Here is a 56729-nt window from a genome sequence, read left to right on the forward strand (position 1 = left end):
CTCCTGCGCGCCCGCCGCGCCGCCGGCCGCCGCTTCGCCGCCGAACCCGCCGAGAATCACGTTGAAGAACGAGCGATTCATCGCGTGACACATGATGTACGACAGGATCGCGCCCGACGAGCCGACCAGCGAGCCGGCGATGATCAGCATCGCGTTGTTCAGCGAGAAGCCGATGCCGGCCGCCGCCCAGCCCGAGTACGAGTTCAGCATCGACACGACCACGGGCATGTCCGCGCCGCCGATCGGGATGATGATCAGCACGCCGAGCACGAACGCGATCGCCGTCATGATGATGAACGGCAGCCACGCCTGCGTGATGAAGAACAGGATGCCGAAGCCGAGCATCGCGATCGCGAGCATCAGGTTGATCAGGTGCTGGCCCGCGTACACGACCGGCGCGCCCTGGAACAGCCGGAACTTGTACTTGCCCGACAGCTTGCCGAACGCGATCACCGAACCGGAGAACGTGATCGCGCCGACGAACGTGCCGATGAACAGCTCGACGCGATTGCCGTACGGGATGAAGCTCGACGACACCGCGTCCTGCGGCACGAGCCCGAACGCCTCCGGCTCCGACACGACCGCATACGCGATGCACACGGCCGCGAGACCGATCAGCGAGTGCATCGCCGCGACGAGTTCCGGCATCTTCGTCATCTCGACGCGCGCGGCGACGAATGCCCCGACGCCCCCGCCGACGATCAACGCGCCGAGCACGAGCGCGAGGCCGAGCGGCAGGTTCGCGCCGAGCCATGCGGCCTGCTTGACGATCAGCGCGATCGTCGTGAGGATCGCGATGGCCATCCCGACCATCCCGAACAGGTTGCCGCGCCGCGCGCTCTTCGGATTCGACAGCCCCTTGAGCGCCTGGATGAAGCACACCGACGCGACGAGGTACAGCAGCGTAACGACGTTCATGCTCATCGCGCGCCCTCCTTGCCGCCCTCGATACGCTTGGGCTCCTTCTTGCGGAACATCTCGAGCATTCGCCTCGTCACGAGAAAGCCGCCGAACACGTTGACGGCCGCGAGCGCGACCGCGAGCGTGCCGAAGAACTTGCCGGTCGCGCCGACGGTGAGCGCCGCCGCGAGCATCGCGCCGACGATCACGATCGCCGAGATCGCGTTGGTCACGGCCATCAGCGGCGTATGCAGCGCCGGCGTGACGTTCCACACGACGTGGTAGCCGACGTACACCGCCAGCACGAAGATGATCACGTTGATCACCGTGTGATTGATGACTTCCATGGTCTCCTCCGTTATTTGCGCGTGACTTCACCGTCGCGGCACAGCAGCGTCGCGGCGACGATATCGTCGGTCAGGTCGATGTTCAGCGCGCCTTCCTTCGTGACGATCAGCTTCAGGAAGTCGAGCAGGTTGCGCGCATACAGCGCCGACGCGTCCGACGCGACCATCGAGGCCAGGTTCGTGTAGCCGGCGATCGTCACGCCGTTGTGCACGATCACCTGGTCGGCGACGGTCAGCGGGCAGTTGCCGCTCTTCCTGCCATCGAATTCCGGGCCGCGGCCGGCCGCGAGATCGACGAGCACCGAGCCCGGCTTCATCGATTGCGCCGTTTCGACCGAGATCAATGTCGGCGCCGGACGGCCCGGAATCAGCGCGGTGGTGATCACGATGTCGGCCTGCTTCGCACGCTCGTGCACGAGCGCGGCCTGGCGGCCGAGCCACGACGGCGGCATCGGGCGCGCATAGCCGCCGACACCCTGCGCAGCTTCGCGCTCTTCGTCGGTTTCGAACGGGACGTCGAGGAATTTCGCGCCGAGCGACTCGATCTGCTCCTTCACGGCCGGCCGCACGTCGGACGCCTCGATCACCGCGCCCAACCGCTTCGCGGTCGCGATCGCCTGCAGGCCAGCGACGCCCGCGCCGAGAATCAGCACGCGCGCCGCCTTCACGGTGCCCGCGGCCGTCATCAGCATCGGCATGAAGCGCGGATACAGCGACGCGGCCACCAGCACGGCCTTGTAGCCCGCGATGTTCGCCTGCGACGACAGCACGTCGAGACTCTGCGCGCGCGTCGTGCGCGGCGCGGCCTCGAGCGCGAAACCGGTCACGCCGGCCGCGGCGAGTTGCGCCGCCTGCTCGCCGTTGAACGGCTCGAGCATGCCGACCAGCACGGTGCCGCGCTTGAGCAACGGCAGTTCGGCGTCGGTGGGCGCCTGGACCTTCAGCACGAGCTCGGCAGCAAAAGCGGCCGACTGGTCGGTCAATTCGGCGCCGGCGGCCACATAGGCTTCGTCGGGATAGCTGGCGGCGCTGCCGGCCCCTTTCGCGATACTGACCCGATGGCCGGCCGCCGCGTATTTCTTCACGGTTTCCGGCGTCGCAGCCACACGCGCCTCGTTGGCCCGCGTTTCAGCAGGCACTCCAATATGCATCGTCAGTTCCTCCAGTCATTGTCAGTATTTCTTTTCTTGCGTTCTTTACTGCACAACGAGCCGGACAGGCTGACTTACCGGCTCACGAGCAACGGCTTTCACGCTGCACTTTAACCGAAAGCGATGGCCCCGCCAGCACTTTCCGCACGATCGTGCTCGAATGCGACATGCGCTTGGCCCATGCCGTCACGCATGCCGCGGCGGACGATGTGCGAGGGTCGGATCGTCTGACGGGCGGCCGGCGGCGAACGACCGGCAGCGTTCGGGCGCAACCGGTAAAATGCCGAACCATGAAACCCGAAATCTGGACCCCGCATGTAACGGTCGCCGCGCTCGTCGAGCGCGCCGGCCGCTTTCTCGTGATCGAGGAAGAAACCTCGACGGGCCTGCGCATCAATCAGCCCGCCGGTCATCTCGAAGCCGGCGAGACGCTCGCCGACGCCGTGATCCGCGAAACGCTCGAGGAAACCGCGCACCCGTTCACGCCCGACGCGCTCGTCGGCGTCTATCTCGCGCACTACGACCGCCCCGGCACCGCCGGCGCGACCTACCTGCGCTTCACGTTCTGCGGCACGGCCGGCGAACCGGTCGCGGGCCACGTGCTCGACGACGGCATCGTCCGCACGCTGTGGATGACGGCCGACGAGCTGCGCGCCTGCGGCGAGCGCCATCGTTCGCCCGCGGTGATGCGCTGCGTCGACGACTATCTCGCCGGGCGGCGCATTCCGCTCGATTTCGTGCATACGCATTCGGTCGCTCCGCGCCCCGAGGCATTCGAACGTCAGGCGGTCGGCAAATGAGCAAACGTCGCGTAGTGGTGGGCATGTCGGGCGGCGTCGATTCGTCGGTGACCGCGTGGCTGTTGAAGGAACAGGGCTACGACGTGGTCGGCCTGTTCATGAAGAACTGGGAAGACGACGACGACGGCGAGTACTGCTCGACGCGCCAGGACTGGATCGACGTCGTGTCGGTGGCCGACCTGATCGGCATCGACGTGGAAGCCGTCAACTTCGCCGCGGAATACAAGGACCGCGTGTTCGCCGAGTTCCTGCGCGAATACTCGGCCGGCCGCACGCCGAACCCGGACGTGCTGTGCAACGCCGAGATCAAGTTCAAGGCGTTCCTCGACCACGCGATGTCGCTCGACGCGGAAATGATCGCGACCGGCCACTATGCGCGCGTGCGCGAGCGCGACGGGCGTTTCGAACTGCTGAAGGCCTTCGATCATACGAAAGACCAGTCGTACTTCCTGCACCGGCTGAACCAGGCGCAACTGTCGAAGACGATGTTCCCGCTCGGCGAGATCCCGAAGACGAAGGTGCGCGAGATCGCCGCGCAGATCGGGCTGCCGAACGCGAAGAAGAAGGATTCGACCGGCATCTGCTTCATCGGCGAGCGGCCGTTCCGCGATTTCCTGAACCGCTATCTTCCGACCCAACCCGGCCCGATGAAGACGCCCGACGGCAAGGTGGTCGGCGAGCACATCGGCCTCGCGTTCTATACGTTCGGCCAGCGCAAGGGCATCGGCCTCGGCGGCAGCAAGAGCGGCAGCGGCGAACCGTGGTTCGTCGCCGCGAAGGACATCGCGTCGAACACGCTGTACGTCGTGCAGGGCCACGATCATCCGTGGCTGCTGTCGCGCGAGCTCGTCGCCGGCAACGTGAGCTGGGTCGCCGGCGAGCCGCCGGCGGACGGTTTCGCGTGCGGTGCGAAGACGCGCTATCGGCAAGCCGATGCGGCGTGCGCGTTCGGTCGGGCCGCGATAGGCGCCGCGGAAGCCGGCCCGGCGGGCGAAGCGCGCTTCTCGCTCGCGTTCGACGACGCGCAGTGGGCCGTCACGCCCGGCCAGTCGGCCGTGCTGTACGACGGCGAGATCTGCCTCGGCGGCGGCATCATCGAGTTCGCGGCCACCGGCCAGCTTGGTCGGGCTGCGGCGGCGGGCCACGCGCCGGCGCTCGCCGACGCACGCTGACATCCATTCGGTTTAGACTTGCGGCACGCCGCGCCCGGCGGAACACGATTCCGCCGCGGCCGGCGCGCCGCTTTCGCAGCGTACGCATGGCGGCATTTCAAGATTCTTACGGAGTCCCCCATGCTTTCAAGACGCTACCTCGCGATGTGGTGCGCTGTCCTCCTGCTCGTCGCGGCGGCTGCGCTCGCGTCGATCCACATCCTCTCCTGGCTCTGGCTCGCCATCCCCATCGCCCTCGTCGCGCTCGGCCTGTACGACCTGAACCAGGACCGCCACGCGATCCTGCGGAACTACCCGCTCTGGGGCCACTTCCGCTTCCTGTTCGAATTCATCCGACCTGAAATCCGCCAGTACTTCGTCGAGGACGACACCGACGAAAAACCGTTCTCGCGCGCACAGCGCAGCCTCGTCTACCAGCGCGCGAAGAACGTCGCCGACAACCGCCCGTACGGCACCGAGCTGAACGTGAAGGCCGTCGCGCACGAATGGATCAGCCATTCGCTCGCGCCGACGAAACTGCCGAACCACGATTTCCGCATCCGCGTCGGCGCGACGCGCGCGCAGCCGTACGACATTTCGATCTTCAACATCTCGGCGATGAGCTTCGGCTCGCTGTCCGCGAACGCGATCCGCTCGCTGAACCTCGGCGCGAAGAAAGGCGGGTTCGCGCACGACACCGGCGAAGGCTCGCTGTCGAAGTACCACCGCGAGAACGGCGGCGACATCATCTGGGAAATCGCGTCCGGCTACTTCGGCTGCCGCAACGACGACGGCACGTTCAACCCCGACAAGTTCGCGAAGCAGGCCGCCGATCCGCAGGTCAAGATGATCGAGGTGAAGCTGTCGCAGGGTGCGAAGCCCGGCCACGGCGGCGTGCTGCCGGCCGCGAAGATCACGCCGGAAATCGCCGAGACGCGCGGCGTGCCGATGGGCAAGGACTGCATCTCGCCCGCGACGCACTCGGAATTCTCGACGCCGCGCGGGCTGCTCGAATTCGTCGAGCGGCTGCGCACGCTGTCCGGCGGCAAGCCGACCGGCTTCAAGCTGTGCATCGGCCATCCTTGGGAATTCTTCGGGATCGCGAAAGCGATGCTCGAGACGGGCATCGTGCCCGACTTCATCGTCGTCGACGGCGCGGAAGGCGGCACGGGCGCGGCGCCGCTCGAATTCACCGATCACGTCGGCGTGCCGCTGCAGGAAGGGCTGCTGCTCGTGCACAACACGCTCGTCGGGATCGGCGTACGCGATCGCGTGAAGCTCGGCGCGAGCGGCAAGATCATCACCGCGTTCGACATCGCGCGTACGCTCGCGATCGGCGCGGACTGGGTCAACTCGGCGCGCGGCTTCATGTTCGCGGTGGGCTGCATCCAGGCGCAGCACTGCCACACCGACCGCTGCCCGACCGGCGTCGCGACGCAGGACCCGGTGCGCCAGCGCGCGCTCGTCGTGCCCGACAAGGCCGAGCGCGTATACAACTTCCACCGCAATACGCTGCATGCGCTGCAGGAACTCGTGCAGGCGGCCGGCCTCGCGCATCCGTCCGAGCTGCGCGCGCATCACATCGTGCAGCGGGTCGCGCCGCACGAGGTGCGGCTGATGTCGCAGTTGCTGAAATACCTGAAACCCGGTGCGCTGCTCGACGGCCAGACCTGCGGCTTCTCGCTGTACGACAAGTGGTGGCCGATCGCACGCAGCGATTCGTTCACGCTCGGCGAAGCCGTGTACGCGTCGATCGAATGACGCGCGCGTGCCGCGCCGCTGCGGCAGCGGCCCGCACCGCAAAAAGAAAAGCGCCCCGCGGGGCGCTTTTCTTTCGTCTGCCGCATGCGTGAAGACCGGGACGCGGCTCAGTTCTGCGGCAGCGTATCGGCGAACGACTGTCGCTGCAGCAGCTTCACGAAGTGCTTGTCGAGGTTCGGGTGGCGATCGCGCCAGTTGAGCTCGGGCATCCGGAAGTCGAGATAGCCGAGCGCGCAGCCGAGTGCGATGTCGGCGAGCGTGTAGTGATTGCCGACGCACCACGTCTTGCCGCCGAGACCCTGCGACATCGCGACGAGCGCGTCGTCGATCTTGCGTTGCTGGCGCGCGATCCAGCTCGCGCTGCGCTGCGCTTCGTCGCGCATCGTGTGTTCGAGACGGATCGCGACCGCTGCGTCGAGCACGCCGTCGCCCAGGGCCTCCCAGCAGCGCACTTCGACGCGCTCGCGGCCCGACGGCGGAATCAGCTTGCCGACCGGCGACAGCGTATCGACGTATTCGCAGATCACGCGGGAATCGAACACCGCGGCACCATCCTCCATCACGAGACACGGGACCTTGCCGAGCGGATTCGATGCATGAATGTTCGTCTCCGGCGCCCACACGTTCTCGAGCTCCAGCTTGTAGTCGATCTTCTTTTCAGCAAGCACGATCCGCGCCTTTCGGACGTACGGGCTGCTGAGCGAACCGATTAATTTCATCATCTGCCTTTTTAAGGGAACCGCCGAGAGTATACGTTGTCGCCGATCATAACCGGCCCGCGCGGCCGGGCAGAAAATCGCCGGTCCGGCCTGTGGATGGTTTGCAACAGCCGCCGCGCGGGCCTTGGCCGGCGCGGCTTCCGGGCCCACGCTCCCGCACCGCGTCGCGCGGCGCTACAATCGCACGATGAATGCGCCCCTCGATACCGCCATCGCCGTCGACGTCTACCGCCAGCGCCGTGAACGCGTGCTTGCCGCACTGCGTGCCGCGGGCGGCGGCGTCGCCATCGTCCCCACCGCGCCGGAAATGCTGCGCAACCGCGATACGGCCTACCCGTACCGGTTCGACAGCTACTTCCATTACCTGACGGGCTTCACCGAGCCGGATGCCGTGCTCGTGCTGAACGCGGCCGCGCCGCACGGCGCGCCGGAATCGATCCTGTTCTGCCGCGCCAAAAACGTCGACCGCGAGATCTGGGAAGGCTTTCACTACGGGCCCGACGCCGCGCGCGACGCGTTCGGCTTCGACGCGGCCTTCGCGGTCGACGTGATCGACACCGAACTGCCGCGCCTGCTCGCCGATGCGGGCACCGTGCACTACCGGTTCGGCGCATCGGCCGAGTTCGAGCGCCAGCTCGCCGGCTGGATCGACGCGGTGCGCGCGCAGGCACGCACCGGCGTCGCCGCGCCGGACGCGCTGCTCGACCTCACGCCGCTGCTCGACGACATGCGGCTCGTGAAGGACGAACACGAACTCGCGATCATGATGCGCGCCGCGCACATCTCCGCGCTCGCGCACCGCCGCGCGATGCAGGTGTGCCGCCCGGGCATCCACGAATACGAGCTCGAGGCCGAGCTGCTGTACCTGTTCCGCAAGCACGGCGCGCAGGCGCCCGCGTACGGTTCGATCGTCGCGGCCGGCGCGAATGCGTGCGTGCTGCACTACCCGGCCGGCAACGCGGCCGCGCAGGACGGCGACCTGATCCTGATCGATGCCGCGTGCGAACTCGACGGCTATGCGTCGGACATCACCCGCACGTTCCCGGCCAACGGCCGCTTCTCGCCCGCGCAGCGCACGCTGTACGACATCGTGCTCGCCGCGCAGCAGGCCGCGATCGACGCGACGCGCGCGGGCGTGCCGTTCGAGGCGCCGCACGACGCGGCCGTACGCGTGCTCGCGCAAGGGCTGCTCGACACCGGCATCATCCCGAAAACGCGCTTCTCGAGCGTCGACGACGTGATCGCCGAGCGCGCGTACACGCGCTTCTACATGCACCGCACGGGCCACTGGCTCGGGATGGACGTGCACGACTGCGGCGACTATCGCGAGCGGCTCGCCGAGCGCGACGCGAACGGCGCGCTGCCGTGGCGCACGCTGAAGCCCGGCATGACGCTGACCGTCGAGCCCGGCCTGTACGTGCGCGCGGCCGACGACGTGCCGTCCGAGTACTGGAACATCGGCATCCGCATCGAGGACGACGCGATCGTGCGCGAGCACGGCTGCGAGCTGATCACGCGCGGCGTGCCGGTCGCGGCCGACGAGATCGAGGCGCTGATGCGCGCGGACGCATGACCGGCCGCCGACCGTTCCCTCCGTTTCACGAATCAAGATGACGACCGCTTCCTCCCCGGCCACGCCGGATTACGACCTCGCCATCGTCGGCGCGGGCCCCGTCGGGCTCGCGCTCGCCGGCTGGCTCGCGCGCCGCAGCGCGACCCGGCATGCATCGATCGCGCTGATCGATGCGCGCGAACCGGCCGCGAGCGCGAACGACCCGCGCGCGATCGCCGTGTCGCACGGCAGCCGCGTGCTGCTCGACACGCTCGCGTGGCCCGCCGACGCCACGCCGATCGAACATATCCACGTGTCGCAGCGTGGCCATTTCGGCCGCACGCTGATCGAACGCGACGAACACGCGCTCGCCGCGCTCGGCTACGTCGTGCGCTACGGCTCGATCGTGCAGGCGCTCGCGGGCGCCGTGCGGGGCACGCGCGTCGACTGGCTCACGTCGACCACCGCGCGCGCACCGCAGCAGGACGCCGACGGCGTCACGCTGACGCTCGACGGCCCGCAGGGCGAGCGCACGCTGCGCGCGCGCATCGTCGTCAACGCCGAAGGCGGGTTGTTCCACGAACAGCAGGCCGACGTCGGCAAGCACCGGCGCGACTACGGACAGACCGCGCTCGTCGGCACGGTCACGGTCTCGGCGCCGCGCCCGCACGTCGCGTGGGAACGCTTCACGCACGAAGGCCCGCTCGCGCTGCTGCCGCTCGGCGGCCCGCGCCAGGCCGACTATTCGCTCGTGTGGTGCTGCACACCCGACGAGGCGGCGCGCCGCGCCGCGCTGCCCGACGATGCGTTCCTGCGCGAACTCGGCAACGCGTTCGGCGAACGCATGGGCGCGTTCGTCGCGATCGCCGGACGCGCATCGTTCCCGCTCGGCCTGAACGCCGCGCAGACGCTCGTCAGCGGCCGCGTCGCGATCGTCGGCAATGCCGCGCAGACGCTGCACCCGGTGGCGGGCCAGGGGCTCAACCTCGGGCTGCGCGATGCGCATACGCTCGTCGACACGCTGTCCACACAAGGCTTCGAAGCGACCGCGCTCGCGACCTTCAACGCGCGCCGCGCGCTCGACCGGCGCTTCACGATCGGCGCGACCGACACGCTCGCGCGGCTGTTTACGGTCGACTCGGGCCCGCTTCCGCTGCTGCGCGGCGCGGCGCTCACCGCGCTCGAATTCGTGCCGCCGCTCAAGAAGCTGATCGCGCGCCAGATGATGTTCGGCCAGCGCAACTGACGCGCGGCGCACCGCACAGCCTCTCCGGGCAAACCAGGCAAACCGGGTCAAATCGGCGGGGCATGGGAATACGGTAAAATGCCCGTTTTCCGTCTTCCCTTCCCCTGCCCGCCCGTGTCGCGGGCGGCGCCATTGCGATGCCCGTTATCGGCCCTCACGTATTGCGTAACAACCTGTTCGTCGCCCCGATGGCCGGGGTGACGGATCGTCCGTTCCGCCAGCTGTGCAAACGGCTGGGGGCCGGTTACGCCGTGTCCGAGATGGTCGCGTCCAACGCGCAGCTGTGGAAGAGCGCGAAGACGATGCGGCGCGCGAACCACGAAGGCGAAGTCGAGCCGATCGCGGTGCAGATCGCCGGCGCCGATCCGGCGATGATGGCCGAAGCGGCCCGCTACAACGTCGACAACGGCGCGCAGATCATCGACATCAACATGGGCTGCCCGGCGAAGAAGGTCTGCAACGTCGCGGCCGGCTCCGCGCTGCTGCAGAACGAGCCGCTCGTGCAGCGGATCGTCGAGGCCGTCGTCGCGGCCGTCGGCACGGGGCCCGACGCGGTGCCCGTCACGCTGAAGATCCGCACCGGCTGGGACCGCGAGCACAAGAACGCGATCACGGTCGCGCGCCTGGCCGAAGCGGCCGGCATCTCGATGCTCACCGTGCATGGCCGCACGCGCGCCGACCTGTACCGCGGCGACGCCGAGTACGACACCATCGCGGCCGTGAAGGCGGCCGTGCGGATTCCGGTCGTCGCGAACGGCGACATCACGTCGCCCGCCAAGGCGAAGGCCGTGCTCGACGCAACCGGCGCCGACGCGCTGATGATCGGTCGCGCCGCGCAAGGCCGGCCGTGGCTGTTCCGCGAAATCGATCATTTCCTGCAAACCGGCGAGCTGCTGCCCCCGCCGCGGATCGACGAGATCCAGCACGTGATGAACGAACACCTGGAAGACCACTACGCTTTCTATGGCGAATTCACCGGCGTCCGTACTGCGCGCAAGCACATCGGCTGGTACACTCGCGGCCTTTCCGGTGCCAACGGGTTCCGGCACCGAATGAACACGCTCGATTCCACCGCCGAGCAACTCGCCGCCGTCAATGCATTCTTCGACGCGCAAAAGGCGCTGTCGGACCACCTCGTCTACGTCGATGACGAAGAGGACAACGGCCAGGGCGAGTCGGACGACCATAACCAGTTAGCAGCATGAGCAAGCACAACATCGAACAATGTGTCCGCGAGAGCCTGGACGTGTATTTCCGGGATCTAGACGGCTCCAATCCGCACGACGTCTATGAAATGGTGATGTCCTGCGTCGAAAAGCCGATGCTCGAGGTCGTGCTCGTACAGGCCGGCGGCAACCAGTCGCTCGCCGCCGAGTACCTCGGCATCAATCGCAATACGCTGCGCAAGAAGCTGCAGCAGCACGGCCTGCTGTAGGCAGCCGTCCCGTCCCCGTTTCCCTGGCTATTGGTGGTTCCATCATGATCAAGCAAGCGCTCATTTCCGTTTCCGACAAGACCGGCATCGTCGACTTCGCGAAGTCGCTGTCCGACCTCGGCGTCAAGCTGCTGTCGACGGGCGGCACCGCGAAACTCCTCGCCGACGCCGGCCTGCCCGTGACCGAAGTGGCCGATTACACGGGCTTCCCGGAAATGCTCGATGGGCGCGTGAAGACGCTGCACCCGAAGGTGCACGGCGGCATCCTCGCCCGCCGCGACCTGCCCGAGCACATGCAGGCGCTGGAGCAGCACGGCATCCCGACGATCGACCTGCTGGTCGTGAACCTGTATCCGTTCGTCGCGACGATCGCGAAGGACGACTGCACGCTCGCCGACGCGATCGAGAACATCGACATCGGCGGCCCGACGATGCTGCGCTCGGCCGCGAAGAACCACCGCGACGTGACGGTCGTGGTCGACCCGGCCGACTATGCGGTCGTGCTCGACGAAATGAAGGCGAACGGCAACACGGTGGGCTACCCGACCAACTTCCGCCTCGCGACGAAGGTGTTCGCGCACACCGCGCAATACGACGGCGCGATCACGAACTACCTGACGAGCCTGACCGACGAACTGAAGCACGCATCGCGCAGCACGTACCCGGCCACGCTGAACCTGGCGTTCGACAAGGTGCAGGACCTGCGCTACGGCGAGAACCCGCACCAGAGCGCGGCGTTCTACCGCGACCTCGCGACGCCGGCCGGCGCGCTGGCGAACTACCGCCAGCTGCAGGGCAAGGAACTGTCGTACAACAACATCGCGGATTCGGACGCGGCGTGGGAATGCGTGAAGACGTTCGACGCGCCGGCCTGCGTGATCATCAAGCACGCGAACCCGTGCGGCGTCGCGGTCGGCAACGACTCGGCCGACGCGTATGCGAAGGCGTTCCAGACCGATCCGACCTCGGCATTCGGCGGCATCATCGCGTTCAACCGCGAAGTCGACGAAGCGGCCGCGCAGGCGGTGGCGAAGCAGTTCGTCGAAGTGCTGATCGCGCCGTCGTTCTCCGACGCCGCGAAGCAGGTGTTCGCCGCGAAGCAGAACGTGCGTCTGCTCGAGATCGCACTCGGCGACGGCCACAACGCATTCGACCTGAAGCGCGTGGGCGGCGGCCTGCTCGTGCAATCGCTCGATTCGAAGAACGTTCAGCCGAGCGAGCTGCGCGTCGTCACGAAGCGCCAGCCGACCGCGAAGGAAATGGACGACCTGCTGTTCGCCTGGCGCGTCGCGAAGTACGTGAAGTCGAACGCGATCGTGTTCTGCGGCAACGGCATGACGCTCGGCGTCGGCGCCGGCCAGATGAGCCGCGTCGATTCCGCACGCATCGCGAGCATCAAGGCGCAGAACGCGGGCCTCACGCTGGCGGGTTCGGCCGTCGCGTCGGATGCGTTCTTCCCGTTCCGCGACGGCCTCGACGTCGTCGTGGCGGCCGGCGCGACCTGCGTGATCCAGCCGGGCGGCTCGATGCGCGACGACGAAGTGATCGCGGCAGCCGACGAGCACGGCATCGCGATGATCCTGACGGGCGTGCGCCACTTCCGTCACTGATCGCGGCAGGCGGCCCGCGCGGCCGCTGCACGAGAACCCGGCGGCATCATCCCCGCCGGGTTTTTTATTGCGCGGCGCCTTTGTCGTGCACGGCCGTCCGGCCGGCACGGCGCGCCATTCGTTGTAGTATCGCTGCATCACGCCATTCTCCTCACTCATGCGAATTCTCGGCATCGACCCCGGCCTGCGCGTCACCGGCTTCGGCGTCATCGACGTCAGCGGCCACCGGCTCGCCTATGTCACGAGCGGCGTGATCCGCACGCCGACGGCCGACCTGGCCACCCGGCTCGGCACGATCTTCCAGGGCGTCTCGACGATCGTGCGCGAACACGCACCCGACCAGGCCGCGATCGAAAAGGTGTTCGTCAACGTGAACCCGCAGTCGACGCTGCTGCTCGGCCAGGCGCGCGGCGCCGCGATCTGCGGGCTCGTCGCAGGCGGGCTGCCGGTCGCCGAATACACTGCCCTGCAGCTCAAGCAGGCCGTGGTCGGCTACGGCCGCGCGACCAAGACGCAGATGCAGGACATGGTCACGCGGCTGCTCAACCTGTCCGGCCAGCCGGGCTCCGACGCCGCCGACGCGCTCGGCATGGCGATCTGCCACGCGCACGGCGGCAACACGCTCAGCACGCTGGGCGGCCTCGCGCCGGCGCTCGCGCAGAAAGGGCTGCGCGTGCGGCGCGGCCGGCTGGTCGGCTGACGCCGGCGCGCACCGCGGCCCGGCACGTCGGCTCGGCTGCGTGACCGCGTTGGCTGCTCGGCTGCGTTGACCACCTTCACCGTTTTCTCCACGCCCGACACACCCGCCACACGCGCCGCTTCGGCCTGACGGCCGCGCCCATCGGCATAGCGCCGCGCGTGCGCTACACTCGCGCTTTCTTCCTCGCATCCCGTCCTCCATGATCGGTCGCATCGCCGGCATCCTGCTCGAAAAGAATCCGCCTCATCTGCTCGTCGACTGCAACGGCGTCGGCTACGAAATCGACGTGCCGATGAGCACCTTCTACAACCTGCCGCAAACGGGCGAGCGCATCGTGCTGCTCACGCAGCAGATCGTCCGCGAGGACGCGCACCTGCTGTACGGCTTCCTGACGCCGCAGGAGCGCACGACCTTCCGCGAGCTGCTGAAGATCACCGGCATCGGCGCGCGCATGGCGCTCGCCGTGCTGTCCGGCATGAGCGTGCAGGAGCTCGCGCAGGCCGTGACGATGCAGGACGCCGCGCGCCTCACGCGCCTGCCCGGCATCGGCAAGAAGACGGCCGAGCGCCTGCTGCTCGAACTGAAGGGCAAGCTCGGCGCCGATCTCGGCGCGCTCGCTGGCGCCGCGTCGCCGTCCGACCACGCGACCGACATCCTCAACGCGCTGCTGGCGCTCGGCTACTCCGAGAAGGAAGGCCTTGCGGCGATCAAGAACGTGCCGGCCGGCACCGGCGTGTCCGAAGGCATCAAGCTCGCGCTGAAGGCGCTGTCGAAGGCGTAACGCGCGGTCGATCCGGCCGTCGAAGCCAGTGTCGCGCCGTCGCGCGGCCCTCGCCAGTCGGCCGTTCGGCCAGGTGGTCCGGGCTGCGTCGCGCGGTACAATGGCCGCATGATTGAAACCGACAAACTCGCCACCGAGCAGCGGATCATCGCCGCCACGCCCGCCTCGTCGCACGAGGAGGTGTTCGAACGTGCGCTGCGGCCGCGCCAGCTCGACGACTACGTCGGCCAGGAAAAGGTGCGCGGCCAGCTCGAGATCTTCATCGAAGCCGCGAAGCGCCGCTCCGAGCCGCTCGACCACGTGCTGCTGTTCGGGCCGCCGGGCCTCGGCAAGACGACGCTCGCCCACATCATCGCGCGCGAGATGGGCGTGAACCTGCGTCAGACGTCGGGCCCCGTGCTCGAACGCGCGGGCGATCTCGCGGCGCTGCTGACGAACCTCGAAGCGAACGACGTGCTGTTCATCGACGAGATCCACCGGCTGTCGCCGGTCGTCGAGGAAATCCTGTATCCGGCGCTCGAGGATTACCAGATCGACATCATGATCGGCGAAGGCCCGGCCGCGCGCAGCGTGAAGCTCGACCTGCAGCCGTTCACGCTGGTCGGCGCGACCACCCGCGCGGGGATGCTGACCAACCCGCTGCGCGATCGTTTCGGGATCGTCGCGCGCCTCGAGTTCTACGACGCCGAACAACTGTCGCGCATCGTGCGGCGCTCGGCGTCGCTGCTGAATGCGCACATCGATCCGAACGGCGCGCTGGAAATCGCGAAGCGCTCGCGCGGCACGCCGCGGATCGCGAACCGGCTGTTGCGCCGCGTGCGCGACTTCGCGGAAGTGAAGGCCGACGGCCAGATCACCGCGGCGGTCGCCGATGCCGCGCTCGCGATGCTCGACGTCGATCCGGTCGGCTTCGACCTGATGGACCGCAAGCTGCTCGAAGCGATCCTGTACAAGTTCGACGGCGGCCCGGTCGGCATCGACAACCTCGCGGCGGCGATCGGCGAGGAGCGCGACACGATCGAGGACGTGCTCGAACCGTACCTGATCCAGCAGGGCTTCCTGCAGCGCACGCCGCGCGGGCGCGTCGCGACGCTGCTCACGTATCGCCACTTCGGGCTGTCGGTGCCCGATGCCCGCCGCCCCGAACGCGACGAGTGGGATACTCCCGACGGGAAGTAATCCGTCGCCCGAGCCGCACCCGCCATGACAACGCCGCCCAGCCGCCACCCCACCGCACCCGCGCCGGGCCCGCGATGGGCCGAGCCGATCCGCAAGCGGCTCGTGGCCGGCATCACGCACCTGACGGCCGGCGGCGGCGGCCCGTCGATCGATCTCTCCTCGCCGCCTGGCGACCCGGGGCTGTTCGGCCCCGACGCCGTCTGCTGGCGCGTGCATGCCGATTTCACGTCGATGATGACGGGTGGCATCGCCGCGCTGCTGCTGCAGGCGCTCCACCCGCTCGCGCTCGCGGGCGTCTGGGATCATTCGTCGTTCCGCACCGACATCTTCGGCCGCTTGCGGCGCACCGCCACGTTCATCACGGGGACGACGTTCGGCAGCCGCGCGGACGCACTCGCGCTGATCGAGCGCGTGAAAGCGATCCATGCGCAAATCTCGGGCAGCGCGCCGGACGGCCGGCCGTACCGCGCCGACGATCCGGCGTTGCTGACCTGGGTGCATGTCGCGGAAGTGTCGAGCTTCCTCGCCGCGCATCTGCGTTACGTGAATCCGGCGCTGCCGGGCGAACTGCAGGACCGCTACTACGCGGAGACGGCGCTGATCGCCGAGCTGCTCGGCGCGCGCGAGGTGCCGCGTTCGCGCGCCGAGGTCGCGGCCTATCTCGCGCGCATGCTGCCCGAGCTCGAAGCCGGGCCACGTACGTTCGACGTGATGTCGATCCTGCTGAACGTGCCGGTCGCGAAGCCCGCGCTGCGGCCTGCCGCGTCGCTGGTGATGCATGCCGGCATCGACCTGCTGCCGCCATGGGCGCAGCGCATGCTCGGCGTGTCGGCGTTCGCTCCGTTGCGGCGTGCGCTGGTCCGGCCCGGCATACGCGCGGTCGCACCCGTGCTGCGCTGGGCGCTCGTGAACGGCGCGTCGAAGCGTGCGCGCCGCCGCGCGACGGCTACCCCGCCCGACGGCACCCCGCCCGCCTGACGATCCGCTTCCTCCGATCATTTCAATTTACTGTCAAAGACCTGTGACAAGCTGACGGGCTTGCACCCGCGCACGGTCGCACGTCCTGCTCGTCACCCATGCCCAGTGACCCGCGCGGTGTCCAGCCCATCCGACCGACGCCCGACACCCGATGCCCGCGATGCCACGCCTGCCGATCCGTTTCGCCCTTGCCGCCACCCTGTCCACCGTCCTGGCCCTCGCCGCGTGCGGAGGCGACGATATCGCCGCCGTCGCGCGCACGGACGCGCAACCGCCGTCCGGCGGCACGACGACGGCACCGGCTCCCACGCCGCCCGCGACCACCACGCCGCAACCGGGCAAGTGGAAAGCCGCCCGCGCCGGCGACCTGATCGACGTGACGCTCGGCGATCTCCATCCGACGCAGGGGGCGATCGGCTACGACCAGATCTACTACAAGCTCGGCCGCTACGAACTGCAGCCCGACAAGAAGTTCGACGACTTCTGCGCGGACGAAGGCCTCGGCGGCGTCGCATCGAGCGGCTACACGGCCCGATCGTCGCTGCGCGAACCGACCAGCTACACGTGCGCGACGACCGACGCGAACGCCCGCGACCGCTCGGTGCTGAACCCCGTCGTGATCGGCCCGAACGGCGATGCGCTGTACCTGACGGACGGCCACCACGGGCTGTCGACCTATTACGAGACGCCCGACGGCGGCCCGGCGCTGCATGTGCACGTCGTCGTCAAGGACAACCTCAGCGACTACTCGGGCGACGCGTTCTGGCAGCAGATGCAAAGCCGCGGCTACCTGCGCCTGAAGAACGGCGACGGCAAGCCGATCACGACCGCGCAGTTACCGACCAGCCTCGGCCTGAAACTCGGGATGACGAACGACCGCTACCGCTCGCTCGTCTATTTCACGCGCGACATCGGCTACAGCAAGCCCGCACAAGCGACCGACTACCTCGAGTTCTACTGGGCCGACTGGCTGCGCGCGCAGCCCGGCACGTTCGCGCTAGCAAACTACGACCTCACGCGCGGCGGCACGACCGATCCCGATCCGGCGAAGGCCGACACGGGCTACCTGAATGCGGTCTGGAATGCGTCGACGCGGATGGTCGCGGCCACGGACCCGGTGATCGACGGCAAGACGGGCGCCGACCTCGGACGCGCCGATGCGATCAACGGCGGGAAGAAATACAACAAGGGGGAATTCGACAAGCTGCGCCAGCCGATCACGGCCGACAAGCCCGGCAAGATCGCGTACGCGCTCGACTACAAGACGCGCCACGGGCTGCCGCAGTAAGCGTCACGCCAGAACGAAGGGAACCCCGGCCCGGCCATGCCATGCCGGACGGGCCCCGCGTGCTCAAAGCACCTTGCGGTACCCGTCGTCGTCGCTCGCGGCTTCGAGATGCGACACGTCGGCCCACTGCACGACCTGCGCGCGGCCATCGACGTAATCGACGACGTTGATGCTCGTGTTGAGCAGCTGATAGCTGCGCGGCGCCGACAGCTCGATCCCGTTCGCGAAGCGATACACGCAATCGAGCACACCGCCGTGCGCGACGCACGCGATCCGGCCGCCCGGATGCGCGGCGACGATCGGTTCGAGCGCATGCAGCACGCGGTGATAGAACTCGCGCTGCGACTCGCCGCCCTCCGGCGCGAAACCCGGATCGCGCGTCTGCCAGGCCGCATACGCGTCCGGAAACAGCGCCTCGATCTCCGTGCTGTCGTGCCCCTGGAATGCGCCGTACGAGCGTTCGCGCAACCCTTCGCGCAGCAGCAGCGGCAGCCCGAGCGCGTCGGCAAAGGGTTGGGCGGTCTGTTGCGCGCGCATCAGGTCGCTCGAATACACCGCGTCGAGCCGCGCGCCGTCTTGCGCGTCGCGCGCGAGCCGCGCCGCCAGCCGCTGCGCCTGTGCGAGCCCCGTGTCGGCCAGCGGGATGTCGATATGCCCCTGGATGCGCTTGATGCGGTTCCAGGCCGTCTCGCCATGGCGGATGAAAAGAATCTGCGTGGTGGCCATCGCGGCGCGTCTCCGGGGAAGAATCAGGGCCGCACTTGCAGCCAGAACGTCACGGGGCCGTCGTTGACGAGCGACACCTGCATGTCGGCGCCGAACTCGCCCGTCTCGACGATCGGGTGCCGCGCCCGCGCGGCCGCGACGAAATAGTCGAACAGCCGCGCGCCTTCGTCGGGCGGCGCGGCCGGCGTGAAGCTCGGACGCAGCCCGCTGTTGGTATCGGCCGCGAGCGTGAACTGCGACACGAGCAGCAGGCCGCCTGCGCGACCTTCGCCGTCGATGTTCGATACCGGCAGGTTCATCTTGCCGGCCGCGTCGCTGAACACGCGATAGCCGAGCAGCTTCGCGAGCAGTTTGTCGGCCGCGGCCTCGGTATCGCCGCGCTCCGCGCAGACCAGCGCGAGCAGGCCCGCGCCGATCTCGCCCGTCGTGCGGCCGCCGACGCGCACGTCGGCGCGTGTCACGCGCTGGATCAGCGCGATCATGCGGTCAGCGTGACGCGCGCGAAGCGGCGCTTGCCGACCTGCACGACGAATTCGCCAGCCTCGACCTTCAGGCCCTTGTCGGACACGGTCGCGCCGTCGATCTTCACGCCGCCCTGATCGATGTTGCGCAGCGCCTCGCTGGTCGACGGCACGAGGCCCGCCTGCTTCAGCAACTGACCGATCGCGAGCGGCGCGCCGGCCAGCGTGACCGACGGAATGTCTTCCGGCACGCCGCCCTTCGCGCGGTGGTTGAAGTCCTCGAGCGCGCGCTCGGCATCGGGCTGCGAGTGGAATCGCGCGACGATTTCCTGCGCGAGCAGCACCTTGAAGTCGCGCGGGTTGCGGCCGCCTTCGGCCTCGCGCTTGAAGCCGGCGATCTCGTCGAGGCTGCGGAACGACAGCAGCTCGAAGTAACGCCACATCAGCGTGTCCGAGATGCTCATCAGCTTGCCGAACATGTCGGTCGGCTTCTCGCTGATGCCGACGTAGTTGCCCTTCGACTTCGACATCTTCTCGACGCCGTCGAGGCCTTCGAGCAGCGGCATCGTGAGAATGCACTGCTGTTCCTGGCCGTACTGCTTCTGCAGTTCGCGGCCGACCAGCAGGTTGAACTTCTGGTCGGTGCCGCCGAGTTCGAGATCGGCGTTCAGCGCGACCGAATCGTAGCCCTGCATCAGCGGGTACAGGAATTCGTGGATCGAGATCGGCACGCCGCCCTGGAAGCGCTTCGTGAAATCCTCGCGCTCGAGGATCCGCGCGACCGTGTAGCGCGACGCGAGCTTGATCATCCCGTCCGCGCCGAGCGGCATCGACCATTCGCTGTTGTAGCGGATCTCGGTCTTGTCGCGATCGAGCACGAGCGCGGCCTGCTCGAAGTAGGTCTTCGCGTTCGATTCGATCTGCTCGCGCGTGAGCGGCGGACGCGTCGCATTGCGGCCCGACGGATCGCCGATCAGCGACGTGAAATCGCCGATCAGGAAGATCACCGTATGGCCGAGGTCCTGCAACTGGCGCATCTTGTTCAGCACGACCGTATGGCCGATGTGGATGTCCGGCGCGGTCGGATCGAGGCCGAGTTTGATACGCAACGGCGTGCCGGTGGCTGCGCTGCGCGCGAGCTTCTGCGCGAACTCTTCCTCGATCAGCAGCTCGTCGACGCCGCGCTTCGTGACGGCGAGCGCATGCCGGACTTCGTCGGTGATCGGGAAAACGGGCTTGGAACTGGGTTCGGTGCTCATCGGTGCCAGGAAGAATGTCGCAAAAACAGGGATTTTCCCATAACTTGCGCGCGCATCGCTTAACGACGCGTCACGTTGCGCGGATAATCGGGCGCAAGGCGCGCGGCACCGGCCCGCGCCGCACGATCCAGGAGAACCCAACGTGCCGCAACGACAGCCGCAGCATGCCCATCCGGCAGACGGCATCTACTTCGGGCTGATGTCGGGAACCAGCATGGACGGCGTCGACGGCGTCGCCGTGCGTTTCGAGGCCGGCCGTGCGCCGGTCGTGCTCGCGGAAGCGTTCGTCGGCTTCGCGCAATCGCTGCGCGACGCGCTGTTCGCGCTGCAGCAGCCCGGCGACAACGAGATCGACCGCGAATCGCTCGCGGCGAATGCGCTCGTCACGCGCTATGCGGTGTGCTGCCATGAATTGCAGCGCACGGCCGGGCTGTCGCGCGACGAGATCCGCGCGATCGGCGTGCACGGCCAGACGGTGCGCCATCGGCCCGAGCGCGGCTATACGCGCCAGCTCAACAATCCGGCGCTGCTCGCCGAGCTGACCCAGGTCGACGTGATCGCCGATTTCCGCAGCCGCGACGTGGCCGCCGGCGGCCACGGCGCGCCGCTCGCGCCGGGTTTCCATGCAACGGTGTTCGGCGCGCCGGGCGAAACGCGCGTCGTCTGCAATCTCGGCGGGATCAGCAACATCACGATCCTGCCCGGCGCGGGCGGCGACGTGCGCGGTTTCGACTGCGGCCCCGCGAATGCGCTGATCGATGCCTGGGCGACGCGCCATCTGGGCAAGCCGTACGACGACGGCGGGAAGTTCGCCGCCCGCGGCGCCGTCCGTGCGCCGCTGCTCGACGCGCTGCTCGACGAACCGTATTTCAGCGCGCCGCCGCCGAAAAGCACCGGACGCGACCTGTTCAATCCCGCGTGGCTCGATGCGAAGCTCGCCGCGTTCCCGCAGGTTGCGCCGGAGGACGTGCAAGCCACGCTCACCGCGCTCACCGCCGTGTCGGTGGCACGCGAAATCGCGCAGCACGCAGCGGGCTGCCAGGCCGTGTTCGTCTGCGGCGGCGGCGCACGCAATCCGGTGCTGCTCGATGCGCTCCGGCACGCGCTGCGCGACGCCGGCGTGCCGGCCACCGTCGATACGACAGCCGCGCTCGGCGTGCCGCCGCAGCAGGTCGAAGCGCTCGCGTTCGCGTGGCTCGCGTACCGCTTCACCGCGCGCGAGCCCGGCAATCTCGCGACGGTCACCGGCGCGGCCGGCAACCGTGTGCTCGGCGCGCTCTATCCGCGCTGACGCGAGACCCGCCGCGTGCGGCGAGCGTTGCATCGAAGACGCGCATAAAAAAACGGGGCACAAGCCCCGTTTTTCATTCCGGCGAACCGGTGCGGATCTGTCGTGCGCTCAGACCGAGAACGACGAACCGCACCCGCAGGTGGTGGTCGCGTTCGGGTTCTTGATCACGAACTGGGCGCCGTTGAGGTCGTCCTTGTAGTCGATCTCGGCGCCGACCAGGTACTGGTAGCTCATCGAGTCGATCAGGAGCTGGACGCCGTTCTTGTTCATCACGGTGTCGTCCTCGTTGACTTCCTCGTCGAACGTGAAGCCATACTGGAAGCCGGAGCAGCCGCCACCCTGCACGAACACGCGCAGCTTCAGGTCGGGATTGCCCTCTTCGTCGATCAATTGCTTGACCTTGTCGGCCGCGGCGTCGGTGAAGACGAACGGCAGCGGCATATCGGTCGTCGTTGCTGCGGATTCGGTAACAGCGTTCATTCGAACTCTCCAAAAAGCTTTAGCCGCTATTGTAGGGCCGATCAGAAGATCGTGCTGAAGTCCATGAAATCAATAGGTTCTTGTCGATTTCATCAAGCTCGCCCGCGCGGGGCGGCCACGGCGGCGGCCCGGAAGCGGGCATAAAAAAACCGCCAGCGTGAAAGCTGGCGGTTTTTCCGGCGGACGCCGCCCGAAAGCGGCGAGGCCATGAAGCGGAATTAACGCTTCGAGAACTGCTTTGCGCGGCGTGCCTTGCGCAGACCGACCTTTTTACGCTCGACTTCACGCGCATCGCGCGTGACGAAGCCTGCGCTCGACAGCGACGGCTTCAGCGTCGCATCGTAGTCGATCAGTGCACGGGTGATGCCGTGGCGCACTGCGCCTGCCTGACCCGTTTCGCCGCCGCCGTTGACGTTCACCTTGATGTCGAACGTCTGGCCGTGGTTCGTGAGTTCCAGCGGTTGACGCACGATCATCAGCGACGTTTCGCGCGAGAAGTAGTCAGCGATGGGCTTGCCGTTGACGATGATGTCGCCCTTGCCAGCCTTGATGAAGACACGTGCGACTGCGCTCTTGCGGCGGCCCGTACCGTAGTTCCAGTTACCGATCATGTGGGTCCCCTTAGATCTCGAGCGCCTTCGGCTGTTGAGCCGAGTGCGGATGCGTCGCTTCTGCGTAGACCTTCAGCTTCTTGATCATCGCGTAGCCGAGCGGGCCCTTCGGCAGCATGCCCTTGACCGCCTTCTCAAGCGCGCGGCCCGGGAAGCGCTCTTGCATCTTGCCGAACGTCGTTTCATAGATACCGCCCGGGTAGCCCGAGTGACGGTAGTACTTCTTGTCCAGCGTCTTGTTGCCCGTGACCTTCAACTTGCTCGCGTTGACGATGATGATGAAATCACCGGTGTCGACGTGCGGGGTGAACTCAGGCTTGTGCTTGCCGCGCAGACGGCGTGCCACTTCGCTGGCAACACGGCCGAGAACCTTATCCGTCGCGTCAATCACGTACCATTCGCGCGTCACCTCATGGGCTTTTGCGGAAAACGTCTTCATGATCGATCCAAAAAAAATGCTTTGCCCGATGTGTTCGTCCTGCTTGTCTGTGTGCGCTTCGAGGCGCGGTGCAGGCTCTCCCTGTTCTTTTTCCGTGGGCATGAATGCGGAAAAGCCCTGAATTATAAAGGAAATACGGTTGCGTGGTCAAAGAGAATCCACGCCCCGTGTTCGCGGCGGCCGAAATGGGCCAAAATCCGATCGTGCCCCGACAAGCCAGGCGAACCGAGCGCCTGGGGCGGCACCCATCGACGCGCGACACATGACCTTGCCGCGCCAGACCGGCCGAACCCGAAAAACAACAAACCAGCATGATGAAACAACGACTTACGCCCTTCGTCGCGGCCGCCCTGGTGGCCGCCGCGGCGCCCGCCGTCGCCGCCCGCTCCAGCTGCGAAGCCAAGCTCGACGCACTCGATGCGCGCATCGCCGAAGCCCGAACCGCTCATGCCGAAGACCGCATCGCACGCCTGCGCGCGGTGCGCGAACGCGTGCGCCACTTCTGCGCACGCGGCCACGGCCACGCGTCGGCCGCCCATGCACCGGCGCCCGATGCCGACCCGCGCGGCACGCCACCCGACCCGACCTCGCAGCCGGCTGCGCGCCAGCCCGCGTGACGGTGCCGGCGCACGCAAGCCGCATGGCGGTATTTGCATGGGACGAAAAAAAGCCCGAACGGCTGGTTCGGGCTTAATCCACCTTAGGAGGAGGGTGGAGGAGACATTCGGAGGTTGCCGCAGCGCGACAACCAATGGAACTCATTATACGAATGCCCCACCGACTTCACAAGAAAATTTGCATTACGAAATCAAATCCCACGATATGAGATTTCAACCGATGCGCTTACGAAAATGAATTTCCATTTGAAATCAATTACATAAACGTATCAGACACGACCTGAGACCGCACACATCTAGAGCGAAACCCCTAAATTCGACAGGGAAATCGCCGTTCGCCGCCCTGCTCGCGCGGCGCCGTCGTTGCTCGTCGTGCAGCGCATCAGCCGACCGTTGCGCCGCGGGCTACAATGCCGGATCGAATCCGAATCAGGCAACGCTGGAGTGCAAGCATGGAATGCAAAGTAAGCTGGATGGGCCAGGACGGCATGGCGTTTTCCGCCGAGACCGGCAGCGGCCATCTCGTCACGATGGACGGCGCCCCCGAAGGCGGCGGCCACAACCTCGCGCCGCGTCCGATGGAAATGGTGCTGCTCGGCACCGGCGGCTGCACGGCCTATGACGTCGTGCTGATCCTGAAGAAGAGCCGCCAGGAAGTGAGCGGCTGCTCGGTCACGCTGAAGGCCGAGCGCGCGAGCGAGGATCCGAAGGTGTTCACGAAGGTGCACTTCCACTTCACGGTCACCGGCCGCAATCTGAACCCGGCCACGGTCGAGCGCGCGATCAACCTGTCGCACGACAAGTACTGCTCCGCATCGATCATGATCGCGAAGACAGCCGAACTCACGCATTCGTTCGACATCGTCGCCGCCTGAACGCACGGCGCGCGCATGAAAAAAGGGCCGGCGCTCCGCAGGGAGCGCCGGCCCTTTCGCATTCGAACGGCAAAGCAGGCCGATAAGCCGGATTCTGTGCACGCCGCGCGCCGAAGCGCGCAACGCGTGGCAGTCATTCCTCTAGGCGCGCCATTGCTGACGCGCTCAAGCTTCCTACCCGCAGACGAGACGGGGGCCCCGTCCTGCATCCGAAAATGCGCGCCTGCCTACTTGGAATTGCTCCGGGTGGAGGTTACCGTGCCGGCGAACGTCGCCGTCGCCGCGGTGCGCTCTTACCGCACCGTTTCACCCTTACCTGATCCCGGCTTGCGCCGGGCCATCGGCGGTTTGCTTTCTGTTGCCCTGTTCCGCGTGTCGCCACGGATGGCCGTTAGCCATCACCCTGCCCTGTGGAGTCCGGACTTTCCTCGCCCCCGCGCGCCCGAAGGCGGCGAGGCCGCGACTGCCTGGCCTGCTTTGCGACGCGCATTCTAGCACTGCGCGCCGCCGTCGGCAGCGCGCGAGCGGCGGCCGCGGCGAAACACGGCCGGATCGTCGTAGAACGCGACGTCGGCATTCGCCGCGCACCAGCCCGGCACGCCGAGCACCGGCAGCGGCGCGAAATCGCGGCTCGTCAGCGCGCACGTCGCGAGTTCGGCGGCGATTCGGGCGTCGACATGCGCGCTTCGGTACGCGTCGGGCCACGAAAAATAGTCGGCGCTCACTTCGACGATCCACGCGTGCGCGGTGCAGGACTTGTAGGGTGCGACGAGCTGTTCTAGCAGCGCATGGCCGACGAGCCGCGCCTCGCAGCGCGTGCCCCACGCCTCGCGCTCGGCCACCAGCAGCCGCGGCCAGTCGAAGCCGCGCAGCGCATCGGCGAGCGTGCGGTCGGCGGTGACGAACAGCGCGGCGTTCTCGTCGAACAACGTGAGCGCATCGCGCAACGCGCCGCGCACGGGGCCGACGCCGCCCGCCGCGTCGATCGCGGCGGCCTGGCGTGCGTTCAGCGCGGCCTTGATGCGCGGGTACGCGAACCAGACGAGCGCATTGAAGAAGTCGTGAAGAGTGTGGCGGGTCGGCACGCTGCCGGTGCCCGCGATATGGGTCTCGTACGCGACGCCGGGCGGCAGCTCGGCCTGCGGCACGAAGCGCAGCGGCCTGCCGCGACCGGTGACGCGCTCGCCGCCTCGCGACACACCGGCGAATGCGCCGTTCAACGCATCGAGCAGCGCGGCCTCGCCCGCACGGGCGGCCGCCTGCCATGCGCGGCCGGGCTCCGTGTAAGGCGCGAGCCACGGCGCGGACCAGTCGATCCGCGCGAAATCCGCCGCCGCGCGACCGGCCGCAGGGCCGGGTTCGCGCGGCGACGCGCCGCTCACGCGAGTTTCCAGCCGATCGTCTCGCCGCCGCGCAACGGCACGACCGGCGTATCGCCCGCGAAGATCTCGCGCGGCAGTTCCCATGTCTCGCGGCGCAGCGTGACCGTCTCGGCGGCGCGCGGCAGCCCGTAGAAATCGGCGCCGAAGAAGCTCGCGAACCCTTCCAGCTTGTCGAGCGCGCCGGCCGTGTCGAACGCTTCCGCGTACAGTTCGAGCGCGTGCAGCGCCGTGTAGCAGCCCGCGCAGCCGCACGCGGTTTCCTTCGCGCCGCGCGCATGCGGCGCGCTGTCGGTGCCGAGGAAGAAGCGCGGATTGCCCGACGTCGCGGCCTCGACCAGCGCCACGCGATGCGTCTCGCGCTTGAGCACCGGCAGGCAGTAGTAATGCGGGCGAATCCCGCCGACGAACAGCGCGTTGCGGTTGTACAGCAGGTGATGCGCGGTGATCGTCGCGCCGAGCAGGCCGGGCGCCGCGTCGGCATCGCGCACGTAGTCGGCCGCGTCCTTCGTCGTGATGTGCTCGAACACGACCTTCAGGCCCGGGAAATCGCGGCGCAGCGGCGTCATCACGCGGTCGATGAACACCTTCTCGCGGTCGAACAGGTCGATCGACGCATCGGTCACCTCGCCGTGCACGAGCAGCGGCATGCCGGTGTCCTGCATCGCCTCGAGCGTCCTCGCGCATTTCGCGAGATCTGTGACGCCATGATCGGAATTCGTCGTCGCGCCTGCCGGATACAGCTTCACGCCGTGCACGAAGCCGCTTTCGCGCGCGCGGCGGATTTCGTCGGGCGGCGTGTTGTCGGTCAGGTACAGCGTCATCAGCGGCTCGAACGTCAGCCCGGCCGGCAGCGCGGCGAGGATGCGCTCGCGATAGGCCTGCGCCTGCGCGGTGGTCGTGACCGGCGGCTTCAGGTTCGGCATGACGATGGCGCGGCCGAACTGGCGCGCGGTATGCGGCAGCACGGCGGCGAGCATGTCGCCGTCGCGCAGGTGCAGGTGCCAGTCGTCGGGACGGGCGAGCGAAAGCGTCGCCGGGGAAGAAGCGTTCGAGGCAGTCATAGGAGGCGTCGTGAGGAACGGGCTTGCCATCGGCGGGGCCGGAACGCGTGCGTGCGGGCCGACTGACGGCAAACCGCAACACGGGGCCTTGGGCCAGCGGAATCCGCTTTTTACCGCTCAGGGCTCGGTGATATGCTAGAAGCCGCATTGTACCGGGGTTCGCCCGGTTCGTTACCCCCTGCTTCAGCCTGCCGCCCCCACGTAAAATGTGCCAACTGCTTGGAATGAACTGCGCCGCGCCGACGGACGTCACATTCTCCTTCACAGGTTTCGCGGCACGGGGCGGGCTCACCGATCACCATGCCGACGGCTGGGGCATCGCGTTCTTCGAAGACAAGGCCTGTCGCCTCTTCATCGATCACCAGGCATCGGCCACGTCGCCGATCGCCGAAATGGTGAAGCGCTACCCGATCAAGTCCAAGAACACGATCGCGCACATCCGCAAGGCGACGCAAGGGCACATCGTGCTCGAGAACAGCCATCCGTTCATGCGCGAGCTGTGGGGGCGGCACTGGATCTTCGCGCATAACGGCGACCTGCAGGACTACGCGCCGGACATGGACGGCAGCGTCTATCACCCGGTCGGCACGACCGACAGCGAACAGGCGTTCTGCGTGCTGATGCAGGGGCTGCGCGAAGCGTTTCCCGGTGCGCAGCCGCCGCTGCCCGAGCTGTTCGAGCGGGTCGGCGAACTGACGCGCGGCATCACCGATCACGGCGTGTTCAATTTCCTGATGTCGAACGGCCAGGCGCTTTTCGCGCACTGCTCGACGCGGTTGCACTACCTCGTGCGGCGCTGGCCGTTCTCGACCGCGCATCTCGTCGACGAGGATCTGTCGATCGACTTCGCGAAATACACGACGCCCGAGGATCGCGTCGCGGTGATCGCGACGCAGCCGCTCACCGACAACGAAGTCTGGACCGCGTTCGAGCCGGGCGAGCTGATCATGTTCCAGTGCGGCGACGTCGCCGCGCGGATGCGGATTCCGGTGCCCGAGCGCGTGCTCGAGAAGCTGCGCAACCCGTCGCTCGACGCGTCGGCGTCCGCGCCGCGCACGGTGGTGCGCGAAGCGCTCGCCACCGCGGCCGACGGCGATGCCGACGACGCGATCGACTTCTGAAGCGCGGCATCGGCCGCTTCCTGCTCACTTCCTGCGTGCTGCGCAAGCGTCATACGACGCGTCCGACGACGCCCGTCATCGGCGCAAATCGCCGCGCTCCGGGCAATACGGTTTCATTTTGACCACCAGCCGGCACGACCGATCGACGTCACGCGACATTCGCTTGATTTTATTAATTTACAAACGAAAATAAATAAAAGACGAGTCGAATAAAACACCCGCCAATTAAAACAGAAATCCCGGACCCGCATTTTAGCGCGAGGCATTCGCCGGAACCGTGCGCTATCCCACCTACTCCGGCAGCCCTTCCTGATTTTCACGAAACCCGCCTCGAGCCAGCCACCACCGTGGCTTTCGGTTCGATCAACCACACAAATCAAAAATACCACGCATTACGGTTCGCATCATTACAGTTTCCCATTTCTCGATAATCGACGGCCGCCTGAATCAGTAGACTCCGCCCATCCTCGGTGTAACGAAACACGATTGGCGCGACACGCAGCCACAGCCGCCGCACGCCCCTTCGGATCATTTCCCCACCGCGGAATGCGAATTCGCCGAATGGCGGCGAATGCCACTTCAAAAAGAAGAAAGAGGGGTATGTCGTGAATCACTCATTTCGATCGATATGGAGCGAGGCCGCCGGCTGCTGGGTCGCGGTTGCGGAAACGACGCGGGCGCGCGGCAAGCGCTCGGGCAGCGAAGCGGGTGCTGGCCGCCGCACCGCGCAGAAGGTCGCGCACCACGCGGCGCGCCGGTCGCCGCTGCGCGTCGCGGCGCTCGGGGCCGCACTCGCCGCGCTGTCGGCCGGCGTCGCACAGGCGTCGACCTGCGGCAACGGCGCGGCCGTCGCGAACGGTGGCACCTGCGCGCTCGGCAGTTTCAGTCCGACCGTCAACGACAACCTGGCCGGCGCCACGACCGTGTCCGGCGGCGACACGGTCGGCGTGACGGGCGCATGGACGGGCGCCCCCGGCGACCCGGGCTATACGCTGACGCCGATCGGCAGCACGACCATCGTGTCGGGCAACCCGAACCAGCCGCTGCTCTCGCTCGGCGGCAAGACGCAAAGCGTCAGCACGCCCGACTCGATCACGGCCACCCACACGTCGGTCGCCACCTACAACTCGGCCGAATTCACCGCGTCGACGGCCGGCTCGGCCAACGTGCCCGTGTACCACGACGTGAACGGCGGCCAGTACGTGAACACGCGGATCGGCACCGTCGACAGCACCGGCGGCACGCTGAACGTGTCGATCGGCAATTCCGCGAATGCGCCCGACGCGACCGGCAACGCGATCTCGATCGCGCCGAAGCAGACCGACCTGACCTTTGCGGACGGCACCGGCGCGGCAAAAAGCGTCGTCGACTGGAATTCCCGCAACCAGATCTGGCTCGGCACCGGCGACTATCTCGCCAGCGGCGGCCCGGTCGGCCAGCTTCAGCTCGACGTGCCGGCCTATGCGGGTACCTTCACCGCGTTCGACGGCAGTCGCTGGACCGTCACCGACGCCGCGTCGCTCGCCGCCTACAACGACTTTCTCGTGCGCTCGGTCCAGAGCGGCGCGCTCGGCTCGCAGGCCGCCTACGACACCGCGTTCGGCCAGGCCGTCACGTTCTCGCAGCAAACCTTCCAGTACGCAAACAACGTGTCCGCCGGCGACAAGAACACGCTGCCGATCGATCACCTGTCGGTGATGCACGGCACGGGCGCGAACGCGGCGCTGCACATCGGCAAGGACGGCCAGATCGACTTCCGCGGCACCAACACGATCGAATCGAGCTCGGCCGTGCTCGCGGAACACGGCGCGCACTTCGTCAACGACGGCCGCCTGTCGGGCGACTTCACGCTGGTGCGGCTCCTGAGCGGCGCGAGCGGCGTCAACAACGGCGTGATCTCGTCCGGCTACGCGTCCGCCAACAACGTCGACACGAGCGGCAGCACGCCACCCGCCAACTTCGGCTTCAACGCGTACACGGAAGGCAACGGCGTGTATGCGAGCGGTATGGGCACCTCGTTCGTCAACCACGGCGTGATGAACGTCGGCGCGTGGACGCTCGCCGGCAACCGGCCCGACCTGCAGAACTACGCGGTGGGCGTGGCAAACGACGCGACGGCGTCGAACGCCGGCACGATCAACGTCGGCGTCAACGCGACGACGCTCGACAGCCAGGTGATCGGCGGCCTCGTCGCCGGCGGCAGCTTCACGAACGAAGCCGGCGGCACGATCTATCTCGGCCGCGCCGCGCAGTACGACCCCACCGCCCCCGAAGCCGCGAACGACGTCGCGCTGTCCGCGCACGCGTACGGCATCCTGCTCGGCGCGTCGGGCACCGCGAGCAACCTCGGCACGATCGTGATCGGCTCGCAGACGCAGAACGGCGCCGCGCTGGCGAGCATCGGCTCGAGCGCCGGCACGCTGACCAACGCGGGCACGATCGTCGTCAACGGCGCCGCGCCCGGCACGCCGCTCGCCAACGTCGGCATGCTCGCCGCCGACACCGCCGCGACCGTGACCAACACGGGCACGATCACGCTGAACGGCGTGAACGGCATCGGCATCATGGTCGTCGGCACCGGCACGAACGCCACGACCGCGACGTCGACCGGCACGATCGACGTGGCCGGCGGCCTCGATCCCGCGTCGGGCACGCGCAACTACGGCGTCTGGGCCGAAGGGCCGCTCGCGAAAGCCACGCTCGACGGCGCGCTCAACCTGACGGGCACCGGCGCGATCGGCGTGCACGCACGCTCGGGCGCGACGATCGACGTCGGCGCGAACGCGGTGCCGGCCTTCATGTCCGGCACCCACCAGATCGGCTTCTATGCGTACGGCGCGGGCTCGAAGATCAACGTCGCCGCGCAGCACCTGAGCGTCGACACCGACGATTCGACGCTGTTCCGCGTCGCGGGCGGCGCGGCCTACACCGGCGCGTCGACGGCCGGCGCACTGACGACCGACGTCAACGGCCAGCGGGCGCGCGGCGTACTCGCGACCGACGCCGGCACCACGCTGTCGACCGGCAACGCGGTCTACAACGTCAACGGCGCGAACGGCATCGCGATCGCGGTCGAAGGCGGCGCGACAGGCACGATCGACGCGGGCGCGACGATCAACCTGAATGCGGCCGGTGCGATCGCGGGCGTGGTGGACGGCCAGGCGCACGACCTCGCCGGCGCGGCTGCCGGCGCGCCGGTCGCGACGACGCTGACCAACCACGCCGCCGTGACGTCGTCGACCGCCGGCGTGACCGGCTTCGTCGCGCAAAACCTCGGCACGCTCGATAACCGCAGCACGGTGTTGCTGACCGGCGCGGGCTCGACCGGTGTCGTGGCCGGCACGCTCGGCACGGTGAACAACGCGTCGACGATCCGCGTGTCCGACGGCACCGGCGCGCTCGTGCAGGGTGCGTCGGCCACGCTCGCCAACGCAGGGTCGATCGAGGCCGACGACGGCCTCGCGGGCGTACGCCTGACGGGAGCCGGTGCATCGGTCGCGCTGTCGGGCGCCGGCACCGTCATCGCGAACGGCAGCGCCGACGGCGTGCTGATCGACTCAAGCGTCACCGGTGGCGGCATCGCGGCCGGCGCGACGTCGATCGCGGTCGGCGGCTCGGGCAGCGGGATCCGCAACCTCGGTGCGAATGCAACGGTCGCGCTGGCCGGCACGCAGATCGCCACGACGGGCGACGGCGCCGCCGGCCTCGCGTCGACCGGCGCGGGCGCGCGCATCGCGACCGATGCGGCCACGGTCGTCCGCACGACCGGCGCCGACGCGCACGGCCTGTATGTGACCGGCGCCGATTCCACGCTCGCGGCCAACGGAACGACCGTCGCGACGACCGGCACCAACGCGCATGCGATCGTCATGGACGGCGGCGCGACGGCCCTGCTGTCGGGCGCGAAGATTGCCGCATCGGGTGCCGCGGCCGATGGCGTCATCGCGCAAAACGGCGGCCGCATCGCCGATACGGGTTCGTCGCTCGCGAGCGCAGCCGGCAACGGCGCAACCGCGAACAGCGGCGGCGTGCTCGCATTGACCGGCACGACGCTCACGGGCGCGACGGCCGGCGTGCTGACGTCGGACACGCTCGCGAACGGCGTGACGAATTCGGTCCTGGTCGACGGCGGCAGCGTGACGTCCGCCACCGGGCCGGCCTTCGCCGCGCGCGGCGGCACGGCCGACATCGCGGTGCGCAACGGCACGGTCGTGACGGCCGGCAACGGCACGCTGCTGAACCTCGCGAACGGCAGCAACGTGACGTTCGACGCATCGGCGGTGAACCTCGCGGGCGACATCGTCTCCGACGCATCGAGCACCGGCAACGTGTTCCTCGCGAACGGCACGACGCTGACCGGCAAGATCGACCCGGTCGCGCTGACCGTCGACGGCACGAGCACGTGGCGCATGACGGGCAGCTCGGTGCTGAGCAGCCTGAACAACGCGGGCCTCGTCGCGTTCGCCGCACCGGTCGGTTCGCCGACGCTCACAGGCAGCTACAAGACGCTGACGACCGGCAGCTACGTCGGCAACGGCGGCACGATCGCGCTGAACACGTATCTCGGCGCCGACGCGTCGCCGACCGACCGGCTGATCGTGAACGGCGGCGCGGCGAGCGGCACGACCGGCCTGAAGATCGCCAACACGGCCGGCACCGGCGCGCAGACGACCGGCGACGGAATTCCGGTGGTCGTCACGGCCAACGGCGGCACGACCGCCGCGTCGGCGTTCCATCTCGCGGGCCCGGTACAAGCCGGCGCGTACGAATACCGGCTCTATCGCGGCGGGCAAAGCGACGCGAACGGCTGGTACCTGCGTTCGCAGCTCGACCCGACCGACCCCGGCGACCCGATCCACCCTTCCGGCGGCGGCGACGGCGGCACCAACGGCAATGGCAACGGAAACGGCGGCGCGCTCGCCTATCGTCCGGGCGTCTCCGGCTACGCGATGACGCCGCTGCTGAACGCCGACTACGGCTTCTCGACGCTCGGCAGGCTGCACGAGCGCGTCGGCGACATCTACAACGTCGAGAAGCAGCAACCCGGCAATCGCGACGGCGTGTGGGGGCGCATCGGCGGCCAGAGCCTCGATGCGAACGCAGGCCGCTTCTCGGCGGACGAACGCACGTTCTTCGCGCAGTTCGGCAAGGACTGGACCCTCGACCAGGCGCCGAACGGCGCCGGCAGCACGCACGCGGGCGTGACGGCCAGCATCGGCGTGTCGAACGCGAGCTTCAGCGACCTGGCGCGCGCGGGCTCGCCCGACCTGTCGACGTCGACGGGCTCGGTCGAAATGCATGCGCAGAGCGTCGGCGGCTACTGGACGCGCTACCTGCCTGACGGCACCTACTTCGACAGCGTCGGGCAGGTCACGCACTACGGCAACCGCTATCGCGACAGCTACGGCAACGAGGCGTCGCAGAACGGCTTCGGCATCGCGCTGTCGCAGGAAGTCGGCAAGCCGTTCGCGATCGGCGCGTTGCCGGTCGCGGTCGAGCCGCAGGCGCAGCTGATGTACCAGTACCTGAAGCTGAACGGGTTCAACGACAACGTGTCGGCGGTGTCGGGCACGACGACGAACGCGCTGCGCGGCCGCGTCGGCGTGCGCATCTTCCGGCCGAACCTCCAGTCGGACGCGGGCGGCGGCGCCGCGACGCCGTACTTCACGGCCGACGTGCTGCACGACTTCCTGTCGCCGGGGCAAACCGTGGTCGGCGGCACGCCGTTCGCGACGCATCTCGGGCGCACCTGGTACGAGCTCGGCGTCGGCGTGACCGCCGGCTTCGGCAAGTCGGGCGAGCTGTACGCGAACGCGAAGATCGCGCGCAACATCGGCGGCGATTACCGGCGCGGGATCGTCGGGCAGGTCGGCTACCGGTACAGCTGGTAACGCCCGGCGGCGGACGAAAAAAAACCGCCCGGCTGCGTGCCGGGCGGTTTTCGCATGGGTGCGCGCGAAAACGCGCGAACGCTCAGTGCAGGATCTTCGCGAGGAAGTCCTTCGCGCGGTCCGATTTCGGATTCGAGAAGAAATCGTCCTTGCGGTCGTCCTCGACGATCGCGCCCTTGTCCATGAAGATCACGCGATGCGCGACCTTCTTCGCGAAGCCCATCTCGTGCGTGACGACCATCATCGTCATCCCTTCCTGCGCGAGTTCGACCATCACGTCGAGCACTTCGTTGATCATCTCGGGATCGAGCGCGGACGTCGGCTCGTCGAACAGCATCGCGATCGGGTCCATCGACAGCGCGCGCGCGATCGCGACCCGCTGCTGCTGGCCGCCCGACAACTGGCCGGGAAACTTGTGCGCATGCGCCTTCAGGCCGACGCGATCGAGCAGCTTCATGCCCTTCTCCGCCGCTTCGTCCTTGCCGCGGCCGAGCACCTTGATCTGCGCGAGCGTCAGGTTCTCGGTGATCGACAGGTGCGGGAACAGCTCGAAATGCTGGAACACCATGCCGACCTTCGAGCGCAGCTTCGACAGGTTCGTCTTCTTGTCGCCGACCGACTGGCCGTTCACGAGGATCTCGCCCTGCTGGAACGGCTCCAGGCCGTTCACGGTCTTGATCAGCGTCGACTTGCCGGAGCCCGACGGGCCGCACACGACGACCACTTCGCCTTTCTTGACCTCGGTCGTGCATTCGGCGAGGACCTGAAACTGGCCGTACCACTTCGAAACGTTCTTGATGGAAATCATCTTGTGACCTTTTTCTGGAGACCCTTGACGAGAGCAGACGCCAACGAGCAAATCACGAAATAGCATGCGCCGGCGAACAGGACCATCTCGACGGTCGTGCCGTCGCGATCGCCGACGTTGGCGGCCGTGCGGAAGAAGTCCGCGAGACTGATCACGTACACGAGCGACGTATCCTGGAACAGGACGATCGCCTGCGTGAGCAGCAGCGGCACCATCGCGCGGAACGCCTGCGGCAGGATCACGAGGCGCATCGCCTGCGCGTAGTTCATGCCGAGCGCGAACGCGGCGTTCACCTGCCCGCGCGGCACCGCCTGGATGCCGGCGCGGATGATCTCGGAATAATACGCGGCTTCGAACAACGAGAACGCGACCATCGCCGAGGCGAGGCGGATGTCGATCGTCGGCGACAGCCCGAGCACGCCCTGCAGCAGCTGCGGCACGATCAGGAAGAACCACAGCAGCACCATCACGAGCGGGATCGAGCGGAACACCGTCACGTACGCTTTCGCGAACCACGCGAGCGGCTTCACGCCGGACAGCCGCAGCAGCGCCAGCAGCGTGCCCCAGACGATGCCGATCACGATCGCGATCAGCGTGATCTTGAACGTGACGATCGCCCCCGACCACAGCGTCGGCAGCGCGCCGGGAATACTACTCCAGTCGAACTGATGCATCACTTGCCTCCGATGTAGCCGGGCAGCCGCGTACGGCCTTCGATCCAGCGCATGAACGCCATCACGACGAGGTTGATCAGCACGTACGCGAGCGTCACGGCGATGAACGACTCGTAGGTCTGCGCGGTGTAGTCGACGAGCTGGCGCGCCTGCGCGGACAGGTCGAGCAGGCCGATCGTCGACGCGACGGCGGAGTTCTTGAAGATGTTCAGGAATTCCGACGTGAGCGGCGGCACGATGATCCGGTACGCGACGGGCAGCAGCACGTAGCGGTACGTCTGCCATTGCGTGAAGCCCATCGCGAGGCCGGCCGCGCGCTGGCCCTTCGGCAGCGCGTTGATCCCCGAGCGCACCTGTTCGCACACGCGCGCGCCGGTGAACAGGCCGAGACAGACGATCGACGCGGTAAAGAACTGCGTGCCGGGCGGCAATTGCTTGATCCAGGTGCCGATCGACGCGGGCAGCAACTCGGGTATCACGAGATACCAGACGAAGAACTGCACGATCAGCGGGATGTTCCGGAAGATCGACACGTACACGGTGCCGATCGCGGCGAGCCACTTGTTCGGCACGGTGCGCAGCACGCCGAACAGCGACCCGACGATCAGCGCGATGACCCAGGCGACGAGCGACACTTCGATCGTCACCCAGAAGCCGGACATCAGCCATCCGAAATAAGTCGTCGGCTCGCCGGTCGACACGGGGCTCAGAAAGATGCCCCAGTTCCAGTGGTAAGACATGGGCAAGACTCCAGCAAAAAGAAACGGAAGAAGCAGCGCCTCTTCCGTTTCAGTAGCGTCATTTCTGCATCAACGGCCGTGTGGTCAGTCGAGCGCCTTGTCGTTCGGGTTCGCGTACAGCTTCTTCATCGACTCGGACAGCGGGAAGTTCAGGTTCAGCCCCTTCGGCGGGATCGGGTTCTCGAACCACTTCGCGTAGATCTTCGCGGCTTCGCCCGACTTCTCGACTTGCGAGATCGCGTCGTCGACGACCTTCTTGAAGTCGGCATCGCCCTTGCGCATCATGCAGCCGTAAGCCTCTTCCGATTGCGGCGTGCCGACGATCACCCAGTCGCCCGGCTGCTTCGCCTTCGCGCGCTCGCCCGCGAGCAGTGCGTCATCCATCATGAACGCGACCGCGCGGCCCGATTCCAGCGTGTTGAACGAATCGCCGTGATCCTTCGCGCTGATGATGTTCATGCCGAGCTGCTTGTCGTTGTTCATCTTGCGCAGCAGGCGCTCCGACGTCGTGCCGGCGGTCGTCACGACCGTCTTGCCCTTCAGGTCGGCGAAATCCTTGACGCCCGAATCCTTCTTCGTCATCAGGCGCGTGCCGATCACGAAGATCGTGTCGGAGAACGCGGCTTGCTGCTGACGCTCGGTGTTGTTGGTCGTCGAGCCGCACTCGATGTCGACCGTGCCGTTCTGCACGAGCGGGATGCGGTTCTGCGACGTGACGGGGATGTTCTTCACCTGCAGGTTCGGCAGGCTCAGCTTCTTCTTCACCGCGTCCACGATCTTCAGCTGGAACTCGCGCGAATAGCCGACCACCTGCTGGTTCTGGTCGTAATAGGAGAACGGAATCGACGATTCGCGGTGGCCCAGCGCGATCACGCCCGTGTCCTTGATCTTCTTCAGCGTGCCAGTCTCCTGAGCATGCGCGCCGCTTGCGAACGCGCACAGCGCCGCGGCCATCAGGACTGCCTTGTGGTATTTCATTTTGGTCATCTCCTTGGCTAAAACCCGCGCCAGTGTATCAAAGTAATATTTTTGAAAGTACTGGTTGTTTACCGCACTACGAATCGCCCTGTGCGAAGCCGTCCTCCCGGCTCCAGGCGCTCCAAATGCACGCGCGGGCGGTGCCGGATTCGGCACCGCCCGCGAGGGTTCACATCCGCAATCGGGTGGATTGCTTCATGAATCTTTCATGATCGATGATCAGGGACGCCCGGTCAGGGGTACAGGCCGCGCATTTCGCGCGCCATCAGGATGCGCTTGCACGCGACGATGAACGCCGCCGTACGCACCGTCACCTTGTGCTCTTCCGCGACCGCCCACACGCCGGCGAACGCTTCGCGCATCACGCGCTCGAGACGATGGTTGATCTCGTCTTCCGTCCAGAAGAAGCTCGAGAAATCCTGCACCCACTCGAAGTACGACACGGTCACGCCACCCGCGTTCGCGATCACGTCGGGGATCACGAGCACGCCGTTCGCGCTCAGGATGTCGTCCGCCGCCGTGGTCGTCGGGCCGTTCGCGCCTTCGACGACGATCTTCGTGCGGATCTTCGCCGCGTTCTTCTCGGTGATCTGGTTTTCCAGCGCCGCCGGGATCAGGATGTCGGTCTCGACCGTCCAGAACTCGTCGTTCGGCATCGGTTCCGCGCCTTCGAAGCCCGCGACGCCGCCCGTGCGGGCGACGTGGTCGAGCAGCTTGTTCGAATCGAGGCCGGCCGGCTGGTAGATCGTGCCCGTGTGATCCTGCACCGCGATCACCTTCGCACCCGCTTCCTGGAACAGCTTCGCCGCGATGCCGCCGACGTTGCCGAAGCCCTGCACCGCGATGCGCGCGCCTTCGATTTCCAGGCCCTTCTTCTTCGCCGCTTCGGAGCCGACGACGAACACGCCGCGGCCCGTTGCTTCCTTGCGGCCGAGCGAACCGCCGAGCGCGATCGGCTTGCCGGTCACGACGCCGGTCGACGTCTGGCCCTGGTTCATCGAGTACGTGTCCATCATCCACGCCATCACCTGTTCGTTGGTGTTGACGTCCGGCGCCGGGATGTCGGTGTTCGGGCCGATGATGATGCCGATTTCGCTGGTGTAGCGGCGCGTCACGCGCTCGAGCTCACCGCGCGACAGCTTGCGCGGGTCGACGCGGATGCCGCCCTTCGCGCCGCCGTACGGCACGTTCACGGCCGCGTTCTTCACGGACATCCATGCCGACAGCGCCATCACTTCCGACAGCGTCACGTCCTGGTGGTAGCGCACGCCGCCCTTGCCCGGGCCGCGCGACACGTTGTGCTGCACGCGATAGCCCTCGAAGTGCGCGACGGTGCCGTTGTCGAGCTCGATCGGGCAGTCGACGATCAGGATGCGCTTCGGACGCTTCAGCGTTTCGAGCCAGCGCGACAGCGAACCGAGGTACGGCGCGACGCGATCGACCTGCTGAAGGTAGTTGCCCCACGGGCCGAGATCGTCGGCGTGCAGGTAGGACGGGATGGACTGCTGTTGCGAAGACATGGACACTCCAACGTTCAACGGATTGCGCACATTGTCGAAAAACCCGTTTTTTTTATCCAATGCCGTTTGTTTATTCGATTATGCGTTTCTTGCATGATCGCGATTTTTCGCAAATCCGCGGTCGATTTGCGCAAGAACGCCCGCGATCGGCCGTGCATCGCGTTCGTGGAAAATCGTTCTGGAAATGCGCGGGAGGCCCGCCGGACAGCCGTCCGACCGGTGCTGCAAGGCCGCCGTCAGTTGAGTGAGCCGGTCGGCCGAATTAACCGCCGGCGGTTAACCGGCGGTGTCGCCGGTGGTCTCGCGCAGTTCGTCGCGCACGACGTCCCACAGCGCACGCACGAGCTTCTGCCGCGGATCGTCGCCCTGCAGCGCGAGCTTGTCGCAGTACAGCCGGATCTCCATCGTCAGCGTGAACGGATGCGCGCCGCCGCGCGCCGACCGGTCGAGGCGGATCAGCCGGCCGCCCGCGACCGCGTCCTCGACCGCGCTGTGCGGCAGGAACGCGACGCCGTGGCCCGCGAGCGCCATCGCCTTCAGCCCTTCGGCCATGTCGGTCTCGTACACGCGATCGAGGAACAGCCGCGTCGGCGCATTCGCGATGATGACTTCGGTCATCCGGCCGAGATACGCGTTCGGCGTATACGACAGGTACGGCACGCGCGCGTCGGCCGCGCCCGGCAGCGTATGGCGCGGCCGGCCCGCGCGGCCGGGCGCCGAGAACGGGCTGATCGGCTCGCTACCGAGGACGAGCATGTCGTAGCGGGCCGGGTCGAGCGCGACCGGGTGGCTCGGGTGGTGGTAGCCCATCACGAGGTCGCAGCCGCCCTCGACCAGCGACAGCACCGCGTCGTGCACGTTCAGCGCGCGCAGCCGTGTGTGGACCTGGCCCATCTTCGCCTCGATCCGCTCGAGCCAGCGCGGGAAATACGTGAGCGACAGCGTGTGCGGCACCGCGAATTCGATCGTCGGCACCGGCGCGCCGACGTGGCCGCGCAGCAGCGTGCGCGCCTCGTGCGCCTGCGACAGCATCGTCAGCGCCTGCTCGTAGAAGATCTGCCCGGCCTGCGTGAGCCGCGTCGGATAGACCGACCGATCGATCAGCTCGGTCGCGAGCCACGCCTCGAGCGCCTGGATGCGCCGCGAAAACGCCGGCTGCGACACGTGCCGCAGCTCGGCGGACCGGCTAAAGCTGCGCGTTTCCGCGAGCGAGACGAAGTCTTCGAGCCATTTCAGTTCCATGCAGGCGAGCGCGGCGGGCGGCGGTCGGGAAGAAGCCTGCATTCTACCGGCGGGCGCGCCCGGCCGGCGGCCTGACGGACGGCCCGGCGCGCCTGCGCGGGCGAGCGCCGGCATGCCGTTCGCGCGCCGCCCGCGCATCGCTCGCCCGTGGCGGCCGCGGCCGGACCGGTTCGGTCGGGATCGACGCGCGCCGATGGTAAAATGCCGGATTCTCCTCCCCTCGTTCGCCCCGGCCCCAAAAGGCCCTGCCCGATCATGTCCGACACTCGTCCCGATACGCTTTTCGCCCTCACCGCGCTCTCGCCCATCGACGGCCGCTACGCCAGCAAGACCGAAGCGCTGCGCGACTGGCTCTCCGAAGCCGCCTTCATGCGCCACCGCGTCACCGTCGAGGTGCACTGGCTGATCGCGCTGTCGCGCGCCGGCTTCGCGGAAGTCCCGCGCTTCTCGGAAGCCTCCGAGCAGTTCCTGCTGCAGCTCGCCGAGCGCTTCACCGCGCACGACGCCGCGCGCATCAAGGAAATCGAGCGCGTGACGAACCACGACGTGAAGGCCGTCGAATACTGGCTGAAGGAATCGGTGAAGGGCCAGGCCGAACTCGAGAAGGCGAGCGAATTCATCCACTTCGCGTGCACGTCCGAGGACATCAACAATACCTCGCACGGGATGATGCTCGCCGGCGCGCGCGAACACGTGATCCTGCCGGCGCTGCGCACGGTCTACCAGCGCCTCGTCGCGCTCGCGCACGCGCACGCCGAACAGCCGATGCTGTCGCGCACGCACGGCCAGCCGGCCAGCCCGACGACGCTCGGCAAGGAACTCGCGAACGTCGCCGCGCGCCTCGCCCGCGCGATCACGCGCATCGAGAAGGTCGAGATCCTCGGCAAGATGAACGGCGCGGTCGGCAACTTCAACGCGCACCTGTCCGCGTATCCGGAATTCGACTGGGAAGCGTTCTCGCGCGACGTGATCGAAAACCGCCTGAAGCTCACGTTCAACCCGTACACGATCCAGATCGAGCCGCACGACTACATGGCCGAACTGTTCGACGCCGTGGCGCGCGCGAACACGATCCTGCTCGACCTCGACCGCGACGTGTGGGGCTACATCTCGGTCGGCTACTTCAAGCAGAAGACGAAGGCCGGCGAAATCGGCTCGTCGACGATGCCGCACAAGGTCAACCCGATCGACTTCGAGAACTCGGAAGGCAACCTCGGCCTCGCGAACGCGACGCTGCGCCACCTCGCCGACAAGTTGCCGGTGTCGCGCTGGCAGCGCGATCTGACCGACTCGACGGTGCTGCGCAACATGGGCGTGGCGCTCGGCTACTCGCTGCTCGCGTACGACTCGCTGATCCGCGGCCTCGACAAGCTCGAAGTGAACCCGCAGCGCCTGAACGACGATCTCGACAACTGCTGGGAAGTGCTCGCGGAGCCGGTGCAGACGGTGATGCGCCGCTACGGCATCGAGAACCCGTACGAGCAGCTGAAGGAACTGACGCGCGGCAAGGGCATCACGCGCGAGGCGCTGCAGGAATTCGTCGGCACGCTGGCGATCCCGCAGGAGGCGAAGGATCGCCTGCTCGCGATGACGCCGGCGTCGTACATCGGCAAGGCCGTCGAACTCGCGAAGCGGATCGCGTAAGCACCGCCGTCGCCCCGACGAAAAAGCCCAATGCGAAGCAATTCGCATCGGGCTTTTTGTTGCCTGCCGCAATCCGGTCAGAACGAGATCATCCGCCCCGGATTCAACGCGCTCATCACGCTCATCGCGGCCTTTGCGGCGGGAATCGCGATCGGCGACAGCTGCCGGCCGAGCGGAATCGCGCGATGGTCGATGCCCGTGAGCATCGAGAAATCGTCGTTGCGGCCGACGAAATCGTCGCAGATCGCCTTGCCGATCCGCACCGTCTGCGCGACGCCGTGCCCGCTCCAGCCCTGCACCATGTACATCGGCACGCGGCCGTCGGTCTTGCGGCTGTCGGTCGCGCCGTTCAGCGTGAAGTCGCTGACGCCGCTCCAGCAGTAGTCGAGCGCGAAGCGGCCGTCGTGCTGCGGAAACACCGTGTTCAGCCGCGTCAGCAGATACGCGTTGACGTCGGGCTGCGCCCAGCAGCTGCCGGTGCCCTGCCCGCCGAACAGCAGCCGGTTGCCGCGCACCGGCCGGTAGTAGTCGATCTGGAACTGCGTGTCGTACACCGGCATCCCGGCCGGCAGCAGCGTCGCGACGTCGACGTCGAGCGGCGCCGTCACGCTCACGTACGTGAAGAACGGCACGGTGGTCGCCGCGCCGTCGTCGAGCAGCCGGAACGTCGTGTTGTGCAGCGCGAGCACGACGCCGCGACGCGCGGTGATCGTGCCGCCCGGCGTCGTCGCGACGACGCCCGCGGGCGTCTCGTCGAGTTCGAGCACCTCGGTGCCCTCGAACAGCGCACCGCCGTTCAGCCGGAAGCCGTGCACGAGACCGCGCACCAGCGCGAGCGGATGGATCTGCCCGCCGATCTCATCGATCGCCGCGCCGTGATACAGCCCCGAGCGCACGTATTCGTCGTGCAGCTGATGGCGGCCGACGAGCTTCACGCCCGCGTCGCCGAGATGGCGGCGCGCATCCGCGCCGTCGAGCAGCGCGCTCATGTGGCCGGGGTGGACCGCCGCCGTGACGTGGCCGCGCTTGCGGTCGAGATCGAGCGCGTAACGCGCGCCGATCCCGTCGATCAGGTCCATCGACTCGGCCGACGCGAAGCGCCACAGCCGCTTCGCATCGTCGTGCGACAGGTTCTCGATCATGTCGGCGGCTTCCCAGCGCGCGAGGCCGGGCGTCAGTTGCCCGCCGTTGCGGCCCGACGCGGCCGAGCCGACGTGATGCTTGTCGACGAGGATCGTGTCGACGCCCGCTTCCGCGAGATGCAGCGCCGCCGATGCGCCGAGCAGGCCCGCGCCGATCACGAGCACGTCGCAGACGGCGTCGTGCGCGAGCGGCGCGCTGTTTTCATGGCGCGACAGCGACGCCTCGTACCAGTTCGCCGGGCGCTCGCCGTCATAGCGGGCCGGATCGCACCAGTTCCAGTTGTCTTTTTCGATGTTCAGTTGCGTTTGCTCGAAACGCGCTTCGCCCCGGATCAGGGCTCGGTTATTGGAAGTCATGATTGCACTTGCATGGTCTTGGGCCGCCTGTCGAAGAGCCTGTTGGCTTCGCGGGTGGGGGCAGCCGGTTCCACATGGGTGTCAACGAGAAAAGGGGCGCGATGGCCCGTGTTGACGGCGGCGCGCTCGTGCCGCCTGGATCCCGGACTGTGCGAAAGCACGTATTGAAAGGTGCCGGGACACCCAATTTCTACACCGCAGAAATAATTCTACAGTGTAGAATAAGCTTTCGTCAAGTTTACAGTCGGCACCGCCCGGCGCGCCATCCCGCCTCGATGAAAGACAAACCCGCCCAAGGGCCGCGCGGCCTCGACAAGGACGCGATCGTCGCGGCCGCGCTCGCGCTGCTCGAAGACGTCGGCGAAGCCGCGTTCAGCGTGCGCAAGCTCGCGCAATCGGTCGGCTGCGACCCGATGAGCGTGCTGTATCACTTCAAGTCGAAGGACGGCCTGAGCCGCGCGATCGCGAATGCGCTGTCGCGCTCGCTCGTGCCGGTCGATCCGTCACTGCCGTGGCGCGAACGGCTGCGCGACCTCGCGCGCCAGTACCGCGCGCTCGCGCTGCGCTACCCGGCCGCATTCGCGCTGCTGCAGCGGCACATGAGCACGGGGCCGGCCGATCTCGCGCACATCGAGGCCGTGCATCGCGCGCTGACCGACGCCGGCATCCCGCGCGCGGCGCTGCCGTCGGTATGCGTCGGCTGGTATGCGAGCGTGATCGGCCTCGCCGCCGCCGAGGCCGGCGGCCTCACGCGCGCCGCGAACGACGTCGAGCTCGCGGAAATGCACGCGCTGTCCGACGCCGCGCATCCGCTCGTGAAGTCGGCCGCCCCGCTCTATGCGCAGCTCGATCCGGCGGTCGTGCACGACACGATGCTCGACGTGCTGCTCGACGGCATCGCGCAACGCGCGCACACGGCCTGAGCGGCGTCCGCGCCGCCAACGAAAAAGGCGCCCGAAGGCGCCTTTTCCAGGACGATGACCGCGAACCGCGCTCAGTGCGGATGCGCGAGGCCGATCTTCAGCATGACCTGATCGACGATCTGCTCGGGCGTCAGCTCGATGCTGACCTCGATCGCCTCGTCCGGGCCCGGCTCCTCGAGCGTGTCGAGCTGGCTCTTCAGCAGCGACGGATCGAAGAAATGGCCGGTGCGGCTCTTCAGGCGCTCCTGCAACACCTCGAACGAACCCTTCAGATACACGAACCGCACGTCGGTATCGGTGCCGCGCAGCACGTCGCGGTACGAGCGCTTCAGCGACGAGCACGTGAACACGGCCGTCTCGCCCGCGTGCTGCTTTTCCTCGATGGCCGCGCGGATCGTGCGCAGCCACGGCCAGCGGTCTTCATCGGTCAGCGGAATGCCGTGGTGCATCTTTTCCTTGTTCGCCGCGCTATGAAACGCGTCGCCATCGGTATAGCTGCACGACAGGCGTTCCGCCAGCATTTCGCCGATCAGCGACTTGCCGGCGCCCGACACGCCCATTGCGATCAGAATCATTGACTACCCCTTGTTACAGAACCACGCTCAGCAACAGCGTAAAGCTCAGACCGAGCACCGAGATGATGGTTTCAAGCAGCGACCAGGTCTTGAACGTCTGGCCGACCGTCATCCCGAAATATTCCTTGATCAGCCAGAAGCCGCCGTCGTTCACGTGCGAGAAGATCAGCGAGCCCGAGCCCGTCGCGAGCACCAGCAGCTCCGGCCGCACCGACGCGCCCGACGCCGCCGCGATCGGCGCGACGATGCCGCAGGCCGTCGTCATCGCGACCGTCGCCGAACCCGTCGCGAGACGCATCAGCGCCGCGACGAACCAGCCGAGCAGCAGCGGCGACAGGTGCGCGTGCTTCGCGGTCTCGACGATCTGCTGCGAGATCCCGCTGTCGCGCAGGACGCCGCCGAAGCCGCCGCCCGCGCCGACGATCAGCGTGATGCCGGCGATCGGCGCCAGGCACTCGCCGCAGAACTTCTGGATCTGGTCGCGGTTGAAGCCCTGCTTCGCGCCGAAGGTCCAGAAGCTCACGAGCACGGCGATCAGCAGCGCGACGTCGGAGTTGCCGGCAAAGCGCAGCAGGTTGTTCGGCAGCGACTTCGGCGTGAACACCAGGTCGGCCCAGCTGCCGACGAGCATCAGCACGACGGGCAGCAGGATCGTAAACAGCGTGATGCCGAAGCTCGGCAGTTCGCGCTTGCCGCCGTCCGTGCGCGAATCGACGAATTGCGACGCGAGCGGGTTGTTTTCCGGCAGCTTCACGAACTTCGAGATCATCAGCGCGAACAGCGGGCCCGCGATGATCGCGGTCGGCACGCCGACGACCAGGCCGAACGCGATCGTCTTGCCGATATCGGCGCCGTATTGCTGGACGGCCAGCAGCGCGGCCGGGTGCGGCGGGATCAGCCCGTGCACGACCGACAGGCCGGCCACCATCGGCAGGCCGACGACGAGCAGCGACTTGCCGGTGCGCTTCGCGACGTTGAACGCGATCGGGATCAGCAGCACGAAGCCGACTTCGAAGAACACCGGCAGGCCGACGATGATCGCGACGAACATCATCGCCCAGTGGATGTTCTTTTCACCGAACCAGTCGATCAGCGTGGTCGCGATCCGCTCGGCGCCGCCCGATTCGGCCATCATCTTGCCGAGCATCGTGCCGAGGCCGACGACGATCGCGATGTGGCCGAGCGTGCCGCCGGTCCCCGTTTCGAACGACTTGACGATCTTGTCCATCGGCATGCCGACGACGAGACCGAGGCCGAGCGAGACGATGATCAGCACCAGGAACGGGTAGATCTTGTAGCGCGCGATCATCAGGATCAGCGCGGCAATCGCGATCAGCGTGAATACGAGCAGCATGCTGCCTTGGACGGCCCCCATGTGGCACTCCTCCTAGAATTGTTCGAACCGGGCGAGTCGTTGCGAGTATGCCCGGCTATGCAGGTCTCCGGAACACGGGGGTACCCCCCCGTCAGGACGCTGAATTTTACTTATCTTTGCGATCCGCGGATAGAACCGGTTCCATCAGCAAAAACCCTCGGTAAAACAAGCACTAACGCTTGCTTTCCGAGGGCCAAACCGTCATCTGGTACAAGCCTTAACGGGGCAGTTGGCTCGCCGCTTGCGCGAGGCGCGTGACTTCGGCCCAGTCCTGCGCGGCGAGCGCGGCCTTCGGCGTGAGCCACGAGCCGCCGACGCACACGACGTTCGGCAGTTTCAGGAAGTTCGGCGCGGTATCGACCGTGATGCCGCCCGTCGGGCAGAACTTCAGCGCCGGGAACGGGCCGTGGAACGCCTGCAGCATCGGCACGCCGCCCGCCTGCTGCGCGGGGAAGAACTTCACGATGTCGTAGCCGAATTCGAGCGCCTGGATGATGTCGCTCGGCGTCATCACGCCGGGCAGCAGCGGCAGGCCCGCGTCGAGCGACGCGAGGTGCAGTTCCTTCGTCAGGCCCGGCGACACGCCGAACTTCGCGCCCGCGCGCTTCGCCTGCGCGCAGTGCTCGGGCTTCGTGATCGTGCCGACGCCGACGACGATGTCGTCCGCGAGCTGGCTCGCGCGCTGGATCGCTTCCAGCCCGGCCGGCGTGCGCAGCGTGATCTCGAGCACCTTCACGCCGCCGGCGTGCAATGCGCGCGACACGTTTTCGCCCTGCTCGACCGAGTCGAATGCGAGCACCGGAATGACCGGGCCCAGCTTCACGATTTCAGCAATCGTCTTCATTGAATTGGCTCCTTGAAATTCATGCGGCGACGTGGGCGGCCGTTTCGCCGACCAGCGTCCCGAAAACCGATGCGCCCTGCTCGGCCGGTGCGGCCGCCGCGCGGAACACGCCGAACAGTTCGCGCCCGAAACCGACTTCGTTCTCGGCCTGGTGCCGCGGCTGCGCGACCGCGCGCGCAAGCCACTCGGCTTCGTCGACCTCGATGTCCAGCACGCCGGCTTCCGCGTCGATCACGAGCGTATCGCCCGTCTTCACCTTGCCGATCGGGCCGGCCAGCAACGCTTCCGGCGACACGTGGATCACGGCGGGCACCTTGCCCGACGCGCCCGACATGCGGCCATCGGTCACCAGCGCGACGTGGAAGCCCTGATCCTGCAGCACGCCGAGCAGCGGCGTCAAACGGTGCAGCTCGGGCATGCCGTTCGCGCGCGCGCCCTGGAAGCGCACCACCGCGACGAAATCGCGCTTCAGCTCGCCGCGATCGAACGCTTCCTGCACGGCTTCCTGCGAGTCGAACACGATCGCAGGCGCCGTCACCTTGCGATGCTCGGGCGCGACCGCCGAGATCTTGATCACGCCGCGGCCCAGCCGGCCCTGCATCAGGCGCAGGCCGCCGTCCGGCTGGAACGGGTCGCGAATGCCGCGCAGCACCTTCGTGTCGTGGCTCTCGGCCGCGCCGTCGACCCACGTCAGCTTGCCGTCGATCAGCTTCGGCTCCTTCGTGTAGTGCGTGAGACCCTTGCCGGCGACGGTGGTCACGTCCTCGTGCAGCAGCCCGCCTTCGAGCAGGTTGCGCACCAGGAACGCGACACCGCCCGCCGCGTGGAAATGGTTCACGTCGGCCTTGCCGTTCGGGTAAATCTTCGCGAGCAGCGGCACGACGGCCGACAGCTCGTCGAAGTCGTTCCAGTCGATCAGGACGCCGGCCGCGCGCGCGATCGCGACGAGGTGCAGCGTATGGTTGGTCGAGCCGCCCGTCGCGAGCAGCGCGACGATCCCGTTGACGATCGCCTTTTCGTCGATCACATGGCCGATCGGCGTGTAGCGGCCGCGCTCGACGGTCAGGTCGAGCACGCGGCGCGCGGCCTCGGCGGTCAGCGCGGTGCGCAGCGGCGTGTGCGGGTGAACGAATGCCGAGCCCGGCAGGTGCAGCCCCATCAGCTCCATCAGCATCTGGTTGCTGTTCGCGGTGCCGTAGAACGTGCAGGTGCCGTGGCCGTGATATGCGGCCGATTCGGCTTCGAGCAGCGCGTCGCGGCCAACCTGGCCGGTCGCGAACTGCTGGCGGATCTTCGCCTTGTCGTCGTTCGACAGGCCGCTCGTCATCGGGCCGGCCGGCACGAAGATCGTCGGCAGGTGGCCGAACTGCAGCGCGCCGATCAGGAGGCCCGGCACGATCTTGTCGCAGATGCCGAGGCAGAGCGCCGCGTCGAACATGTTGTGCGTGAGCGCGATCGCCGTGCCCATCGCGATCGCCTCGCGCGAGAACAGCGACAGCTCCATCCCCGGGTTGCCCTGCGTGACGCCGTCGCACATCGCCGGCACGCCGCCCGCGAACTGCGCGACGCCGCCGTTCTCGCGCGCGGCCGCCTTGATGATCTCGGGGAAATCCTTGTACGGCGCGTGCGCCGACAGCATCTCGTTGTACGAGGACACGATGCCGATGTTCGGCTCGCGGATCGCCTTGATCGCGAACTTGTCGTTGCCCTCGAGGCCCGCGAAGCCGTGCGCGAGGTTCGCGCACGACAGCGCGCCGCGTGCCGGGAACTTGCCTTGCGCGCCGTCGATGCGCTGCAGATAGGCGGAACGGGTCGATTGGCTGCGGGCGATCACGCGTTCGGTGACCTTCGCCAGGGTGGGGTGCAGCGACGTCATGCTGGGCGCTCCTGTATGCCGGCCGACACCGGCGGTTGGAATCGTGGGGACGGTCGAGCTTCGTCGATCGAACGAAGCCAGTCTAGTAGAAAAACTACAAGCATGCAATGCGGATCGACGCGCACGCAACCGCCATTCCCGCCACCAGCAAGGCTTTAATCAGTGAAAACCCTAATTCACGCTGCCGACGCCACATCGAAACCATCGCGGTTGCGCTAGTATTTTCTTGTAGATTTTCTACAATTCGATTGCGATACACTCGCTCATCCGAACCCGATTTCCACGTGCCGTCCCATGCTGCCTCGCATTGAAGCGATCCGCGCCGAGTTGCGCCCGTCCGAGCGCAAGCTCGCCGACTACATCCTCGCCGCGCCGCGCGAGGTGCTCGACCTCGCGATGACCGAGCTGTCGACCCGCGCGGGCGTCAGCCAGCCGACCATCGCGCGCTTCTGCCAGGCGCTCGGCTGCAGCGGCTTCCGCGAATTCAAGATCCGGCTCGCGCAAAGCGTCGCGCCGGGCGTGTCGTCGGTGTACCGCGACGTCGAGCCCGACGAGCCGGCGCCCGGCATCATCGGCAAGGTATTCGACCGCACGATCGGCGCGCTGATCGAGGTGCGCAACAGCCTGTCGGCGGGCAGCGTCGCCGATGCGATCGCGCTGCTGTCGAACGCGTCGCGCATCGAGTTCTACGGCGCGGGCGGCTCGGGCATCGCCGCGCAGGACATCCAGCACAAGTTCTTCCGGCTCGGCGTGCCGAGCGTCGCGTATTCGGATCCGCACACGTTCTCGATGTCGTCGGCGCTGCTCGGGCCGCACGACGTCGTCGTCGCGATCTCGAACACCGGCCGCACGCGCGACATCGTCGACGCCGCGCGCTCCGCGCTCGCGTGCGGCGCGAAAGTCGTCGCGATCACGCAGAGCCATTCGCCGCTCGCGAAGCTCGCGACGGTCAGCCTCGCGTCGAACGTCGCCGAGGAAACGGACGTGTTCTCGCCGATGACGTCGCGGATGTCGCATCTCGCGATCGGCGACATTCTCGCGGTCGGCGTCGCGCTGTCGCGCGGGCCGGCGCTGATGGAGCGCGTCGGCCGCGCGAAGGAAGCGATCACGCGGCGCCGGATCGACGACCCGACGAAGGAGTAGCCGTCGCGGAACGCCGCGCGTAAACGAACGACGGCGCCCCGCGGGGCGCCGTTGCGCATGATTCGACGGCGACGGTTTCGCCGGCCGCCCCGCTCAGAACGGCTTGATCACCACCAGCGCGACCGCCGCGAGCATGCCGAGCACCGGCAGCTCGTTGAACACGCGATACCACTTGTCGGAGCGGCGGTTCTCGCCGCGCTCGAACACCTTCAGCAGGTGCCCGCAATACGCGTGATAGACGATCAGCAGCAGCACGACCGTCACCTTCGCGTGGATCCAGCCCTGCCCCTGGCCGATGCCGATCACGAGCCACAGCCACAGCCCGCAGGCCAGCGCGGGCACCGCGATCATCGTCATGAAGCGGAACAGCTTGCGCGCCATCAGCAGCAGGCGCCGCACCGCGGCCGGATCGGTCTCCATGGCCAGGTTCACGTAGATGCGCGGCAGGTAGAACAACCCCGCGAACCACGCGGCGATCAGAACGACATGGAACGTCTTGACCCAGAGCATTGCCATCGATTGTGCGCCTCGCGGTTGACTTACTGACGGCCTTCGCCGTGCCCGAGCACGACGTACTTCAGCGACGTCAGCCCTTCCAGGCCGACGGGGCCGCGTGCGTGCAGCTTGTCGTTCGAGATGCCGATTTCCGCGCCGAGGCCGAATTCGAAACCGTCCGCGAAGCGCGTCGACGCGTTGACCATCACGCTCGCCGAATCGACTTCGCGCAGGAAGCGCATCGCGCGGTCGTGATCCTCGGTGACGATCGCATCCGTGTGATGCGAGCCGTAATGGTTGATGTGCTCGATCGCGGCGTCGAGCCCGTCGACGACCTTGATCGCGAGCACCGGCGCCAGATATTCGGTGTGCCAGTCTTCTTCGGTCGCGTCGACGAGCGGGCCGACGCCCGCATCGGCGAGCACCGCGCGCGCGGCCGCATCGACGCGCAGTTCGACCTGCTTGTCGCGATACAGCGTGCCGAGCGGCGGCAGCAGCTTCGCGGCGATGCCGCTCGACACCAGCAGCGTCTCCATCGTGTTGCAGGTGCCGTAGCGGTGCGTTTTCGCGTTGTCGCAGACGGTCAGTGCGCGGTCGAGATCGGCGCGATCGTCGACGTACACGTGGCAGATGCCGTCGAGGTGCTTGATCATCGGCACACGTGCCTCGTTGATCAGCCGTTCGATCAGGCTCTTGCCGCCGCGCGGCACGATCACGTCGACGTACTCGGTCATCGTGATCAGCTTGCCGACCGCCGCGCGATCGGCCGTCGCGACGACCTGCACCGCGTCCTGCGGGAGGCCTGCCGCCTCGAGCCCTTCGCCGATCAGCTTCGCGAGCGCCGCGTTCGATTCGAGCGCTTCGGAGCCGCCGCGCAGGATCGTCGCGTTGCCCGACTTCAGGCACAGCGCGGCCGCGTCGATCGTCACGTTCGGGCGCGACTCGTAGATGATGCCGATCACGCCGAGCGGCACGCGCATCTGGCCGACCTGGATCCCGCTCGGGCGGAATTTCAGGTTGCCGATCTCGCCGATCGGATCGGCCAGCGACGCGACCTGGCGCAGCCCTTCGACCATCGTGTTCAGCGCCTTGTCCGACAGCGTCAGGCGGTCGACGAACGCCGCATCGAGCCCCTTTTCACGCGCGCGGGCGACGTCGCGTGCATTCGCGTCCTTCAGCGCCTGCGCGTCGCGTTCGATCGCGCGGGCCACGGCGTCGAGCGCCGCGTTCTTCGCGGCCGTGCTGGCGCGCGCCATCGCGCGGGAAGCGTGCCGGGCGCGACGGCCCAGGTCGGTCATGTACTGATCGATATCCATCGTGTGACTCGAGAAGCGAGCCGCGCGGAGCGGCATGAATTCGTGGGGGAAGCGGGACGGCCATCCGGGCGGGCGGCCATCCGAGACGGCCATCCGGGCGGGCTAACGGCCGCACAACCGCGCCGCGCAGGGCGGCGCCCCGTTCATCGAAGCATTGTAAGCGGGTTGCGCAGCGCGCGCTGAAGGCCCGAACGGGACTTAGCGTCGCACGCGACCCGCGGTCGGCGGTCGCTCGCCGCGGGCGCCCGCAACCGTCATCGCGAGCTGGAACAGCCCGTCCCAGGGGTCGGGCGGCGGTTCGTCCTGCGTGCGGCGGCCCGGCGTGACGGCGGACAAGCCCTTCACCTGCCGGTCGAGCTTCGCGGCGAACGCGAGCGCCTTCTCGAGCACCGCTTCCGACACGCGGTTCAGCGCGGGCGCGATCAGCCGCTCGCGCGGCCCCCACACGCGGTTCTCGCGCAGCAGCGTCGCGAGCGGCTTGCCGGCCGTCGTGCCGCGCTTGATCCGCAGCAGCGTGCGCAGTTCCTCGACGACGGCCCACATCACGAGCACGATCGCCTCGCCCTCGCCTTTCAGCCCGTCGATCATCCGCGCGAGCCGCGCGGCGTCGCCGGCGAGCATCGCTTCGTTCAGCTTGAACACGTCGTAGCGCGCGACGTTCAGCACCGCGTCGTGCACCTGCTCGAACGACAGCGCGCCCTGCGGATACAGCAGCCCGAGCTTCTGGATTTCCTGGTGCGCGGCGAGCAGGTTGCCCTCGACGCGCTCCGCGATGAACTGCAGCGCGCGGCGCCCGTCGTCGCCGGAGGCGACGCGCTGGCCCTGCATCGACAGGCGCTGGCCGATCCAGTTCGGCAGTTGCGCGCGGTCGACCGGATCGATCTTCAGCGCGACGCCGCCGTTCTGCAGCGCGGTAAACCATGCGGATTTCTGCGTGGCCGCGTCGAGGCGCGGCAACGTGACGAGCATCAGCGCATCGGGATTGGGCGTGGCCGCGAGCGTCTTCAGCGCATCGGCGCCTTCCTTGCCGGGCTTGCCCGACGGAATGCGCAGCTCGATCAGCTGGCGCTCGCCGAACAGCGACATCGCCTGGGTCGCGCCGAGCAGCACGCTCCAGTCGAAGCCGCGCTCGACCGTATGCACCGAGCGCTCGGTGAAGCCGGCCGCGCGCGCGGCCGCACGAATGCGGTCGCACGCTTCCTGCGCGAGCAGCGGCTCGTCGCCGTAGACGGTATAGAGCCCGGCCAACCCCTTCGCGAGGTGCGGCTCCAGCGCATCAAGTCGCAATTGCATCGCTGCGTGCGCCTGCGATCAGAGCGGCGGCGGCGGCAGCGGCGCGCGCGGCGCCACGCCCGGCACCACGTCCTCCGGCGCCGGCGTCAGCGAGTGAACGATCGCGAGACGCCGCATCAGCTGGTCGACCGCGTCGTTCTGCATGTCGCCGTACAGGATGTCGGCTTCCTGCGCCTTCGCGTTCGTGTACTGGTCGCTGTACGTCATCGCGCGGTTCAGCGCGATCGCGCTCGGCGGGATCAGCACGGTGCCGTCCTTGCTCGTCAGCGTGTAGTTCAGCGTGTAGAACAGCGCGTATTCCTGCGCGGAGCCGTACTTGTTCAGCGTCAGCGTGTTCTGGCCACGCGACTCCCACATGCGCAGTACGGCGTCGGCGTCGTCCGCCGACTTGACGATCTTCGTGTCGCTGCCGGCCTGGACGAGGCGCGTGAGCCGCGCCTCGACGGGCGCCGGCGCACCGGCCACGAACAGCTGCTTGAACGCGTAGTCCTGCTGGCCGCGCAACTGGAAGCCGCATGCCGACAGCGCGACCGCGCTGCCGACGAGCATCAAAAACGATCTGCGGATCACCTTCGCTCCTTCTGGGTACGTCCGACGGCCGGCGGCCGTCAGACGACGATGTTCACGAGGCGGCCCGGCACGACGACGATCTTCTTCGCCGGCTTGCCGTCGCTGAATTTCGCGAATGCCTCGTCGGCCACCGCCGCCGCTTCGATCGCGTCGCGGCTCGCGTCCTTCGCGACCTTCAGCGCACCGCGCACCTTGCCGTTCACCTGCAGCACGAGTTCGATCTCGGCCTGCTCGAGCGCGGCCTCGTCGACCTTCGGCCACGGCGCATCGAGCAGCGGGCCGAATTCATCCGCGTAGCCGAGCGCCTTCCACAGCTCGAACGTGACGTGCGGCACGACCGGGTACAGCACGCGCAGCAGCACGCCGTACGTCTCGCGCAGCACGGCGGGCGTCGCGCCCTTCGCGCCGTCGATCGCGTTCAGCATCTTCATCGCGGCCGACACGACCGTGTTGTACTGCAGCCGCTGGTAGTCGAAATCGGCCTGCTTCAGCACGCTGTAGATCTCGCGGCGCAGCGCCTTGTCGGCGTCGCCGAGCGTCGCTGCGTCGAAACCGGCGCGGGCGGCGAGCGCTTCGCGATTGCCGGCGCCGAAGCTCCACACGCGGCGCAGGAAGCGGCTCGCGCCTTCGACGCCCGCGCCCGACCACTCGAGCTGCTGCTCGGGCGGCGCCGCGAACATCGTGAACAGGCGCGCGGTATCGGCGCCGTACTGGTCGATCAGCAGTTGCGGATCGACGCCGTTGTTCTTCGACTTCGACATCTTCTCGATGCCGCCGAGCACGACCGGCTGGCCGTCCGCATTCAGCGTCGCGCCGACCGGGCGGCCCTTGTCGTCGTGCGTGACCGTCACGTCGAGCGGGTTGTACCAGGTCTTCTTGCCCGCCGCGTCCTCGCGGTAGTACGTCTCGTTCAGCACCATCCCCTGCGTGAGCAGGTTCTTCGCCGGCTCGCCGAACTTCACGAGGCCGAGGTCGCGCATCACCTTGGTCCAGAAGCGCGAATACAGCAGGTGCAGGATCGCGTGCTCGATGCCGCCGATGTACTGATCCATCGGCATCCAGTAATCGGTGCGCGCGTCGACCATCGTCTCCGCGTCCGGCGCCGTGTAGCGCGAGAAGTACCACGACGAATCGACGAAGGTGTCCATCGTGTCGGTTTCGCGCTTCGCGGCCGCGCCGCACTTCGGACACGTGCAGTTCAGGAACGCTTCGGACTTCGCGAGCGGGTTGCCCGAACCGTCCGGCACGAGGTCTTCCGGCAGCACGACCGGCAGATCGGCTTCCGGCACCGGCACGTCGCCGCACGACGGGCAGTGGATGATCGGGATCGGCGTGCCCCAGTAGCGCTGGCGCGACACGCCCCAGTCGCGCAGGCGCCACGTGACCTGCTTGTCGCCGAAGCCGCCGGCCTTCAGGTCGGCCGCGACCGCATCGACCGCTTCCGCGTAGCGCAGGCCGTCGTACTTGCCGCTGTTCACGCAGACCGCGGTTTCCTTGTCGCCGTACCACTCCTGCCATGCGTCGAGCGAGTACGTCTGCCCTTCGCTCGCGATCACCTGCTTGATCGGCAGGTCGTATTTCTTCGCGAACGCGAAATCGCGCTCGTCGTGGCCCGGCACGCCCATCACCGCGCCTTCGCCATAGCTCATCAGCACGTAGTTGCCGATCCACACCTCGACCGGCTCGCCGGTCAGCGGGTGCTTGACCGAGAAGCCGGTCGCGACGCCCTTCTTCTCCATCGTCGCGACGTCGGCCTCGGCCACGCCGCCGCGCTTGCATTCCTCGATGAACGCGAGCAGTTCCGGCTTGTCCTGCGCGAGGCGCGTGGCGAGCGGGTGCTCGGCCGCGACCGCGCAGAACGTGACGCCCATGATCGTGTCGGCGCGCGTCGTGAACACGCGCAGCAGCTTCTGCTCGCCGTCGAGTTCGTACGGGAAGCCGAAGTTCACGCCGAAGCTCTTGCCGATCCAGTTCTGCTGCATGATCTTCACGCGCTCGGGCCAGCCGAGGCCGTCGAGGTCGTTCAGCAGTTCATCCGCGTACTGCGTGATGCGCAGGTAGTACATCGGGATCTCGCGCTTCTCGACGAGCGCGCCCGAGCGCCAGCCGCGGCCGTCGATCACCTGCTCGTTCGCAAGCACGGTCTGGTCGACCGGGTCCCAGTTCACGGTGCCCGTCTTCTTGTACGCGATGCCCTTCTCGAGCATCTTCAGGAACAGCCACTGGTTCCACTTGTAGTAGTCGGGTTTGCACGTCGCGATTTCGCGCGACCAGTCGATCGCGAGCCCCATCGACTGCATCTGGCCCTTCATGTAGTCGATGTTGTCGTAGGTCCACTTCGCGGGCGGCACGCCGTTCGCCATCGCGGCGTTCTCGGCCGGCATCCCGAACGCGTCCCAGCCCATCGGCATCAGCGTGTTGTAGCCGTTCATCCGCAGATAGCGGTACATCACGTCGTTGATCGTGTAGTTGCGCACGTGACCCATGTGCAGCTTGCCGGACGGGTACGGCAGCATCGATACGCAGTAGAACTTCGGCTTCTGCGAATCTTCCTTCGTCTTGTAGGCATCGGCTGCGCGCCAGTCGCCCTGGGCGGCGGCTTCGACGTCGGCGGGTACGTATCTCTCGTGCATGGTGTGGTTCGGGCTTGGCTTTAAGCGGCGCGACGGCTCGCGCGCAGGATTGGATCGAAAATCGTGCGTGCCCGGCGGCACGGCAGGTTCGCTGTTGCGGGACCTGTTCGGGGTGTCCGGATATTTTCCGGGTTGCCTGGAAAATGCCGGGTTACCTGGAAAAAACCTGCCAGCCGGGAAAAACGATGATTATACCGTCAGCGCCGGCCCATCCGGCCGGTCTTGCGGCGCGCGGCGCGATCCCGCGGCGGGCGCGAACCGGCCTGACGATCCGCGCGGCGGTTCGCCGGCGCGTCAGTGTTGCGCGCCCGCGGCGGCGGGCGCCGCGGCACCCGCCGGCGGCACGTCGGTCACGAAGCCGATCCGCGTGAGGCCCGCGGCCTGCGCGGCGCCCATTACCTGCGCGATCACGTCGTAGCGCGTCGCGCGCGACGCACGCAGCCGCAGCTCGGGCGGCGCGGCGCCCGCAGCGGCGGCCTTGAACCGCGCGGGCAGCGCGTCGAGCGCCACGGGCGCGTCGTCCCAGTACAGCTTGCCCGCGTCGTCGATCGACAGCGTGACGGATTGCGGCGTGTCGCGCGCGACACTCGCCGCGACCTTCGGCAGGTCGAGCCGGATCGCGTGCGTCATCAGCGGCGCGGTGATGATGAAGATGACGAGCAGCACGAGCATCACGTCGATCAGCGGCGTCATGTTGATCTCCGCCATCGGCGCGGACGTCTTGTGGTGCTCGAGCCCGCCGAATGCCATGGTCGTTCCTCCGGAGCCG

50 protein-coding genes and 1 other RNA gene (1 of these 51 running past the window's edge) are annotated in these 56729 nt (G+C 67.5%); 21 read left to right on the forward strand and 30 right to left on the reverse strand.

Translation table 11 applies throughout. From position 1 onward, the window contains the following. The 3 genes in view from HWX14_RS07915 to HWX14_RS07925 are tightly spaced (at most 11 nt apart) and all read right to left on the reverse strand, a layout consistent with a single transcriptional unit that may run on beyond the window. Positions 1-924 carry the 5' portion of an NAD(P)(+) transhydrogenase (Re/Si-specific) subunit beta gene (locus HWX14_RS07915; RefSeq protein ID WP_175882222.1) on the reverse strand. The gene continues 531 nt to the left of window position 1, outside the view, so the window shows 924 of its 1455 coding nt (coding positions 1-924); it begins with the start codon at positions 922-924; its stop codon lies off the left edge, out of view. Further along, on the reverse strand, positions 921-1247 hold the full coding sequence (locus HWX14_RS07920; RefSeq protein ID WP_012327914.1) for an NAD(P) transhydrogenase subunit alpha: 327 nt from the start codon (positions 1245-1247) through the stop codon (positions 921-923). Before HWX14_RS07920 ends, HWX14_RS07915 begins: the two co-directional genes overlap by 4 nt. An 11-nt stretch (positions 1248-1258) precedes the next feature. Next, a complete protein-coding gene (locus tag HWX14_RS07925; RefSeq protein ID WP_175882223.1) occupies positions 1259-2398 on the reverse strand; it encodes a Re/Si-specific NAD(P)(+) transhydrogenase subunit alpha in 1140 nt (379 codons plus the stop codon). A 290-nt stretch (positions 2399-2688) separates the two neighbouring features. Between HWX14_RS07925 and HWX14_RS07930 the strand changes: the two genes are divergently transcribed. From HWX14_RS07930 to HWX14_RS07940, 3 genes are all read left to right on the forward strand, one after another. After that, complete coding sequence (locus HWX14_RS07930) at positions 2689-3198, forward strand: NUDIX hydrolase (protein WP_175882224.1); 510 nt, start codon at positions 2689-2691, stop codon at positions 3196-3198. Next, positions 3195-4370: a tRNA 2-thiouridine(34) synthase MnmA gene (gene mnmA / locus HWX14_RS07935; RefSeq protein WP_175882225.1), complete on the forward strand. Its 1176-nt coding sequence runs from the start codon at positions 3195-3197 to the stop codon at positions 4368-4370. Before HWX14_RS07930 ends, mnmA begins: the two co-directional genes overlap by 4 nt. Before the next feature lie 120 nt (positions 4371-4490). Further along, positions 4491-6110 carry an FMN-binding glutamate synthase family protein gene (locus HWX14_RS07940; protein ID WP_175882226.1) on the forward strand — a complete coding sequence of 540 codons (1620 nt, stop codon included), beginning with the start codon at positions 4491-4493 and terminating at the stop codon, positions 6108-6110. Positions 6111-6217: 107 nt separating this feature from the next. Here HWX14_RS07940 and HWX14_RS07945 read toward each other — a convergent pair whose 3' ends face one another. Beyond that, positions 6218-6829 carry a glutathione S-transferase N-terminal domain-containing protein gene (locus HWX14_RS07945; RefSeq protein WP_175882364.1) on the reverse strand — a complete coding sequence of 204 codons (612 nt, stop codon included), beginning with the start codon at positions 6827-6829 and terminating at the stop codon, positions 6218-6220. A 187-nt stretch (positions 6830-7016) separates the two neighbouring features. On the opposite strand from HWX14_RS07945, the gene HWX14_RS07950 reads away from it, so the two are divergent. The 10 genes from HWX14_RS07950 (at position 7017) to HWX14_RS07995 (ending at position 17598) form a co-directional block, all read left to right on the forward strand. Next, complete coding sequence (locus tag HWX14_RS07950) at positions 7017-8402, forward strand: aminopeptidase P N-terminal domain-containing protein (RefSeq protein WP_175882227.1); 1386 nt, start codon at positions 7017-7019, stop codon at positions 8400-8402. Between the two features lie 37 nt (positions 8403-8439). Next, positions 8440-9627, forward strand: a complete 1188-nt coding sequence (locus HWX14_RS07955) for a UbiH/UbiF/VisC/COQ6 family ubiquinone biosynthesis hydroxylase (RefSeq protein WP_175882228.1) — start codon at positions 8440-8442, stop codon at positions 9625-9627. 137 nt (positions 9628-9764) lie between these two features. Further along, on the forward strand, positions 9765-10832 hold the full coding sequence (gene dusB, locus HWX14_RS07960) for a tRNA dihydrouridine synthase DusB (protein ID WP_175882229.1): 1068 nt from the start codon (positions 9765-9767) through the stop codon (positions 10830-10832). Then, positions 10829-11062 (forward strand): Fis family transcriptional regulator, encoded by a 234-nt coding sequence (locus tag HWX14_RS07965; protein ID WP_006476892.1) that lies wholly within the window; start codon positions 10829-10831, stop codon positions 11060-11062. The genes dusB and HWX14_RS07965 overlap by 4 nt, the downstream gene beginning before the upstream one ends. Positions 11063-11106: 44 nt before the next feature. Next, on the forward strand, positions 11107-12672 hold the full coding sequence (gene purH / locus HWX14_RS07970; RefSeq protein ID WP_175882230.1) for a bifunctional phosphoribosylaminoimidazolecarboxamide formyltransferase/IMP cyclohydrolase: 1566 nt from the start codon (positions 11107-11109) through the stop codon (positions 12670-12672). A 157-nt stretch (positions 12673-12829) separates the two neighbouring features. Continuing rightward, on the forward strand, positions 12830-13372 hold the full coding sequence (gene ruvC, locus HWX14_RS07975) for a crossover junction endodeoxyribonuclease RuvC (protein ID WP_027813218.1): 543 nt from the start codon (positions 12830-12832) through the stop codon (positions 13370-13372). A 199-nt stretch (positions 13373-13571) separates the two neighbouring features. Further along, positions 13572-14153, forward strand: a complete 582-nt coding sequence (gene ruvA / locus HWX14_RS07980) for a Holliday junction branch migration protein RuvA (RefSeq protein WP_031402135.1) — start codon at positions 13572-13574, stop codon at positions 14151-14153. Positions 14154-14261: 108 nt separating this feature from the next. Continuing rightward, positions 14262-15332, forward strand: a complete 1071-nt coding sequence (ruvB, locus tag HWX14_RS07985; RefSeq protein ID WP_175882231.1) for a Holliday junction branch migration DNA helicase RuvB — start codon at positions 14262-14264, stop codon at positions 15330-15332. Between the two features lie 24 nt (positions 15333-15356). Then, positions 15357-16310, forward strand: coding sequence for an oxygenase MpaB family protein (locus HWX14_RS07990; RefSeq protein WP_175882232.1), 954 nt, complete (start codon positions 15357-15359; stop codon positions 16308-16310). Positions 16311-16470: 160 nt separating this feature from the next. Beyond that, a complete protein-coding gene (locus HWX14_RS07995; protein WP_175882233.1) occupies positions 16471-17598 on the forward strand; it encodes a ParB/Srx family N-terminal domain-containing protein in 1128 nt (375 codons plus the stop codon). Positions 17599-17661: 63 nt separating this feature from the next. Here the strand turns inward: HWX14_RS07995 and HWX14_RS08000 are convergent, their stop codons facing one another. The 3 genes from HWX14_RS08000 to tyrS are packed head-to-tail and all read right to left on the reverse strand — an operon-like array spanning position 17662 to position 20044. Further along, entirely contained in the window at positions 17662-18324 is a 663-nt protein-coding gene (locus tag HWX14_RS08000) for a histidine phosphatase family protein (RefSeq protein ID WP_175882234.1), read from the reverse strand. A gap of 23 nt (positions 18325-18347) precedes the next feature. Then, positions 18348-18806, reverse strand: coding sequence for a D-aminoacyl-tRNA deacylase (gene dtd / locus HWX14_RS08005; RefSeq protein ID WP_011544595.1), 459 nt, complete (start codon positions 18804-18806; stop codon positions 18348-18350). Continuing rightward, positions 18803-20044: a tyrosine--tRNA ligase gene (gene tyrS, locus HWX14_RS08010; protein WP_175882235.1), complete on the reverse strand. Its 1242-nt coding sequence runs from the start codon at positions 20042-20044 to the stop codon at positions 18803-18805. The genes dtd and tyrS overlap by 4 nt, the downstream gene beginning before the upstream one ends. A 142-nt stretch (positions 20045-20186) precedes the next feature. Between tyrS and HWX14_RS08015 the strand changes: the two genes are divergently transcribed. After that, positions 20187-21335 (forward strand): anhydro-N-acetylmuramic acid kinase, encoded by a 1149-nt coding sequence (locus tag HWX14_RS08015; RefSeq protein ID WP_175882236.1) that lies wholly within the window; start codon positions 20187-20189, stop codon positions 21333-21335. A 108-nt stretch (positions 21336-21443) separates the two neighbouring features. Here HWX14_RS08015 and erpA read toward each other — a convergent pair whose 3' ends face one another. From erpA to rplM, 3 genes are all read right to left on the reverse strand, one after another. Beyond that, the gene (gene erpA, locus HWX14_RS08020) at positions 21444-21815 is read right to left on the reverse strand and encodes an iron-sulfur cluster insertion protein ErpA (protein WP_006759918.1); all 372 of its coding nucleotides are present in this window, start codon (positions 21813-21815) and stop codon (positions 21444-21446) included. 218 nt (positions 21816-22033) lie between these two features. Then, positions 22034-22426 carry a 30S ribosomal protein S9 gene (gene rpsI, locus HWX14_RS08025; RefSeq protein ID WP_006476904.1) on the reverse strand — a complete coding sequence of 131 codons (393 nt, stop codon included), beginning with the start codon at positions 22424-22426 and terminating at the stop codon, positions 22034-22036. A gap of 10 nt (positions 22427-22436) precedes the next feature. Beyond that, positions 22437-22865 (reverse strand): 50S ribosomal protein L13, encoded by a 429-nt coding sequence (gene rplM, locus HWX14_RS08030; RefSeq protein ID WP_041490553.1) that lies wholly within the window; start codon positions 22863-22865, stop codon positions 22437-22439. A gap of 311 nt (positions 22866-23176) precedes the next feature. On the opposite strand from rplM, the gene HWX14_RS08035 reads away from it, so the two are divergent. Next, a complete protein-coding gene (locus HWX14_RS08035) occupies positions 23177-23482 on the forward strand; it encodes a DUF1090 family protein (protein ID WP_175882237.1) in 306 nt (101 codons plus the stop codon). A 410-nt stretch (positions 23483-23892) separates the two neighbouring features. After that, positions 23893-24357: an OsmC family protein gene (locus HWX14_RS08040; RefSeq protein ID WP_074801272.1), complete on the forward strand. Its 465-nt coding sequence runs from the start codon at positions 23893-23895 to the stop codon at positions 24355-24357. 67 nt (positions 24358-24424) lie between these two features. On the opposite strand, the gene rnpB is transcribed toward HWX14_RS08040, so the two are convergent. From rnpB to pyrC, 3 genes are all read right to left on the reverse strand, one after another. Beyond that, positions 24425-24836: RNase P RNA component class A (rnpB, locus tag HWX14_RS08045), an RNA gene on the reverse strand. 12 nt (positions 24837-24848) lie between these two features. Further along, on the reverse strand, positions 24849-25739 hold the full coding sequence (locus tag HWX14_RS08050) for a DUF3025 domain-containing protein (protein ID WP_175882238.1): 891 nt from the start codon (positions 25737-25739) through the stop codon (positions 24849-24851). Further along, positions 25736-26800, reverse strand: coding sequence for a dihydroorotase (gene pyrC, locus HWX14_RS08055; protein ID WP_175882239.1), 1065 nt, complete (start codon positions 26798-26800; stop codon positions 25736-25738). Before pyrC ends, HWX14_RS08050 begins: the two co-directional genes overlap by 4 nt. Positions 26801-27006: 206 nt before the next feature. Here pyrC and HWX14_RS08060 point away from each other — a divergent pair, with 206 nt between their 5' ends. After that, positions 27007-27921 (forward strand): class II glutamine amidotransferase, encoded by a 915-nt coding sequence (locus HWX14_RS08060; RefSeq protein ID WP_175882240.1) that lies wholly within the window; start codon positions 27007-27009, stop codon positions 27919-27921. A 605-nt stretch (positions 27922-28526) separates the two neighbouring features. Then, positions 28527-33812, forward strand: a complete 5286-nt coding sequence (locus HWX14_RS08065) for an autotransporter outer membrane beta-barrel domain-containing protein (RefSeq protein WP_175882241.1) — start codon at positions 28527-28529, stop codon at positions 33810-33812. 82 nt (positions 33813-33894) lie between these two features. Here the strand turns inward: HWX14_RS08065 and HWX14_RS08070 are convergent, their stop codons facing one another. From HWX14_RS08070 to HWX14_RS08095, 6 genes are all read right to left on the reverse strand, one after another. After that, entirely contained in the window at positions 33895-34620 is a 726-nt protein-coding gene (locus tag HWX14_RS08070; protein WP_175882242.1) for an amino acid ABC transporter ATP-binding protein, read from the reverse strand. Then, complete coding sequence (gene gltK, locus HWX14_RS08075; protein ID WP_089466681.1) at positions 34617-35294, reverse strand: glutamate/aspartate ABC transporter permease GltK; 678 nt, start codon at positions 35292-35294, stop codon at positions 34617-34619. The genes HWX14_RS08070 and gltK overlap by 4 nt, the downstream gene beginning before the upstream one ends. Then, positions 35294-36034, reverse strand: coding sequence for an amino acid ABC transporter permease (locus HWX14_RS08080; protein WP_006476908.1), 741 nt, complete (start codon positions 36032-36034; stop codon positions 35294-35296). Before HWX14_RS08080 ends, gltK begins: the two co-directional genes overlap by 1 nt. 84 nt (positions 36035-36118) lie before the next feature. Next, the gene (locus tag HWX14_RS08085; RefSeq protein WP_164725356.1) at positions 36119-37012 is read right to left on the reverse strand and encodes a glutamate/aspartate ABC transporter substrate-binding protein; all 894 of its coding nucleotides are present in this window, start codon (positions 37010-37012) and stop codon (positions 36119-36121) included. Between the two features lie 233 nt (positions 37013-37245). Continuing rightward, positions 37246-38532: a Glu/Leu/Phe/Val dehydrogenase gene (locus HWX14_RS08090; protein WP_011544584.1), complete on the reverse strand. Its 1287-nt coding sequence runs from the start codon at positions 38530-38532 to the stop codon at positions 37246-37248. Positions 38533-38808: 276 nt separating this feature from the next. Further along, on the reverse strand, positions 38809-39774 hold the full coding sequence (locus HWX14_RS08095) for a LysR substrate-binding domain-containing protein (protein ID WP_175882243.1): 966 nt from the start codon (positions 39772-39774) through the stop codon (positions 38809-38811). 255 nt (positions 39775-40029) lie between these two features. Here HWX14_RS08095 and purB point away from each other — a divergent pair, with 255 nt between their 5' ends. After that, complete coding sequence (gene purB, locus HWX14_RS08100) at positions 40030-41418, forward strand: adenylosuccinate lyase (RefSeq protein ID WP_175882244.1); 1389 nt, start codon at positions 40030-40032, stop codon at positions 41416-41418. A gap of 77 nt (positions 41419-41495) precedes the next feature. Here purB and HWX14_RS08105 read toward each other — a convergent pair whose 3' ends face one another. Further along, entirely contained in the window at positions 41496-42917 is a 1422-nt protein-coding gene (locus tag HWX14_RS08105; protein ID WP_175882245.1) for an FAD-dependent oxidoreductase, read from the reverse strand. A 275-nt stretch (positions 42918-43192) separates the two neighbouring features. Between HWX14_RS08105 and HWX14_RS08110 the strand changes: the two genes are divergently transcribed. Continuing rightward, the gene (locus tag HWX14_RS08110; protein WP_175882246.1) at positions 43193-43840 is read left to right on the forward strand and encodes a TetR/AcrR family transcriptional regulator C-terminal domain-containing protein; all 648 of its coding nucleotides are present in this window, start codon (positions 43193-43195) and stop codon (positions 43838-43840) included. A gap of 71 nt (positions 43841-43911) precedes the next feature. Here the strand turns inward: HWX14_RS08110 and HWX14_RS08115 are convergent, their stop codons facing one another. The 4 genes from HWX14_RS08115 to edd form a co-directional block, all read right to left on the reverse strand. Beyond that, positions 43912-44415, reverse strand: coding sequence for a gluconokinase (locus HWX14_RS08115; protein WP_175882247.1), 504 nt, complete (start codon positions 44413-44415; stop codon positions 43912-43914). Between the two features lie 13 nt (positions 44416-44428). Then, on the reverse strand, positions 44429-45790 hold the full coding sequence (locus HWX14_RS08120; RefSeq protein WP_011544578.1) for a GntP family permease: 1362 nt from the start codon (positions 45788-45790) through the stop codon (positions 44429-44431). A 217-nt stretch (positions 45791-46007) separates the two neighbouring features. Beyond that, positions 46008-46634 (reverse strand): bifunctional 4-hydroxy-2-oxoglutarate aldolase/2-dehydro-3-deoxy-phosphogluconate aldolase, encoded by a 627-nt coding sequence (eda, locus tag HWX14_RS08125; RefSeq protein ID WP_011544577.1) that lies wholly within the window; start codon positions 46632-46634, stop codon positions 46008-46010. 19 nt (positions 46635-46653) lie between these two features. Next, entirely contained in the window at positions 46654-48510 is a 1857-nt protein-coding gene (gene edd / locus HWX14_RS08130) for a phosphogluconate dehydratase (protein ID WP_175882248.1), read from the reverse strand. A 294-nt stretch (positions 48511-48804) separates the two neighbouring features. Here edd and HWX14_RS08135 point away from each other — a divergent pair, with 294 nt between their 5' ends. Then, entirely contained in the window at positions 48805-49653 is an 849-nt protein-coding gene (locus HWX14_RS08135; RefSeq protein WP_126359737.1) for a MurR/RpiR family transcriptional regulator, read from the forward strand. Between the two features lie 93 nt (positions 49654-49746). Here HWX14_RS08135 and HWX14_RS08140 read toward each other — a convergent pair whose 3' ends face one another. From HWX14_RS08140 to HWX14_RS08165, 6 genes are all read right to left on the reverse strand, one after another. Next, a complete protein-coding gene (locus HWX14_RS08140; protein ID WP_089466671.1) occupies positions 49747-50169 on the reverse strand; it encodes a CopD family protein in 423 nt (140 codons plus the stop codon). 23 nt (positions 50170-50192) lie between these two features. After that, on the reverse strand, positions 50193-51464 hold the full coding sequence (locus HWX14_RS08145; RefSeq protein WP_175882249.1) for a glutamate-5-semialdehyde dehydrogenase: 1272 nt from the start codon (positions 51462-51464) through the stop codon (positions 50193-50195). A gap of 198 nt (positions 51465-51662) precedes the next feature. After that, complete coding sequence (gene holA, locus HWX14_RS08150; protein WP_053524953.1) at positions 51663-52757, reverse strand: DNA polymerase III subunit delta; 1095 nt, start codon at positions 52755-52757, stop codon at positions 51663-51665. Positions 52758-52775: 18 nt separating this feature from the next. Beyond that, positions 52776-53327, reverse strand: coding sequence for an LPS assembly lipoprotein LptE (gene lptE / locus HWX14_RS08155; RefSeq protein WP_027811048.1), 552 nt, complete (start codon positions 53325-53327; stop codon positions 52776-52778). Positions 53328-53365: 38 nt separating this feature from the next. Beyond that, a complete protein-coding gene (gene leuS / locus HWX14_RS08160; protein WP_175882250.1) occupies positions 53366-55960 on the reverse strand; it encodes a leucine--tRNA ligase in 2595 nt (864 codons plus the stop codon). 294 nt (positions 55961-56254) lie between these two features. After that, positions 56255-56710 (reverse strand): biopolymer transporter ExbD, encoded by a 456-nt coding sequence (locus HWX14_RS08165; RefSeq protein ID WP_175882251.1) that lies wholly within the window; start codon positions 56708-56710, stop codon positions 56255-56257. Positions 56711-56729: the final 19 nt, after the last annotated feature.

Origin of the sequence: Burkholderia sp. BCC0044 (genome assembly GCF_902832955.1) — a bacterium.
Taxonomy (GTDB): domain Bacteria; phylum Pseudomonadota; class Gammaproteobacteria; order Burkholderiales; family Burkholderiaceae; genus Burkholderia.

What these genes read in the sequence shown, in the direction of transcription:
- HWX14_RS07995 (WP_175882233.1), top strand. Translation starts at nt 16,471, where the DNA reads ATGCCACGCCTGCCGATCCGTTTCGCCCTTGCCGCCACCCTGTCCACC.
- HWX14_RS08145 (WP_175882249.1), bottom strand. Translation starts at nt 51,464, where the DNA reads ATGGATATCGATCAGTACATGACCGACCTGGGCCGTCGCGCCCGGCAC.
- HWX14_RS08115 (WP_175882247.1), bottom strand. Translation starts at nt 44,415, where the DNA reads ATGATTCTGATCGCAATGGGCGTGTCGGGCGCCGGCAAGTCGCTGATC.
- HWX14_RS08070 (WP_175882242.1), bottom strand. Translation starts at nt 34,620, where the DNA reads ATGATTTCCATCAAGAACGTTTCGAAGTGGTACGGCCAGTTTCAGGTC.
- gltK (WP_089466681.1), bottom strand. Translation starts at nt 35,294, where the DNA reads ATGCATCAGTTCGACTGGAGTAGTATTCCCGGCGCGCTGCCGACGCTG.
- HWX14_RS07950 (WP_175882227.1), top strand. Translation starts at nt 7,017, where the DNA reads ATGAATGCGCCCCTCGATACCGCCATCGCCGTCGACGTCTACCGCCAG.
- holA (WP_053524953.1), bottom strand. Translation starts at nt 52,757, where the DNA reads ATGCAATTGCGACTTGATGCGCTGGAGCCGCACCTCGCGAAGGGGTTG.
- pyrC (WP_175882239.1), bottom strand. Translation starts at nt 26,800, where the DNA reads ATGACTGCCTCGAACGCTTCTTCCCCGGCGACGCTTTCGCTCGCCCGT.
- rpsI (WP_006476904.1), bottom strand. Translation starts at nt 22,426, where the DNA reads ATGATCGGTAACTGGAACTACGGTACGGGCCGCCGCAAGAGCGCAGTC.
- dusB (WP_175882229.1), top strand. Translation starts at nt 9,765, where the DNA reads ATGCCCGTTATCGGCCCTCACGTATTGCGTAACAACCTGTTCGTCGCC.
- tyrS (WP_175882235.1), bottom strand. Translation starts at nt 20,044, where the DNA reads ATGAGCACCGAACCCAGTTCCAAGCCCGTTTTCCCGATCACCGACGAA.
- HWX14_RS07990 (WP_175882232.1), top strand. Translation starts at nt 15,357, where the DNA reads ATGACAACGCCGCCCAGCCGCCACCCCACCGCACCCGCGCCGGGCCCG.
- leuS (WP_175882250.1), bottom strand. Translation starts at nt 55,960, where the DNA reads ATGCACGAGAGATACGTACCCGCCGACGTCGAAGCCGCCGCCCAGGGC.
- HWX14_RS07955 (WP_175882228.1), top strand. Translation starts at nt 8,440, where the DNA reads ATGACGACCGCTTCCTCCCCGGCCACGCCGGATTACGACCTCGCCATC.
- ruvB (WP_175882231.1), top strand. Translation starts at nt 14,262, where the DNA reads ATGATTGAAACCGACAAACTCGCCACCGAGCAGCGGATCATCGCCGCC.
- HWX14_RS08110 (WP_175882246.1), top strand. Translation starts at nt 43,193, where the DNA reads ATGAAAGACAAACCCGCCCAAGGGCCGCGCGGCCTCGACAAGGACGCG.
- HWX14_RS08120 (WP_011544578.1), bottom strand. Translation starts at nt 45,790, where the DNA reads ATGGGGGCCGTCCAAGGCAGCATGCTGCTCGTATTCACGCTGATCGCG.
- rplM (WP_041490553.1), bottom strand. Translation starts at nt 22,865, where the DNA reads ATGAAGACGTTTTCCGCAAAAGCCCATGAGGTGACGCGCGAATGGTAC.
- HWX14_RS08165 (WP_175882251.1), bottom strand. Translation starts at nt 56,710, where the DNA reads ATGGCATTCGGCGGGCTCGAGCACCACAAGACGTCCGCGCCGATGGCG.
- ruvA (WP_031402135.1), top strand. Translation starts at nt 13,572, where the DNA reads ATGATCGGTCGCATCGCCGGCATCCTGCTCGAAAAGAATCCGCCTCAT.
- HWX14_RS08000 (WP_175882234.1), bottom strand. Translation starts at nt 18,324, where the DNA reads ATGGCCACCACGCAGATTCTTTTCATCCGCCATGGCGAGACGGCCTGG.
- dtd (WP_011544595.1), bottom strand. Translation starts at nt 18,806, where the DNA reads ATGATCGCGCTGATCCAGCGCGTGACACGCGCCGACGTGCGCGTCGGC.
- HWX14_RS07940 (WP_175882226.1), top strand. Translation starts at nt 4,491, where the DNA reads ATGCTTTCAAGACGCTACCTCGCGATGTGGTGCGCTGTCCTCCTGCTC.
- HWX14_RS08090 (WP_011544584.1), bottom strand. Translation starts at nt 38,532, where the DNA reads ATGTCTTCGCAACAGCAGTCCATCCCGTCCTACCTGCACGCCGACGAT.
- edd (WP_175882248.1), bottom strand. Translation starts at nt 48,510, where the DNA reads ATGACGTCGCTGCACCCCACCCTGGCGAAGGTCACCGAACGCGTGATC.
- erpA (WP_006759918.1), bottom strand. Translation starts at nt 21,815, where the DNA reads ATGAACGCTGTTACCGAATCCGCAGCAACGACGACCGATATGCCGCTG.
- HWX14_RS08135 (WP_126359737.1), top strand. Translation starts at nt 48,805, where the DNA reads ATGCTGCCTCGCATTGAAGCGATCCGCGCCGAGTTGCGCCCGTCCGAG.
- purB (WP_175882244.1), top strand. Translation starts at nt 40,030, where the DNA reads ATGTCCGACACTCGTCCCGATACGCTTTTCGCCCTCACCGCGCTCTCG.
- HWX14_RS07925 (WP_175882223.1), bottom strand. Translation starts at nt 2,398, where the DNA reads ATGCATATTGGAGTGCCTGCTGAAACGCGGGCCAACGAGGCGCGTGTG.
- HWX14_RS08080 (WP_006476908.1), bottom strand. Translation starts at nt 36,034, where the DNA reads ATGTCTTACCACTGGAACTGGGGCATCTTTCTGAGCCCCGTGTCGACC.
- purH (WP_175882230.1), top strand. Translation starts at nt 11,107, where the DNA reads ATGATCAAGCAAGCGCTCATTTCCGTTTCCGACAAGACCGGCATCGTC.
- HWX14_RS08085 (WP_164725356.1), bottom strand. Translation starts at nt 37,012, where the DNA reads ATGAAATACCACAAGGCAGTCCTGATGGCCGCGGCGCTGTGCGCGTTC.
- HWX14_RS07920 (WP_012327914.1), bottom strand. Translation starts at nt 1,247, where the DNA reads ATGGAAGTCATCAATCACACGGTGATCAACGTGATCATCTTCGTGCTG.
- HWX14_RS08095 (WP_175882243.1), bottom strand. Translation starts at nt 39,774, where the DNA reads ATGGAACTGAAATGGCTCGAAGACTTCGTCTCGCTCGCGGAAACGCGC.
- HWX14_RS07965 (WP_006476892.1), top strand. Translation starts at nt 10,829, where the DNA reads ATGAGCAAGCACAACATCGAACAATGTGTCCGCGAGAGCCTGGACGTG.
- eda (WP_011544577.1), bottom strand. Translation starts at nt 46,634, where the DNA reads ATGAAGACGATTGCTGAAATCGTGAAGCTGGGCCCGGTCATTCCGGTG.
- mnmA (WP_175882225.1), top strand. Translation starts at nt 3,195, where the DNA reads ATGAGCAAACGTCGCGTAGTGGTGGGCATGTCGGGCGGCGTCGATTCG.
- ruvC (WP_027813218.1), top strand. Translation starts at nt 12,830, where the DNA reads ATGCGAATTCTCGGCATCGACCCCGGCCTGCGCGTCACCGGCTTCGGC.
- HWX14_RS07930 (WP_175882224.1), top strand. Translation starts at nt 2,689, where the DNA reads ATGAAACCCGAAATCTGGACCCCGCATGTAACGGTCGCCGCGCTCGTC.
- HWX14_RS07945 (WP_175882364.1), bottom strand. Translation starts at nt 6,829, where the DNA reads ATGAAATTAATCGGTTCGCTCAGCAGCCCGTACGTCCGAAAGGCGCGG.
- HWX14_RS08035 (WP_175882237.1), top strand. Translation starts at nt 23,177, where the DNA reads ATGATGAAACAACGACTTACGCCCTTCGTCGCGGCCGCCCTGGTGGCC.
- HWX14_RS08140 (WP_089466671.1), bottom strand. Translation starts at nt 50,169, where the DNA reads ATGGCAATGCTCTGGGTCAAGACGTTCCATGTCGTTCTGATCGCCGCG.
- HWX14_RS08060 (WP_175882240.1), top strand. Translation starts at nt 27,007, where the DNA reads ATGTGCCAACTGCTTGGAATGAACTGCGCCGCGCCGACGGACGTCACA.
- HWX14_RS08105 (WP_175882245.1), bottom strand. Translation starts at nt 42,917, where the DNA reads ATGACTTCCAATAACCGAGCCCTGATCCGGGGCGAAGCGCGTTTCGAG.
- HWX14_RS08040 (WP_074801272.1), top strand. Translation starts at nt 23,893, where the DNA reads ATGCCGGATCGAATCCGAATCAGGCAACGCTGGAGTGCAAGCATGGAA.